The sequence below is a fragment of the Providencia sp. 2023EL-00965 genome (assembly GCF_033550225.1).
GTDB classification, from domain to species: Bacteria; Pseudomonadota; Gammaproteobacteria; order Enterobacterales; family Enterobacteriaceae; genus Providencia; species Providencia manganoxydans.
In genome coordinates, this window is sequence record NZ_JAWUEH010000013.1 from 57,672 (window position 1) to 115,342 (window position 57,671).

At 41.6% G+C, this 57,671-nt stretch carries 52 protein-coding genes and 1 other RNA gene (1 of these 53 only partly in view); 13 read left to right on the forward strand and 40 right to left on the reverse strand.

The window, feature by feature from the left end; translation table 11 throughout:
* From gcvT to SC428_RS16040, 5 genes are all read right to left on the reverse strand, one after another.
* Positions 1–905, reverse strand: partial view of a glycine cleavage system aminomethyltransferase GcvT gene (gcvT, locus tag SC428_RS16020; RefSeq protein ID WP_070925303.1) — the 5' portion only. The gene continues 190 nt to the left of window position 1, outside the view; only the first 905 of its 1,095 coding nucleotides appear in the window; it begins with the start codon at positions 903–905; its stop codon lies off the left edge, out of view.
* A 647-nt stretch (positions 906–1,552) separates the two neighbouring features.
* Positions 1,553–2,782, reverse strand: coding sequence for an FAD-dependent 2-octaprenylphenol hydroxylase (ubiI, locus tag SC428_RS16025; protein ID WP_140181840.1), 1,230 nt, complete (start codon positions 2,780–2,782; stop codon positions 1,553–1,555).
* A 23-nt stretch (positions 2,783–2,805) separates the two neighbouring features.
* Positions 2,806–3,984 (reverse strand): 2-octaprenyl-6-methoxyphenyl hydroxylase, encoded by a 1,179-nt coding sequence (gene ubiH / locus SC428_RS16030; protein WP_070925302.1) that lies wholly within the window; start codon positions 3,982–3,984, stop codon positions 2,806–2,808.
* Positions 3,985–4,018: 34 nt separating this feature from the next.
* Positions 4,019–5,329 carry a Xaa-Pro aminopeptidase gene (pepP, locus tag SC428_RS16035; RefSeq protein ID WP_140181836.1) on the reverse strand — a complete coding sequence of 437 codons (1,311 nt, stop codon included), beginning with the start codon at positions 5,327–5,329 and terminating at the stop codon, positions 4,019–4,021.
* A gap of 207 nt (positions 5,330–5,536) precedes the next feature.
* Positions 5,537–6,115 (reverse strand): YecA family protein, encoded by a 579-nt coding sequence (locus tag SC428_RS16040; protein WP_070925300.1) that lies wholly within the window; start codon positions 6,113–6,115, stop codon positions 5,537–5,539.
* A 358-nt stretch (positions 6,116–6,473) separates the two neighbouring features.
* On the opposite strand from SC428_RS16040, the gene zapA reads away from it, so the two are divergent.
* The 3 genes from zapA to SC428_RS16055 all read left to right on the forward strand — a co-directional run bounded on the left by zapA (position 6,474) and on the right by SC428_RS16055 (position 7,781).
* Positions 6,474–6,803 (forward strand): cell division protein ZapA, encoded by a 330-nt coding sequence (zapA, locus tag SC428_RS16045; RefSeq protein ID WP_070925299.1) that lies wholly within the window; start codon positions 6,474–6,476, stop codon positions 6,801–6,803.
* A 111-nt stretch (positions 6,804–6,914) separates the two neighbouring features.
* Positions 6,915–7,097, forward strand: a non-coding RNA gene (gene ssrS / locus SC428_RS16050) — 6S RNA.
* 93 nt (positions 7,098–7,190) lie between these two features.
* Positions 7,191–7,781 carry a 5-formyltetrahydrofolate cyclo-ligase gene (locus SC428_RS16055; RefSeq protein ID WP_318708801.1) on the forward strand — a complete coding sequence of 197 codons (591 nt, stop codon included), beginning with the start codon at positions 7,191–7,193 and terminating at the stop codon, positions 7,779–7,781.
* Positions 7,782–7,820: 39 nt separating this feature from the next.
* On the opposite strand, the gene serA is transcribed toward SC428_RS16055, so the two are convergent.
* Both serA and rpiA read right to left on the reverse strand, forming a co-directional pair.
* Entirely contained in the window at positions 7,821–9,071 is a 1,251-nt protein-coding gene (gene serA, locus SC428_RS16060; RefSeq protein WP_070925297.1) for a phosphoglycerate dehydrogenase, read from the reverse strand.
* Between the two features lie 354 nt (positions 9,072–9,425).
* Positions 9,426–10,082, reverse strand: a complete 657-nt coding sequence (gene rpiA, locus SC428_RS16065; RefSeq protein WP_070925296.1) for a ribose-5-phosphate isomerase RpiA — start codon at positions 10,080–10,082, stop codon at positions 9,426–9,428.
* A 184-nt stretch (positions 10,083–10,266) separates the two neighbouring features.
* Between rpiA and SC428_RS16070 the strand changes: the two genes are divergently transcribed.
* The gene (locus tag SC428_RS16070) at positions 10,267–11,166 is read left to right on the forward strand and encodes a LysR family transcriptional regulator ArgP (protein ID WP_140181832.1); all 900 of its coding nucleotides are present in this window, start codon (positions 10,267–10,269) and stop codon (positions 11,164–11,166) included.
* Here the strand turns inward: SC428_RS16070 and SC428_RS16075 are convergent.
* The 4 genes from SC428_RS16075 to SC428_RS16090 all read right to left on the reverse strand — a co-directional run bounded on the left by SC428_RS16075 (position 11,163) and on the right by SC428_RS16090 (position 14,233).
* Positions 11,163–11,897, reverse strand: a complete 735-nt coding sequence (locus SC428_RS16075; RefSeq protein WP_070925295.1) for an oxidative stress defense protein — start codon at positions 11,895–11,897, stop codon at positions 11,163–11,165. The two genes, SC428_RS16070 and SC428_RS16075, sit on opposite strands and share 4 nt — an antisense overlap.
* A 124-nt stretch (positions 11,898–12,021) precedes the next feature.
* Entirely contained in the window at positions 12,022–12,639 is a 618-nt protein-coding gene (gene argO / locus SC428_RS16080) for an arginine exporter ArgO (RefSeq protein ID WP_070925294.1), read from the reverse strand.
* A 197-nt stretch (positions 12,640–12,836) separates the two neighbouring features.
* The gene (mscS, locus tag SC428_RS16085; protein ID WP_070925293.1) at positions 12,837–13,712 is read right to left on the reverse strand and encodes a small-conductance mechanosensitive channel MscS; all 876 of its coding nucleotides are present in this window, start codon (positions 13,710–13,712) and stop codon (positions 12,837–12,839) included.
* 149 nt (positions 13,713–13,861) lie between these two features.
* On the reverse strand, positions 13,862–14,233 hold the full coding sequence (locus SC428_RS16090; protein ID WP_070925292.1) for a YacL family protein: 372 nt from the start codon (positions 14,231–14,233) through the stop codon (positions 13,862–13,864).
* Positions 14,234–14,445: 212 nt separating this feature from the next.
* Between SC428_RS16090 and SC428_RS16095 the strand changes: the two genes are divergently transcribed.
* On the forward strand, positions 14,446–14,823 hold the full coding sequence (locus SC428_RS16095; RefSeq protein WP_318708807.1) for a VOC family protein: 378 nt from the start codon (positions 14,446–14,448) through the stop codon (positions 14,821–14,823).
* Positions 14,824–14,928: 105 nt separating this feature from the next.
* Here the strand turns inward: SC428_RS16095 and acnB are convergent, their stop codons facing one another.
* From acnB to nadC, 10 genes are all read right to left on the reverse strand, one after another.
* Positions 14,929–17,526, reverse strand: coding sequence for a bifunctional aconitate hydratase 2/2-methylisocitrate dehydratase (acnB, locus tag SC428_RS16100; RefSeq protein ID WP_318708808.1), 2,598 nt, complete (start codon positions 17,524–17,526; stop codon positions 14,929–14,931).
* Positions 17,527–18,087: 561 nt separating this feature from the next.
* The gene (locus SC428_RS16105) at positions 18,088–18,441 is read right to left on the reverse strand and encodes a VOC family protein (protein WP_175442445.1); all 354 of its coding nucleotides are present in this window, start codon (positions 18,439–18,441) and stop codon (positions 18,088–18,090) included.
* Positions 18,442–18,579: 138 nt separating this feature from the next.
* Positions 18,580–18,864 (reverse strand): hypothetical protein, encoded by a 285-nt coding sequence (locus SC428_RS16110; protein ID WP_140186083.1) that lies wholly within the window; start codon positions 18,862–18,864, stop codon positions 18,580–18,582.
* Between the two features lie 148 nt (positions 18,865–19,012).
* The gene (locus tag SC428_RS16115) at positions 19,013–19,249 is read right to left on the reverse strand and encodes a hypothetical protein (RefSeq protein ID WP_070925288.1); all 237 of its coding nucleotides are present in this window, start codon (positions 19,247–19,249) and stop codon (positions 19,013–19,015) included.
* A 129-nt stretch (positions 19,250–19,378) separates the two neighbouring features.
* The gene (locus SC428_RS16120) at positions 19,379–19,615 is read right to left on the reverse strand and encodes a hypothetical protein (protein ID WP_070925287.1); all 237 of its coding nucleotides are present in this window, start codon (positions 19,613–19,615) and stop codon (positions 19,379–19,381) included.
* Positions 19,616–19,890: 275 nt separating this feature from the next.
* Positions 19,891–21,318, reverse strand: coding sequence for a dihydrolipoyl dehydrogenase (gene lpdA, locus SC428_RS16125; protein WP_070925286.1), 1,428 nt, complete (start codon positions 21,316–21,318; stop codon positions 19,891–19,893).
* Positions 21,319–21,522: 204 nt separating this feature from the next.
* Entirely contained in the window at positions 21,523–23,367 is a 1,845-nt protein-coding gene (gene aceF / locus SC428_RS16130) for a pyruvate dehydrogenase complex dihydrolipoyllysine-residue acetyltransferase (protein ID WP_318708815.1), read from the reverse strand.
* Positions 23,368–23,380: 13 nt separating this feature from the next.
* Entirely contained in the window at positions 23,381–26,047 is a 2,667-nt protein-coding gene (gene aceE, locus SC428_RS16135; protein ID WP_070925284.1) for a pyruvate dehydrogenase (acetyl-transferring), homodimeric type, read from the reverse strand.
* 305 nt (positions 26,048–26,352) lie between these two features.
* Positions 26,353–27,123, reverse strand: a complete 771-nt coding sequence (pdhR, locus tag SC428_RS16140) for a pyruvate dehydrogenase complex transcriptional repressor PdhR (protein ID WP_070925283.1) — start codon at positions 27,121–27,123, stop codon at positions 26,353–26,355.
* Between the two features lie 865 nt (positions 27,124–27,988).
* Positions 27,989–28,891, reverse strand: a complete 903-nt coding sequence (gene nadC, locus SC428_RS16145) for a carboxylating nicotinate-nucleotide diphosphorylase (protein WP_318708818.1) — start codon at positions 28,889–28,891, stop codon at positions 27,989–27,991.
* Positions 28,892–29,281: 390 nt separating this feature from the next.
* On the opposite strand from nadC, the gene ampD reads away from it, so the two are divergent.
* The 7 genes from ampD (at position 29,282) to yacG (ending at position 34,998) form a co-directional block, all read left to right on the forward strand.
* Positions 29,282–29,830 (forward strand): 1,6-anhydro-N-acetylmuramyl-L-alanine amidase AmpD, encoded by a 549-nt coding sequence (ampD, locus tag SC428_RS16150; RefSeq protein WP_139158609.1) that lies wholly within the window; start codon positions 29,282–29,284, stop codon positions 29,828–29,830.
* Positions 29,831–30,104: 274 nt separating this feature from the next.
* Positions 30,105–30,527: a prepilin peptidase-dependent pilin gene (gene ppdD, locus SC428_RS16155; protein ID WP_140181814.1), complete on the forward strand. Its 423-nt coding sequence runs from the start codon at positions 30,105–30,107 to the stop codon at positions 30,525–30,527.
* A gap of 14 nt (positions 30,528–30,541) precedes the next feature.
* Positions 30,542–31,942: an ATPase, T2SS/T4P/T4SS family gene (locus SC428_RS16160; RefSeq protein WP_283125658.1), complete on the forward strand. Its 1,401-nt coding sequence runs from the start codon at positions 30,542–30,544 to the stop codon at positions 31,940–31,942.
* Entirely contained in the window at positions 31,942–33,129 is a 1,188-nt protein-coding gene (locus tag SC428_RS16165; protein WP_318708823.1) for a type II secretion system F family protein, read from the forward strand. The genes SC428_RS16160 and SC428_RS16165 overlap by 1 nt, the downstream gene beginning before the upstream one ends.
* Positions 33,130–33,412: 283 nt before the next feature.
* Positions 33,413–34,030 carry a dephospho-CoA kinase gene (coaE, locus tag SC428_RS16170; protein WP_070925278.1) on the forward strand — a complete coding sequence of 206 codons (618 nt, stop codon included), beginning with the start codon at positions 33,413–33,415 and terminating at the stop codon, positions 34,028–34,030.
* The gene (zapD, locus tag SC428_RS16175) at positions 34,027–34,785 is read left to right on the forward strand and encodes a cell division protein ZapD (protein WP_140181808.1); all 759 of its coding nucleotides are present in this window, start codon (positions 34,027–34,029) and stop codon (positions 34,783–34,785) included. Before coaE ends, zapD begins: the two co-directional genes overlap by 4 nt.
* A 15-nt stretch (positions 34,786–34,800) precedes the next feature.
* Positions 34,801–34,998 carry a DNA gyrase inhibitor YacG gene (yacG, locus tag SC428_RS16180; RefSeq protein ID WP_070925277.1) on the forward strand — a complete coding sequence of 66 codons (198 nt, stop codon included), beginning with the start codon at positions 34,801–34,803 and terminating at the stop codon, positions 34,996–34,998.
* A gap of 203 nt (positions 34,999–35,201) precedes the next feature.
* Here the strand turns inward: yacG and mutT are convergent, their stop codons facing one another.
* The 3 genes from mutT to secM form a co-directional block, all read right to left on the reverse strand.
* Positions 35,202–35,591: an 8-oxo-dGTP diphosphatase MutT gene (gene mutT, locus SC428_RS16185; RefSeq protein WP_070925276.1), complete on the reverse strand. Its 390-nt coding sequence runs from the start codon at positions 35,589–35,591 to the stop codon at positions 35,202–35,204.
* A gap of 62 nt (positions 35,592–35,653) precedes the next feature.
* Entirely contained in the window at positions 35,654–38,365 is a 2,712-nt protein-coding gene (gene secA / locus SC428_RS16190) for a preprotein translocase subunit SecA (protein WP_070925275.1), read from the reverse strand.
* Positions 38,366–38,460: 95 nt separating this feature from the next.
* On the reverse strand, positions 38,461–38,988 hold the full coding sequence (gene secM, locus SC428_RS16195) for a secA translation cis-regulator SecM (RefSeq protein ID WP_070925274.1): 528 nt from the start codon (positions 38,986–38,988) through the stop codon (positions 38,461–38,463).
* Between the two features lie 234 nt (positions 38,989–39,222).
* Between secM and SC428_RS16200 the strand changes: the two genes are divergently transcribed.
* A complete protein-coding gene (locus SC428_RS16200) occupies positions 39,223–39,744 on the forward strand; it encodes a DUF721 domain-containing protein (RefSeq protein WP_070925273.1) in 522 nt (173 codons plus the stop codon).
* A gap of 76 nt (positions 39,745–39,820) precedes the next feature.
* Here the strand turns inward: SC428_RS16200 and lpxC are convergent, their stop codons facing one another.
* From lpxC to mraZ, 16 genes are all read right to left on the reverse strand, one after another.
* Positions 39,821–40,738, reverse strand: a complete 918-nt coding sequence (lpxC, locus tag SC428_RS16205) for a UDP-3-O-acyl-N-acetylglucosamine deacetylase (RefSeq protein WP_070925272.1) — start codon at positions 40,736–40,738, stop codon at positions 39,821–39,823.
* A gap of 99 nt (positions 40,739–40,837) precedes the next feature.
* Positions 40,838–42,016, reverse strand: a complete 1,179-nt coding sequence (gene ftsZ / locus SC428_RS16210; RefSeq protein WP_070925271.1) for a cell division protein FtsZ — start codon at positions 42,014–42,016, stop codon at positions 40,838–40,840.
* 56 nt (positions 42,017–42,072) lie between these two features.
* Positions 42,073–43,329 carry a cell division protein FtsA gene (ftsA, locus tag SC428_RS16215; protein WP_008910356.1) on the reverse strand — a complete coding sequence of 419 codons (1,257 nt, stop codon included), beginning with the start codon at positions 43,327–43,329 and terminating at the stop codon, positions 42,073–42,075.
* Between the two features lie 36 nt (positions 43,330–43,365).
* Complete coding sequence (ftsQ, locus tag SC428_RS16220; protein WP_070925270.1) at positions 43,366–44,178, reverse strand: cell division protein FtsQ; 813 nt, start codon at positions 44,176–44,178, stop codon at positions 43,366–43,368.
* 1 nt (position 44,179) lies between these two features.
* Complete coding sequence (locus SC428_RS16225; protein WP_318708838.1) at positions 44,180–45,100, reverse strand: D-alanine--D-alanine ligase; 921 nt, start codon at positions 45,098–45,100, stop codon at positions 44,180–44,182.
* Positions 45,101–45,103: 3 nt separating this feature from the next.
* Complete coding sequence (murC, locus tag SC428_RS16230; protein ID WP_306803362.1) at positions 45,104–46,522, reverse strand: UDP-N-acetylmuramate--L-alanine ligase; 1,419 nt, start codon at positions 46,520–46,522, stop codon at positions 45,104–45,106.
* A 94-nt stretch (positions 46,523–46,616) separates the two neighbouring features.
* Complete coding sequence (gene murG, locus SC428_RS16235; protein ID WP_070925267.1) at positions 46,617–47,708, reverse strand: undecaprenyldiphospho-muramoylpentapeptide beta-N-acetylglucosaminyltransferase; 1,092 nt, start codon at positions 47,706–47,708, stop codon at positions 46,617–46,619.
* The gene (gene ftsW / locus SC428_RS16240; protein WP_140181797.1) at positions 47,705–48,898 is read right to left on the reverse strand and encodes a cell division protein FtsW; all 1,194 of its coding nucleotides are present in this window, start codon (positions 48,896–48,898) and stop codon (positions 47,705–47,707) included. The genes murG and ftsW overlap by 4 nt, the downstream gene beginning before the upstream one ends.
* A complete protein-coding gene (murD, locus tag SC428_RS16245) occupies positions 48,898–50,223 on the reverse strand; it encodes a UDP-N-acetylmuramoyl-L-alanine--D-glutamate ligase (RefSeq protein ID WP_318708842.1) in 1,326 nt (441 codons plus the stop codon). The genes ftsW and murD overlap by 1 nt, the downstream gene beginning before the upstream one ends.
* Before the next feature lies 1 nt (position 50,224).
* A complete protein-coding gene (mraY, locus tag SC428_RS16250) occupies positions 50,225–51,307 on the reverse strand; it encodes a phospho-N-acetylmuramoyl-pentapeptide-transferase (protein ID WP_070925265.1) in 1,083 nt (360 codons plus the stop codon).
* Positions 51,301–52,674 (reverse strand): UDP-N-acetylmuramoyl-tripeptide--D-alanyl-D-alanine ligase, encoded by a 1,374-nt coding sequence (murF, locus tag SC428_RS16255; protein WP_283125651.1) that lies wholly within the window; start codon positions 52,672–52,674, stop codon positions 51,301–51,303. The genes mraY and murF overlap by 7 nt, the downstream gene beginning before the upstream one ends.
* Entirely contained in the window at positions 52,671–54,158 is a 1,488-nt protein-coding gene (gene murE, locus SC428_RS16260; RefSeq protein WP_070925263.1) for a UDP-N-acetylmuramoyl-L-alanyl-D-glutamate--2,6-diaminopimelate ligase, read from the reverse strand. The genes murF and murE overlap by 4 nt, the downstream gene beginning before the upstream one ends.
* The gene (gene ftsI / locus SC428_RS16265; RefSeq protein ID WP_070925262.1) at positions 54,145–55,911 is read right to left on the reverse strand and encodes a peptidoglycan glycosyltransferase FtsI; all 1,767 of its coding nucleotides are present in this window, start codon (positions 55,909–55,911) and stop codon (positions 54,145–54,147) included. Before ftsI ends, murE begins: the two co-directional genes overlap by 14 nt.
* Before the next feature lie 17 nt (positions 55,912–55,928).
* Positions 55,929–56,249 (reverse strand): cell division protein FtsL, encoded by a 321-nt coding sequence (ftsL, locus tag SC428_RS16270; protein ID WP_140181791.1) that lies wholly within the window; start codon positions 56,247–56,249, stop codon positions 55,929–55,931.
* On the reverse strand, positions 56,249–57,199 hold the full coding sequence (gene rsmH / locus SC428_RS16275; protein ID WP_070925260.1) for a 16S rRNA (cytosine(1402)-N(4))-methyltransferase RsmH: 951 nt from the start codon (positions 57,197–57,199) through the stop codon (positions 56,249–56,251). The genes ftsL and rsmH overlap by 1 nt, the downstream gene beginning before the upstream one ends.
* Positions 57,200–57,201: 2 nt before the next feature.
* On the reverse strand, positions 57,202–57,660 hold the full coding sequence (gene mraZ, locus SC428_RS16280; protein WP_070925259.1) for a division/cell wall cluster transcriptional repressor MraZ: 459 nt from the start codon (positions 57,658–57,660) through the stop codon (positions 57,202–57,204).
* Between the last annotated feature and the right edge of the window lie 11 nt (positions 57,661–57,671).

Here is a 57,671-nt window from a genome sequence, read left to right on the forward strand (position 1 = left end):
TCAGTAAAGCGCACTGTTTGCCCTGCACGTAAAATGCCTTTTTCATGCATAACGATACCGACCAATTTTTCAGTGCCTTGCTCTTTTAATTTTTCTAATGCTTCACGACCAATAAATTGGCGTTCTTCAGGCTTCCAAGCAATCGTCCATCCCATATTAGCGGCTAATGGAGAAATAGTTTCATCCATATCTTGTCCATAGAGATTCATACCAGCCTCAAGGCGTAGCGTATCTCTTGCACCTAAACCGGCTGGATGGACACCTGCTTTAATCAGTTGACGCCAAAAATCGACGACTTGCTGTTTAGGAAGCGCAATTTCATACCCTTTTTCACCGGTATAACCTGTTGTGGCTATGAATAAGTCGCCAGCTTGCACACCGTAAAAAGGTTTCATATCAGCAATCAGTGCACACTGAGACTCGGATAGTAAAGAATGGACTTTTTGTTGTGCAGTAGGGCCTTGAACGGCCAGTAGAGCGAGGTCATCACGCACTTCAATAGAAACGACGTAGGATTTTACGTGCTGTTCAATCCATGCGATATCTTTATCGCGCGTTGCGGAGTTCACCACTAGACGATAAAAATGGTCATCTAGGTAATAAACAATCAGATCATCAATCACGCCTCCAGAGGCGTTTAGCATCCCCGTATAAAGTGCTTTACCTTTCTCTGTCAACTTGGCGATGTCATTTGCTAACAAATAGCGAAGAAAGTCACGACAACCTTCGCCATGTAAATCGACTATGGTCATATGGGAAACATCAAACATCCCAGCATCGGTTCTGACGATATTATGTTCATTGATCTGTGAACCGTAATGCAGTGGCATCATCCAACCATGAAAGTCCACCATTTTTGCACCACAAGCTATATGCTCATCATATAACGGGGTTTGCTTTGCCATGAATACCCTCTTTACATTTTTGAATATGATAGGGTGAGCGCTACCATTCTGTGCAGTAAAGAGGATCATCACTACACAGCCAGTAACGCTACGCAAACGATAACATCTTATTAAAAACTACCACTGTTTTTAGCAAGAAACCATTAAAAAAAATAGGGCTACCAGCTCTCTGTATTACTGATTACAGAGAAGATAATCCAGCGAAATTTGTTAAAAAATTGAGAATGATCACTCAATAACACTATGTTTAATACAAAACAGTAGAGTAAATCATCATATCCACAGTGTTCTTAACTAAAAATCAATGTTAGCACTGAACCATAAAATTAGTAAAACTAATGCGAAAATCGATTGTGATTAGAATTTCTCAATCATTAATAACAAAAATAACAGTGATAGGTTGATCTTTCATGGCCCTCCATCGGTCATAAAATATGGTTATTCTTTAATGAATTCGAAATTCAGATAGGTAATAAGCAAAAGATAATCAGAAGGAATAGATAAACGATATGGCTCGACAAATGTAACGTGGTCAATGATATCTCAATGAAAAGCCCTACTGACGCGTATAGGCGGATAAGGCGAGGAAATATTGGCAGATCTACGTCGTTCAACGTTGATTTTCTGCCAATAATTAATCGGTAAGTTTAGTTAGAGAGATCAGGCTCAGCCTTTTTCAACCACTCAGGCATATCAAATAGACCCATTGCATGATTGAGCAATTGCGGTTTTACCCCCGGTAGAGTACCCGCTAAAATTAAGCCGACATCACGCAAGAGTTTCTTGGCTGGATTATTACCATCAAAGAGTTCACGGAAGCCTTGCATGCCAGCAAGCATCATTGCCGCACTGTGTTTACGGTGGCGCTCAAAACTGCGTAAATAGAGATATTGACCGAAATCTTTACCTTCACGATGAAGACGTTTGATTTCACCTAACAGCATTGCAACATCCATAAAGCCTAAATTCACGCCCTGCCCAGCCAGTGGATGAATGGTATGAGCAGCATCACCTAATAATGCCAAACGCTGCGCTGCAAACTGCCTTGCATAACGCCCCGTCAATGGGATCGTTAATCGTTCACTTTCTAGTTGGCACAAACCCAAACGAGTATCAAAAGTAACGGCTAATTCTTTTTCAAAATTAACTTTATCCATTTGTTGGCGTCTAGCGGCATCAATCGCTGGCTGAGACCATACTATTGAACACAAATGAGGATCACTCAATGGTAAAAAAGCTAATATGCCTTTTCCATCAAAGGATTGACGAGCAATTGAATCATGGGGCTTCTCGGTACGAATCGTTGCAACCAACGCTGTATGTTCATAATCCCAAAATGTGAGCGGGATATCCGCATGACCACGTAACCATGAATTTGCACCATCTGCACCGACAATAAGCCTAGCTGTAAGCATAGAGTCATCGGCCAATGTAATGAAGACATCGTTTTCCCCCCATACCACTTTTTGAATGGTTGCAGGTGCTAATAATGTGACATTACGCATAGCCGCTGCTTTTTGCCACAATGCATCACGGATCACGTTGTTTTCAACAATATGGCCTAAATGAGATAAATTTTGCTCTTGTGCGGAAAATTGGATACGACCAAAACTGTCCTTATCCCATACTTCCATTCCTTTATAGGCGGAAGCTCTCATCGATTTTATTGATGACCAAACGTCTAAGTAAGTTAGCAGTTTCTCACTTGCAGCATTAATTGCTGATACCCTCAGCGCATACGGGTCATTCTCTGAAAATGTATTTTTGGCGGGATGATTCTCAATGACCGCAACACGTAACCCTGTACCTTCTAGTCCACAAGCTAGCGCTAAGCCGACCATACCACCACCGGCTATAACCACATCAAATGATTGCATACTTTCTCCTATTAATTCTGTGGTTATTGTTCCGCTACCCAGCCAAGTGTTTGGCGAGCTAGTGCATCGCGTACTGATGGCAACATTTCCATTGCCATTAAACCTAAATTGCGTCCAACCACTAAAGGTAAACAACGGTTGGCAAAAACTCTCACTAATCCATCCGTCATGGTCACGGTTTTTTCTCTATCAATGCTTCTGGCTTGCTGATACGTATTCAACAGTGCATATGCGCCAATATCTTGATTTTTCTGATAGGCTTTAACCACTAACTCGGCCAATTGCATCACATCACGAATACCAAGGTTGAAACCTTGTCCTGCGATTGGGTGCAGTGTTTGTGCGGCATTACCGACCAAAACAGTACGATGACTAATTGGGTTTAAAGCCTTACGTAATGATAGCGGATAACAAAAACGTGTTCCCGCCTGAGTGATTTTGCCAAGACGCCAGCCAAACGCTTGCTGAAGCTTATTAATAAACGTTTTATCATCCCACATTTTGATGGTGTCAGCTTGTTCTTGTTGATGACACCAAACCAGTGAACTGCGCCCTTGAGACATCGGTAACAGCGCTAACGGACCAAACTCAGTAAAACGCTCAAAAGCTCTACCTTGAGGATCAATCGACGTTTTCACATTGGCAATAATCGCCACTTGACCATAATCAGTTTGCTGCCATTGCATATGACAAGCCTGCCCTACTGCCGAATGGCTACCATCGGCCGCTACCAGCAATGCGCCGGTGAGTATTTCGCCACTATCTAAAGTGACCTCAACATAATCGCTATGCCGCTGGATAGTTTCTACTTTTGCTGGGCAATATAATGTAACACCTGCCGCTTTACCTAATAACTCGAATAATCGAGTTCCTGCATCATGCAATTCAATGACATTACCTAATTCAGGAATATGGTAATCCTGTGCATTGATATTAACAAACCCTGCATGACCGCGATCGGAAACGTGAACATGGGTTATTGGTGTAACGCAATCAGCAAGCGCTTCCCAGATGTCAATTTTAGCTAACCGCTGACAGGTTCCATGGGCAAGTGCGATCGCTCGGGCATCAAACCCCGGATGCTCGCCTTCTGGCAAAGAAGCTTCAACCAGCGAAACTGATAACTTCCCTTGGCTTAACGCAGAAATGGCCAGTGCCAAGGTTGCACCCGCCATTCCACCACCCACAATAATCACATTCATGTTGTGTTAATTACCTTTTACTACTCTCTTAAGCTTAATGAGCGCTTGCCATCAATGCTTCTATTTCATCAGGATCTTTGACGACTAAATCAGTCAAGTTTTCATTGCCGTTTTCAGTGATCACAATGTCATCTTCAATACGGATACCAATGCCACGATACTCAGGAGGTACATCTGCATCTGGTGCGATATACAGCCCAGGCTCCACCGTCAATACCATACCCGGCTCTAAAATACGGTCACGGTCGGCGCCATAGAAACCAACATCATGCACATCTAATCCCAACCAGTGACTTAAACCATGCATAAAGAATGGAAATAGTGCTTTGTTCTCGATCAATTGATCTACGTCGCCATGTAAAATACCTAGCTCAACTAGCCCTTCAACTTTGATACGCACAATTTTTTGTGTGACTTCATGGATACTTGTACCAGGGCGATACAATTCTAAAGCGGTATTTAGTGCCTTGAGCACAATTTCATACAGCTCACGTTGCGGCTTGGTAAATTTACCGTTTACAGGGAATGTACGTGTGATATCGCCTGCATAGCCATCAAATTCAGCCCCTGCATCAATTAAGACCACTTCACCGTCTTTCATTTCGCATTCATTTTCTGTGTAATGCAAAATGCAGGCGTTTTCACCACTACCAACAATGGTGTTATAAGATGGGAAACGTGCACCATGGCGAGTAAATTCATATTCTACTTCACCGCATAACTGGTATTCAAACATGTTTGGCTTACAAGTTTTCATGGCACGAATGTGCGCCAATGCTGAAATTTCACCCGCTTTACGTAACGTGGCTATCTCTGCTTCAGATTTAAACAAACGCATTTCATGCACGAGTGGACGCCAATCAATCATCGTTGACGGTGCACGTAAATTACGACGGCTACCTTTACGTAAGGTCTCTAATGCATCAAACACTAATTTATCTGCATACTCGAATTCACCTTGAGCATGGTAAATAACATCAAGGCCATTCAATAATTGATATAACTGTTCTTCTATTTCGTCAAAAGGCAATGCTTTACTAATACCCAGTTTTTCTGGAGCAGCCTCTTGGCCTAAACGACGACCAAACCAAATTTCAGCAGTAAGGTCACGTATACGGTTAAAAAGTACGGTATGACTATGTTTTTCATCGCTTTTGATTAGTAACAATACGGCTTCTGGCTCACTAAACCCTGTCAAATACAGGAAATCACTGTGCTGACGATAGGGGTATTCACTATCCGCATTGCGTTGTGCGCTAGGTGCTGAGAAAATAATAGCGGCGCTTGCTGGCTCCATCTGAGCCAATAATGCGTTACGACGAGAAATAAATTCCTGCTTATTCATACCGTTTCTGCCTTATTATTTAGATTGTTGAATTAATAGTATGCCCTTGTAGCTAATGCTAAAGCATATAACGGCCGTCACTTAACCTGTATTAATTTTACTGAATAAACCGCTATTTAGCTCAAATAAGCAAATATACTCCCCATCAAACAAGATGTAGCATTATCGGCTACATCTTGAATACAATAGATCTTACGTTGATGGCGTTTAATGGAGCGTTGGTTTGTTGTTTTCAACATCCGTTGGTGCTTTTTTACCTTCAGTAAAAGTGATATAGCAAAGCTGTACTGCCACTCTGACATACTCAACCACTTCTTCTAGCGCCTGCTCAAGCTCTTCTTGATCTTCATCTTCATCGTAACCCAGCATGCCAATGTTACGTAAATCAGTAATCACCTCACTAACTTCTTTTTTCTCTGCAAGTTTAGGCTGAGCGACCCCAAGTCCTAATAGAAAATGATTCACCCATCCAGCTAAGGCATCAGCGTGATCAAACACTGATGCATTCTCATCAGGAAATAACATAGAAAAGGCAAAATCACTGTCATCTAATGCTTCATAGGTGGTGTCATAGAGATCACGTAATGGCTGAGCAATCACTTGAGAAAAAGCCAGTCCATCATTAGCCAGATCATGAACTAATGTCTGCCAACCTTGGTCACGGCTTCCACCACAAATAAGTCCAGTAATCAGTCCGTGAATTTCTGCGGCTGTAAGCGCAATGGAATTTTGTTGGAGAAGAGTGTCCAACGTTTCATAGTTTGGTAAAGATTTTTGTATAGACATCTGAATTCGTCATGTTAGCTAATCATTCATGATATGCTACCATCAAGGGTAGTCGCTATACCAGTAAGCTTTTGTGATCTGTATTATTAATCAAGCGCTTTATCTAGCGAAATTTCCAGACTCTGAATAATTTGAACGGTTGCTATCAGTACTGCAACTTGGGTTATAACGGGTGTATACTCGAAATAATTCGAATTGCAGGTAGGCAAGGAGCATAGATGAACACTATGACCCAACGAGTTAAGCGTACGTACTCACTATACCTTAACGCAAAGCCCCGCAACTCGAAGTATGACGAGTATATTTTTTTGACGCCGAACACAGATTTGTCGGCGAGTATTATTCGTATGGAGGGATCATGTCCGCACAGCCGGTTGACATTCAAATATTTGGGCGCTCAATGAGAGTCAACTGCCCTATTGAACAAAAAGAAGCATTAATTGCATCCGCTCAAGAGCTTGAACAGCGCTTACAAGATCTTAAAGATAGAAGCGGTGTAACAAATACAGAGCAGCTTATTTTTATTGTTGCATTGAACGTATGTCACGAATTAACACAAGAAAAGACAAAAACGCGTGATTATGCATATAATATGGAAGAGAAGATAAAAATGCTGCAACAGACGATCGAGCAAGCATTACACGATCAGGTAAAAATTACTGAGAGACAGGTTTTGCCTATTGGCTAAATTTGCTTAAAAATCATACATTAGTATAAAAAAATATATGAAAATGGGGTTGCATTTTCATCCCAATTTCATACAATGAAGTCCATAGAGTAGCAACAAGTACTCAACAGAATTTCTCTGAGATGCGCGTCAGTGGGTGAGTCCCCTGAGCCGATATTTCAAAAAAATAGAATGTGGTTATTGCGCTGGTGAGCACGCCTGATCCGCTCAGGAAGCCTAAAGGTTAGCTAAACTACGTTCACCTTGAACCAAGGGTTCAAGGGTTACAGCCTACAACGGCATCTTGGAGACCCCCCATTTTTCCCTTCGTGTTGTCTTTACCTTTGTTTCTATTATTACGTTATACTTGCGGTAATTTATTCGATTATTTCTGAGGTATATGAAACCATGGAAGATCAACTATCAGCTACCCGTCAACAAATTCGTCAGTCTACTCGAAAAAAACGCCAACAACTGAACGCTATTGAACAGCAAACTGCCGCACAAAAAATCATGCAACATGCTTTATTGCACTCGAAAGTCAGCCAAGCTAACAATATTGCATTATTTCTCGCCTTTGATGGGGAAATCGATACACAGCCGCTAATTAACGCATTATGGCAACAAAATAAAAACGTTTATCTCCCTGTTTTACACCCTTTCAATCGAAACAATCTATTATTTTTGCGTTATACCTCTGAAACCAACTTAGTTAAAAACCGTTTTAATATTGAAGAACCACCACTCGATGTCACTCAAGTGCTTCCACCAAACCAGCTCGATATTATGATGATCCCTCTGGTCGCTTTTGATGAACAAGGCCAACGCTTAGGTATGGGGGGAGGATTTTATGATAGAACATTGGCAAATTGGCAACACAAAGGTTTTTATCCTATAGGGTTAGCGCATGACTGCCAATATGTGAAGTCACTGCCTGCCGCACACTGGGATATTCCACTGCCAGAAATTATCACCCCTCAAAAAATATGGCACTGGTAACCAGTGCCATCAGATGACAAGCAGACAACAATTGATTAATTAGAACAATAAACGAGCGCGAATAGTGCCCGGTAGTTCTTTTAATTTCACCAAAATATCATCCGCTTGGTCAGGCTGCTGAGTAATGATATCGATCACTACATAGCCCACATTACCTGTAGTGCGCAAATACTGACCAACAACGTTAATGTTGTTCTCTGTGAATACTTGGTTAATGCTATTCATTATGCCTGGACGGTTTTCATGAATATGCAATAGACGGTTAGTATCTTCAGTATGTACCGGTAGAGAAACCTCTGGGAAGTTGACCGCAGATAATGTAGAACCATTATCAGAGTATTTGGCTAATTTGCTCGCAACTTCTAACCCGATATTTTCTTGAGCTTCTTCCGTCGAACCACCGATATGTGGAGTCAATATCACATTATCGAATTTAATTAATTCACTGACGAATGGGTCATTCGGATCATTGTTACCGGCAGGCTCTGTTGGGAACACATCTACCGCAGCACCTGATAAATGCTTGCTTTCTAATGCATCCGCTAAAGCAGGAATATCTACCACTGTTCCGCGTGAAGCATTGATAAAAATGGCCCCTGGCTTCATCAATTCAAATTGCGGTTTAGCAAACATGTTTTTAGTACTTGGTGTTTCAGGTACATGTAAGCTCACCACATCGCTCATATTTAATAGCTCAGCCATTGAACGAACTTGTGTTGCATTCCCCAAAGGTAATTTGTTTTCGATATCATAGAAGTAAACATCCATACCAATACCTTCAGCTAAGATCCCCAGCTGAGTACCGATATGACCATAGCCTACAATACCTAAACGTTTACCACGTGCTTCAAAACAACCTTTTGCTTGTTTTTCCCAAATACCGCGGTGGGCTTTCATGTTTGCTTCAGGGATACGACGCAGTAATAATAGTAATTGGCCAAGTACCATCTCTGCAACGGAACGAGTATTCGAGAAAGGCGCATTAAATACAGGGATCCCACGTTTAGCCGCAGCATCTAAATCGACTTGGTTAGTCCCAATACAGAAACAACCTACCGCGACCAGTTTTTCAGCCGCAGCAAAAACTTCTTCGGTCAAATGAGTACGGGAGCGAATACCGACAAAACGTGCATCTTTAATGGCTTCTTTTAATTCTTCATCCGACAGTGCACTTTTGTGATATTCAATATTGGTATAACCTGCTGCTTTTAGGTTATCCACCGCGCTGTGATGAACACCTTCCAATAATAAAAACTTAATTTTGTCTTTTTCCAAAGATACCTTGACCATTTACCCTACCCTATCATGCTTAAAATTCGTAACAGATGAATCTCCGGCTACCAACATAGCAAAAAATGGCACAGTATCAATACAATCGTTTGCCTAGCCCTAACTATCTAGCGCGAAGAAAAAGAAGTTATACGGAAGAAAATCAGGGGCGGTAACACAAAATAAGGATTTTGCCTATGTTATAAGCATTAGTGTGAGATATATCACCAAAATAGTGATAAATAAAAAATTGTGAATTTTTTTACTAATAGTTAATACCAGAAAAATCAATATTAAAAATATCCATCTACTCATAAAAAAAATAAACCAGTGAAATAATCACTGGTTTATGTCCATCTGAGGTACATTTAAACGCTATTTAATGGTTTTAACCCCTTCAGAGGTACCCATCAATACAACATCTGCCCCGCGATTCGCAAACAGGCCAACAGTGACCACACCTGCAATACCATTAATTTTATTTTCAAGGGCAACAGGATCAACAATGCTTAAATTATGAACATCTAAAATCACATTACCATTATCGGTAACGACATTTTGGCGATATTCAGGTGTTCCACCCAATTTTACTAACTCACGCGCCACGTAGCTGCGAGCCATTGGGATCACTTCAACAGGAAGTGGGAATTTACCCAATACATCAACTTGCTTTGATTGATCGACAATACAAACAAATGTTTTAGAAATGGCAGCAACAATTTTTTCACGAGTTAGCGCAGCGCCACCGCCTTTGATCATATTCATGTGATGATCAATTTCATCGGCACCATCGACATAAACATCTAATGAATCAACATCATTACAATCTAAAACAGGAATGCCTAACGCCTTAAGTTTTGCAGTAGACGCTTCTGAACTCGAAACTGCACCTTCTATCTGACCTTTCATTGTGGCAAGTGCATCAATAAAATGAGAAGCGGTAGAACCCGTTCCCACGCCAACAATCGTGCCAGGTTTTACGTAATCTAATGCTGCCCAACCTACTGCTTTTTTTAATTCGTCCTGAGTCATGCCCATGCCTTTTGCTATTTAAAATATCAATGAAGTTAGTGTTAGTAGTATATACTGGACACCCAACAAGTTCAGCTTTGTTCGCTATATTCTGTGATTTATACAATGTCATTAATATTTCAAGTGTTCTGCAATAAATTATGGCATATTAACCCATAGAATAACGACAAGGAGAATATCCCCAATGAAGCGCCCTGATTACCGCGCGTTGCAAGCACTGGATGCTGTCATTCGTGAAAGAGGATTTGAGCGCGCAGCTCAAAAACTGTGTATTACGCAGTCAGCTGTTTCACAACGGATCAAGCAATTAGAAAACCTATTTGGCCAGCCGCTACTTGTCCGGACAGTGCCACCGCATCCCACTGAGCAAGGGCAAAAGTTACTAGCATTGTTGCATCAAGTAGAATTATTGGAAGAACAATGGCTTGGTGATGAAAATGGTGGTTCAACGCCACTACTGCTTTCGCTTGCGGTCAACGCTGATAGCTTAGCAACATGGCTGTTACCGGCCCTCAACCCTGTGTTACGTAATAGCCCAATACGCTTAAATATCCAAGTGGAAGATGAAACGCGTACCCAAGAGCGTTTAAGACGCGGTGAAGTCGTTGGTGCGATCAGTATTCAACCACAAGCCCTACCGGGGTGCCTTGTCGACAAACTAGGGGCTTTGGATTACCTTTTTGTTGCGTCACCAGACTTTGCCGCAACTTATTTCCCTGATGGCGTCACGCGCTCATCGCTGCTTAAAGCGCCGGCTGTCGCATTCGACCATCTTGATGATATGCATCAAGCTTTTGTTCAGCAAAACTTCGGTTTATCGCCGGGGAGTGTTCCTTGCCATATCGTGAATTCATCAGAAGCATTTGTACAATTAGCCAAACAAGGGTCAACCTGTTGTATGATCCCACATTTGCAGATAGCGAATGAATTAAAAAATGGTGAGTTAGTAGATTTAACACCGGGGCTATATCAACGTCGTATGCTTTACTGGCATCGTTTTGCACCAGAAAGCCGCACGATGAAGAAAGTGACAGACGCCCTACTCAAAACAGGGCGCCTAATGTTGAAACAAGAAGAGATTTAACGTTTTAACTCAAAAACCACATCAACTTGGTCATTAAAATCAATACTCTGCTGCTCATAAGTTTCATTAACATCACGTTCAGGAGCAGCAGCAAGTACAGCTTTAGCACGATAGTTCATCACTGGCGCTGGGTATGGAACCGCATCAGGAGCACGATAATTGATACTGTATACCGGCCCTAACTGAACACTAAAACCTTTGGCCAATGCGTTAGCTTGCTCAATCGCATTTTTAATTGCTTTTTCACGTGCTTCATCACGATACTGTTGTGGATTATTCACACCAAACTGAACAGAATTAATTTCATTTAGTCCTGCTTTCAAAGCCCCATCCAGCAGTGTATTAAGCTGATCTAATTTAGTGACTTTAACTTCAACAGAGCGAACCGCCGTATAACCCACAATTGATGATTTTTGTGATTCTTTGTCATACTCATATTTAGGCTGAGTACGCACATTAGCAGCATTGATATCTTTCTTTTCAATGCCGTTTTGTTTTAAAAACTCAAAATACTCAGCAACACGTTTATCAACACCTGTTTTAGCGGCTGCTGCATCTTTCTCAGTAACTTCAACATTAATATTTAATGTTGCCATATCGGGTGATGCCTTAATAACTGCATTACCTGATGTCGTAATATGTGGGCCTTCAGGAAGTGGATTGGCTTGTGCAATAGCTGGAACCGCAATACCCGCCATCATGGCGGCAAGAACTAAAGACTTTAACTTCACAGGACCTCCTAAGAAATAATAACAAGAAAGTTGCCGTGATATTATCACTCACTAGCAACCTACATAAACCTTAGCACATACAATGTAAAGTTCGTTTCAGATTAATAAGAAATTACAATTATCCTTAATACCCTAATCCTTGTTTTGCTAATTGAATAGCAATAAACCACATTACTGTGCCAACAAATACATTAATAATACGTTGCGATAACGGTTTATTTAACACAGGTGAAAACCATGCCGCTAACATCGCTAATGCAAAAAACCAAACAAATGAAGCCGTCAACGCTCCCGCTGTAAACCAAGGGCGTAGTTGGCTTTCTAATTGACCGCCGACACTCCCCAACACCACGAAAGTATCTAAGTAAACATGTGGATTAAGCCATGTCACGGCAAACAACGTTATGATTACTCGCCAACGACTAGCGATTTGATGCTCTGCGCTTAACACCATATCATCGCGACTAAATGCGCTACGAAAAGCACCATACCCATACCATGTTAAAAATCCAACACCAGCCCATGTAATCAGCTGCATCAATATTTCAGATTGGCTAAGTAAAGCGCTACCACCAAATACCCCTGCAACGATTAATAACGTATCACTTAAAGAGCATAAAAATGCACTCATAATATGATATTGCTTTCGACTGCCCTGCTGTAATACGAAGGCATTTTGTGGTCCTAATGGAAGGATCATCGCTGCCCCAAGTAAAGCGCCCTGTAGATAAATAGTAAACATGCACTCATTCCAAATAATTATTCACTGTTTATGCGACAATTCTATCGATAAAAAATTATTAGTGAAAATTATTAATTCTTATAGAACATTAGCAAAACTACTTTCGTGATGAGGTATAAAAATGATAAGAAAGAAAGAAATGAAAACAGGGTAACGTATTCAACATACGCTACCCTGTTATGACACTCAGTCCACGATTATTCAGCAGATTGATTTTTGACGACAGTTTGTGATTGTTGGTGCAAATAGACATCCATTTGCGGGAAAGGAATACCAATTTTGTGCTCATCAAGAGCGCGTTTAAAGTTTTCCATCAGATCCCAATAAACAGGCCATGCATCACCATTCGTAGTCCAAAAACGAACCAAGTAATTCAATGATGATGGTGCCATTTCATTCAAACGAATGGTCACACCTTTATCATGTTGGATACGGCTATCAGCCGCAACAATATCACCCAACACTTTTTTCACTACATCGATGTCTGAATCATAAGCAACGCCAACTGTAATATCAGTACGACGATTTGGCTCACGTGAGACGTTAATAATACTATCTGCAATAATTTTACCGTTAGGGATGACAATAATACGGTCATCCGCGGTTCTCAGTGTCGTAGAGAAGATTTGTACATTTTGTACTGTACCTTCAACTGCACCAATCTTCACATATTCACCCGCACGTAATGGTCTAAATACCACCAATAAAACGCCCGCAGCAAAGTTACCCAATGAATTTTGTAACGCTAAACCAACTGCTAAACCTGCGGCACCCATTACGGCTATCACCGATGCCGTTTGAACACCAATTTTGCCAAGTACGGCAATAAATGTGAAGGCAATAATAGTATAACGCGCAATGGCAGATAAGAAATCACTCACTGTCGCATCAATGCCGCGAAGAGTCATGATACGGTGTAAACCACGACCTGCCCATTTCGCAACCATCATACCGACAATTAAGATGATAATGGCAGAAACAATATTCACCACATACTGAACTAACAGATCCTGATTTGCCGCAAACCAACTGGTTGCGTTATTCAACGCTCCTGTAACATCATCAGTATTCATAAAGCCCTCGAGTTTTTAAATTGAACAATATTGTGAATAAAATAACCACACTCTCCCAAAACTTAACCTTCTGACAGGCTAATCATGTGGTATCACTGTCGAATAATAACTGTAATTGCTAAAATCTGACAACATATCAAAACAAAAGTTTATTGCCTTTTATTTTCTAAGACAAATCGTCTATATTCATTAAGCATACTAAGAAAGTCATCAATGCCACAAAATGCGATGCTTTCATTATCATAATAACTCATTCCTTCTTCCAATCCATCCGTTTCGAAAGCGAGCTGATTCGCTTTGATCATCACCTCTTCTTCATCCAAAAACAGTGTATATTCGTGACCAATCAACTCCCACTGTTTTTCGCTACCTTTAACTGACTCGTAACTTTGTTCAATATCTTCGAGTAAGTTTAAGTCGCCTTTTACCTCTTCATTAAGCCAATAACCAATCGCCTCATGATCCATCGAAAATTTTGCTGATATCTCGCCTGTAATATCTTGAAAAAATTGGTAATCCATAACTCACCTCTACCAGACGTTATTACGCTTAATTATACCCTTAGTTACGTATTATTGTTGGTATAAAAATAATATTGTTATGCCATAAAGCGCACAGAAATCGCCAACACATCTAAGTATTAAACTAAAATGAATGAGGTAAGAAATGGGAGTAATTGCAAAGTAATTAAGCTAAGTAAATTATAAAGAATATTTGGAGGGATGACTGGCTTATGATTAACCATATCGACCATTTAGTGTTAACGACCACGAATCAAAATTTATGTATTGATTTCTACACCCGTGTTTTGAAAATGAATTTAGTCACATTTGGTGAACAGCGCTATGCAATACAATTTGGTCAACAAAAAATAAACATTCACCAGTACGGTCAAGAATTTGAGCCTAAAGCTCACTTGCCTGTCCCTGGCTCACTTGATTTATGCTTTATCAGTGACATACCGCTAGAACAGGTTATTGAACATATTCAAAATCAAAAAATGACTATTATTGATGGCCCCATCAAACGCACAGGCGCAATGGGGGATATTTTATCCATTTATATTCGAGATCCCGATTTGAACCTAATTGAAATATCAAACTATTGTTGATTGCTCATTTTGATAATTAATTACTCAATCATAACCCACACTATTACAATAGTAATAAAAAAGGCTCTGAACATTTCAGAGCCTTTAAATAATATAACTTAATGGTTAAACGGCAGTTTGGAAAATAACGCCATCTGCTTTTTCAGTGTATTGTTCTAACTGATCAAAGTTTAGATAACGATAGGTATCTGCTGCGGTTTCATCAACCTTATCCATAAACTGTAAGTATTCCGCAGGTGTCGGTAGACGACCTAACAAAGAAGAAACAGCAGCAAGTTCAGCTGATGCTAGGAATACATTTGCCCCAGTACCTAAGCGGTTAGGGAAGTTACGTGTAGAAGTTGAAACAACCGTTGCACCATCAGCAACACGAGCTTGGTTACCCATACATAATGAACAACCTGGGACTTCAATACGTGCCCCACTCTTACCAAATACGCTGTAATAACCTTCTTCGGTTAATTGCGCTGCATCCATCTTAGTTGGTGGAGCAACCCATAAACGCGTTGGTAGTTGACCTTTGTGCTGATCAAGCAGTTTACCTGCCGCACGGAAGTGACCAATATTTGTCATACAAGAACCGATAAAGACTTCATCGATTTTCTCGTTCTGTACTGCTGATAATAAACGAGCATCATCAGGGTCATTAGGTGCACACAGAATGGGTTCTTTGATTTCATTCAAATCAATTTCAATCACTGCGGTATATTCCGCATCGGCATCACCTTCAAGCAGTTGCGGATCGGCTAACCAGCTTTCCATCCCTTTGATACGACGCTCAATCGTACGACGATCACCATACCCTTCGGCAATCATCCACTTCAAGAGGGTAATGTTAGACTGTAAATATTCAATAATTGGCGCTTTATCTAATTTAATCGTACAACCCGCCGCAGAACGCTCGGCTGAAGCATCAGCAAGTTCAAATGCTTGCTCAACTTTCAGCTCAGGTAAGCCTTCAATTTCCAAAATACGGCCAGAGAAAATGTTTTTCTTACCTTTCTTCTCAACAGTCAGTAAACCCTCTTTAATCGCATATAATGGGATTGCATGTACCAGATCACGTAATGTGATACCCGGTTGCATTTCACCTTTAAAGCGAACCAGCACAGACTCAGGCATATCAAGAGGCATAACCCCTGTTGCTGCTGCAAATGCAACCAGACCTGAACCCGCAGGGAAAGAGATACCAATAGGGAAACGAGTATGTGAGTCACCACCTGTACCGACAGTATCAGGCAGTAGCATACGGTTTAACCATGAGTGGATAATACCGTCACCCGGACGTAAAGAAACCCCACCGCGGTTCATAATAAAATCAGGCAGTGTATGGTGAGTCGTCACGTCAACAGGTTTTGGGTAAGCCGCAGTATGACAGAATGACTGCATCACGAGATCTGCGGAGAAACCTAAGCACGCTAAATCTTTCAATTCGTCACGTGTCATTGGCCCTGTCGTATCTTGAGAGCCTACAGAGGTCATTTTAGGTTCACAATATTCACCGGGGCGAATACCTGGGCGACCACATGCACGGCCTACCATTTTTTGTGCTAAAGAAAAACCACGGTTACTTTGTGCAACAGATTTGGCATGACGGAAAACGTTAGTTGGCTCTAAACCTAATGATTCACGCGCTTTTGAAGTTAAGCCGCGACCGATGATCAGAGGAATACGACCACCCGCACGTACTTCATCAATCAATACATCTGTTTTGAGTTCAAATGTTTCTAGCAGCTCGCCCGTTTCGTGGTTACGAACTTCACCTTTATATGGATAAATATCAATGACATCGCCCATATTCAGTTTAGAAACATCCACCTCAATAGGTAGTGCTCCCGCATCTTCCATGGTGTTAAAGAAGATTGGGGCAATTTTGCCACCAAGCACAACACCACCGCCGCGTTTGTTAGGGACAAATGGAATATCATCACCCATAAACCACAGTACTGAGTTAGTTGCTGATTTACGAGAAGACCCCGTACCGACAACATCACCCACATAAGCTAATGGGAAACCTTTCTTATTTAATTCATCAATTTGCTTGATTGGTCCTACGTTACCTGCATCATCAGGTACGATACCGTCGCGGGCATTTTTCAGCATCGCGAGTGCGTGTAACGGAATATCAGGACGTGACCATGCATCTGGCGCTGGTGATAGATCATCAGTGTTAGTTTCACCAGTGACTTTGAATACTGTTACTGTCAGTTTTTCAGCCAGTTCTGGGCGCTCTAAGAACCATTTGGCATCAGCCCATGACTCGATAACTTGCTTAGCATACTCATTACCTGCTTTCGCTTTTTCTTCCACATCATAGAAGTTATCGAACATTAATAAGGTATGTGAAAGTGCTTTAGCCGCAATAGGTGCAAGTTTTGCATCGTCTAAAGCTTCGATAAGCGCATGGATATTGTATCCACCCTGCATAGTGCCGAGTAGTTCGACTGCTTTTTCAGGGGAGATAAGAGGAGAGGCGGTTTCACCTTTCGCGATAGCGGCTAAAAAGCCAGCTTTGACATAGGCTGCTTCATCAACACCAGGGGGTACACGGTTGGTCAGCAGGTCTAACAGGAAATCTTCTTCACCTTTAGGTGGATTTTTCAGTAGTTCTACCAGTGCAGCTACTTGTGCAGCATCTAACGGCTTAGGGACGATCCCTTGAGCGGCACGCTCGGCCACGTGCTTACGGTAATCTTCTAGCACGACGTTCTCCTCGCTTCATTGTAATTTATATACCCGGCTGTCTGCACCATCCTGACAAAAATTATCATCCGGTGCCAGGTCAGAGGAATTTGCTCGCATAATCTCAATGGCGGTAAAATTATGCCCAGCTTCGGGCGTTCAGCATAGCAGAGTTTAAATAGAATGTTAATTCATTCACAAGAAAGCAACATTCTTCTACTTACTTTAGGCCCTAATCATCAATTACAGGTTGTTTTTAGTTTAAGATCCTATAATCAGTCACAAAAAGCAGATATAAACTCTAGATAATTCAAGATGTAGCTAAGTGATAAGTGAATCAACCACTAACAGCATAAAGCACGGTAACGCATGTGATACCTTAATAAAAAGCGTTACAGCTTGAAATAAGAGTGTATAGCCTTACTTTTTATAATACATTTATACCGTTAACGCACCCTATTTTGCGTCCTTTTTCATCAGCTATCACAAATTATCTTTTTTATCGTGATTTTATTTATACATCTAATTGATAAGGAAAATCATTGCGATTGGTTTTAACTTTTTTAACGGTTTTAATTGATTTTATTGCCCTTTTAATCCGATCAAATTACCAAATGGATCTTCGAACTGACACATTCGCTTGTTACTATCGATTAACATTGGCCCACGATACAATTTCGCGCCTAAAGTTATCAGATGCTTCATTGCCGCATCTAAAGATTCAGTTTGCCAGTAAAGTACCGTTCCTCGTTTACCTTCTCTGACTTTTTCATCTGCTTGGACAATTTCAATGGTGAAATCTCCTACATGTAATAGCGTGAAATCAAACTCGGGGAGGTATTCAGCAATTGCTTGTGGAAAGGCCCGTTGATACCAAGCCAAACCTACGGGAACATCAGGTACATGAATTAAAATTGCAGTAGGTATCAGCTTCATGAGATTTGCTTATTGATATAAGATATAGGAGTTAATTTATACTGATAATACGTTAGGTTAGCTATAAATTGAAGAGCCGCCAATAAGTGTGTAAGCAATGTTCAAGCAACCACTACTTACACACTTGCTATTATCAAATTATATTGAATGCTTTTCTGCTAAATAGCGTAAAATGGCAGCGATATTCTTTAAGTTATGCCTTACTAAAAGCGCTTTTTCTGTAGCCTCATATAAAATGGCATAGTCATCCTCTAACTGCCCGATATCTAATTGAGTCGGTTCATTATAAACATCATAAATAGATTCAGAAGGCACATTCCAATAAAAGTCTGAATCTAGGTCAATATTATCTATCCCCTGTTCTTTCATTTCATTGAAAATTGTTATCACAGCCTCTTCCAATAAATTAAGCTTTATTTTCATACTTTACTCTTTACCATTTATAATTGCATTTACTCAGTGAAATTACTAATAGTGAGTAAGGTTATTCAATAAATGATCTAGTATTTATACAATAAAGCCTCAATAATTTATCATTTAATTATTAAGGCTTTAGTAATTCAAGATTTCATTAATTGAGCAATTCTAATTTTGTTTCATTTAAAATAGAGATGAATACATCTAAAGGAAATTTCATTTCTACCTCTTCAGCCAATAGCCGACTATCATTGAAAAATTCAATTTCAACTTCATTTGGCCCTTTATCTTTATTAATTTGACAAAGTATCTGCCCTTTATAAGATATCTCGGCAGTTAATTTTTCATATCGAGAATCACTAAAAAAATCCACACTAAAATCATTTTTCATACATGCTACCTTTTTGGGTCTAATAAGCCCGAGAATGAGCAATCTAAATTAGAATGAATGCCTTTCCATTGAAATCATTAATAAAGCATCTAGAAGCCCTTTGACATTATTGCTTATTTAGTTAAATACTCACTGTTTTTTCAATGTATCTCTGGCTTCAATTAATATTGAAATTAGATCATCTAAAGGCATTTTAGCCGTAAAACCACGAGAAACATCAGAGCCAAACAGTTCAACTTCTAAATTATCTATGCCTTGTTCTTGATTGATTTCTACAATTCGCTCCCAATTTAATTGAACTTCCAATGTTAAATTTTCATACTCCATTGGACTTGAAAAAAATAATTCTAATTTATTATCTTTCACTTTATAGCCCTCTTTGGATCTATACTCTAAATAATTCGAGGTGCAGGTAGGCGACAAGTGAATGAGTCGCTAGAAGCATAGAAAACTATGTGACTGGCGCGAGTGAGCGATGTCAACACCCCTGCAACTTGAAGTATGACGAGTATAAATAAACCTACCACCAAATATAACTCTCTATAAAAGCAAAAAAGCCAATGTGCTTCCACATTGGCTTTTATATACTTTCCTAATAAACAACCAATTTAACAGGCTATTTATCAAGGCGACCTAAGAAATTATTTTTTCTTTTTCGCTTTAGCATTTGGCAAGTCAGTAATACTACCTTCGTAGATTTCTGCCGCCATACCGATTGATTCGTACAGTGTTGGGTGAGCATGAATAGTTAATGCGATATCTTCTGCATCACAACCCATTTCGATTGCTAAGCCGATTTCACCTAGCAGCTCGCCACCATTAACACCAACAACCGCACCACCGATAACACGGTTAGATTGCTTGTCGAAAATCAGCTTAGTCATACCTTCAGAGCAATCAGATGCGATCGCACGGCCAGAAGCAGCCCATGGGAAAGTTGCCACTTCATAGCTGATGTTTTTCTCTTTCGCTTCTTTCTCAGTCAAACCAACCCAAGCAACTTCTGGTTCAGTATAAGCGATTGAAGGAATAACTTTAGGATCGAAGTAATGTTTCAGACCAGAGATAACTTCCGCTGCAACATGGCCTTCGTGAACACCTTTGTGTGCCAACATTGGTTGACCCACGATATCACCGATAGCAAAGATGTGAGGTACGTTAGTACGCATTTGCTTATCAACATGGATGAAGCCACGATCGTCAACTTCAACACCTGCTTTGCCAGCATCTAGGTTTTTGCCATTTGGTACGCGACCAATCGCAACCAGAACTGCATCATAACGTTGAGGTTCAGCAGACGCTTTTTTACCTTCCATAGAAACATAAATACCGTCTTCTTTCGCTTCAACAGCAGTGACTTTTGTTTCTAATAGTAGGTTGAATTTTTTGCTGATTTGTTTGGTGAATACTTTAACCACATCTTTATCCGCAGCAGGGATAACTTGGTCAAACATTTCAACCACATCAATCTGTGAACCCAGAGCATGATAAACAGTACCCATTTCCAGACCGATAATACCACCACCCATAACTAGCAGACGCTCAGGAACTTCTTTCAGCTCAAGCGCATCTGTAGAATCCCAAATACGAGGATCTTCATGAGGAATGAATGGCAATTGAATAGGACGTGAGCCCGCAGCAATGATTGCATTATCAAAGTTGATAGTGGTGCTGCCGTTTTCGCCTTCAACAACCAGTGTGTTAGCACCAGTAAATTTGCCTAGACCGTTAACTACGTTAACTTTACGGCCTTTCGCCATACCAGCCAGACCACCAGTCAGCTGATTGATGACTTTTTCTTTCCACAGGCGCACTTTAGAGATGTCTGTTTTTGGCTCACCAAAAACAATACCGTGTTCAGCCAGTGCTTTTGCTTCTTCAATCACTTTTGCAACATGCAACAGTGCTTTAGAAGGGATACAACCAACATTCAAACAAACGCCACCCAGAGTTGAGTAACGTTCTACTAATACAGTTTCTAAACCTAAGTCAGCGCAACGGAAAGCCGCAGAATACCCTGCAGGGCCTGCACCAAGTACCACTACTTGGGCTTTAATTTCAGTACTCATCATGACCTCTTTTTGTTTTGTCCTGCGGGGGCAGCCAAAAACGAATGATCCCACAGGAAAATACACACCGCGAGCAGTTTACAGAATTGTTAACATCCTGAAAAGGCTGAATGCGTGATGCAACTCCCAACCTTTCGCTGCAACAGCGAAAAACTCTGCCCCAGCCTAAATAAAACAGACCGGTCAATTGACCGGCCTAATTTATTACATAACCAGACGGCGAATATCGCTCATCAATTGTCCAACTAGCGTGATGAAACGCGCACCATCAGCGCCATCAATCACACGGTGGTCAAATGACAGAGACATTGGCAACATTAGGCGAGGAACAAACTCACTACCATTCCAAACTGGTTTGATAGCAGAGCGCGACAGACCCATAATTGCCACTTCTGGCGCATTCACGATAGGTGCAAAACCGGTAGTACCGATACCACCTAGGCTAGAAATCGTGAAGCAACCGCCTTGCATGTCAGCTGCGGTCAGTTTACCTGCACGCGCTTTCTTAGAAACTTCACCCAGCTCGCGAGACAGTTCCATAATGCCTTTTTTGTTCACATCTTTGAAAACAGGAACAACTAAGCCATTAGGTGTATCAACTGCGATACCGATGTTGATGTATTTTTTCAGGAACAGACGCTGTGCATCTTCTGAAATAGAGCTGTTGAAACGTGGCATTTCTTCCAGAGCACGTGCAACTGCTTTCATCACAAAGACCAGTGGCGTGATTTTCACACCCAGCTGTTTCTTCTCAGCTTCTTTGTTTTGTTGCTTACGGAACTCTTCAACTTCAGTGGTATCAACCTCTTCCATCAGCGTTACGTGAGGGATCATCACCCAGTTACGGCTCAGGTTAGCACCAGAGATTTTTTGGATGCGGCCAAGTTCAACTTCTTCAACTTCACCAAACTTGCTGTAATCCACTTTCGGCCACGGCAACATACCTGGTAAGCCGCCCCCCGCTGCTGCTGGCGATTCTGCACGCTTAACCGCATCTTTAACGTAAGCTTGAACGTCTTCACGCAGAATACGACCTTTACGACCTGTACCCTTCACTTTCGCTAAGTTAACACCAAATTCACGCGCTAAACGACGAATAACAGGTGTTGCATGGATATAAGCATCATTCTCAACAAATTCATTTTTGTTGTCAGCCGCTTTTGCTGGTGCTGCCGCAGGAGCTGGAGCAGATGCCGCTGGAGCAGGGGCTGATGCTGCTGGTGCTGCGCCTGCCACTTCAAAGGTCATGATCAGCGAGCCAGTTTTCACTTTATCGCCAGTCGCAATCTTAATTTCTTTTACCGTACCTGCGAATGGTGCTGGCACTTCCATTGAAGCCTTATCACCTTCAACAGTAATGATTGATTGCTCAGCTGAAACGCTATCACCGACTTTGACCATCACTTCAGTGACTTCAACTTCATCACCACCGATGTCTGGTACATTAACATCTTTGATTGCCGCAGCTGCTGGTGCCACCGGAGCTGCTGCTGGAGCAGAAGCCGCTACCGGTGCTGCGCCCGCCACTTCAAAGACCATGATCAGTGAACCCGTTTTCACTTTGTCGCCAGCGGCAATTTTGATCTCTTTAACTGTACCCGCAAATGGTGCAGGCACTTCCATTGAAGCTTTATCGCCTTCAACGGTGATCAAAGATTGTTCTTCGGTAACGCTATCACCAACTTTGACCATAATTTCAGTGACTTCAACTTCATCGCCACCGATATCTGGTACTGCTACTTCTTTCAAAGCCGCTGCTGCTGGTGCTGCTGCCGGAGCTGCTGGAGCTTCAGCTGGCGCAGCTGCTGCTGCACCTTCTGCTGATTCAAACACCATAATTAATTTGCCAGTGGTCACTTTATCGCCAACAGCAATTTTAATTTCTTTTACCACACCTGCTTGAGGAGAGGGTACTTCCATAGAAGCTTTGTCACCTTCAACCGTGATCAAAGATTGTTCTGCTTCTACTTTATCACCAACTTTAACCATCACTTCGGTGACTTCAACTTCATCAGCACCGATATCAGGCACTTGGATTTCAATAGACATTGATTATTACCTCTTATGCCAGACGTGGATTAACTTTTTCTGGGTTGATGTTGTATTTTTTAATCGCTTCTTCAACGACTTTAACATCAATCTCACCACGTTTAGCCAACTCACCTAACGCCGCAACAATCACATATGAAGTATCAACTTCGAAGTGGTGACGTAGGTTTTCACGGCTGTCAGAACGACCGAAACCATCAGTACCCAATACGCGATAGTCGCTTGCTGGTACATAAGTACGGATTTGTTCTGCAAACAGTTTCATGTAGTCAGTAGATGCAACTGCTGGCGCATCATTCATCACTTGAGCAACATATGGCACACGTGGTTCTTGAGATGGGTGCAGCATGTTCCAACGTTCACAATCTTGGCCATCACGCGCCAATTCAGTGAATGAAGTTACGCTGTAGACATCAGAGCCAATACCGTATTCAGTAGACAGTACATTCGCAGCTTCACGGACATGGCGCATCATTGAACCAGAACCTAACAGCTGAACTTTACCTTTACTACCTTCAATTGAAGCCAGTTTGTAGATACCTTTGCGGATACCTTCTTCTGCGCCTTCTGGCATTGCTGGCATATGATAGTTTTCATTCAGAGTCGTGATGTAGTAGTACACGTTCTCTTGTTTTTCACCATACATACGCTCCAAACCATCTTGCATGATCACAGCCACTTCATAAGCAAATGCTGGGTCATAAGAGATACAGTTAGGAATCGTCAGTGACTGAATATGGCTATGACCATCTTCGTGTTGTAAGCCTTCACCATTTAAGGTTGTACGGCCTGAAGTACCACCAATTAAGAAGCCACGAGCCTGCTGGTCACCTGCTGCCCACATCAGGTCACCAATACGTTGGAAACCGAACATTGAGTAGTAGATATAGAATGGGATCATTGGCAGGTTGTTGGTGCTGTATGAGGTTGCAGCCGCTAACCATGATGAGCCTGCGCCCAATTCGTTGATACCTTCTTGCAGAATTTGACCTTTAGAATCTTCTTTATAGTAAGCAACTTGCTCACGATCCTGTGGTGTATACTGCTGGCCTTTAGGGCTGTAGATACCGATTTGACGGAACAGACCTTCCATACCAAAGGTACGCGCTTCATCAGCGATGATTGGCACTAAACGTTCTTTAATAGAATTGTTTTTCAACATCACGTTTAACGCACGAACAAATGCGATAGTGGTTGAAATTTCTTTTGATTGCTCTTCAAGTAATTGATTGAAATCTGACAGTGCAGGAATTTCTAATTTTTCATCGAAGTGAGTACGACGAGCTGGCAAGTAACCGCCAAGGGCTTGACGACGCTCATGCAGATATTTGTACTCTTCTGAATCTTTTTCAAAAGTGATATATGGCAGGTTTTCAATTTGATCATCTGCAACAGGCACATTGAACTGATCACGGAAGTGGCGAACACCATCCATGTTCATTTTTTTCACTTGGTGAGCAATGTTTTTACCTTCTGCTGTTTCACCCATACCATAACCTTTGATGGTTTGAGCTAAAATAACAGTTGGTTTGCCTTTAGTTTCTTTCGCTTTTTGGAATGCTGCATACACTTTCTTCGGATCGTGACCACCACGGTTCAGCGCCCAAATTTCATCATCAGTCATATCTTTAACTAATGCAGCAGTCTCTGGGTAACGATTGAAGAAATGCTCACGCACGTACGCACCGTCACGTGATTTAAATGTTTGGTAATCGCCATCAAGGGTTTCGTTCATTAATTGAACAAGTTTACCGCTGGTGTCTTTACGCAGCAGTTCATCCCAACGATCGCCCCACATAACTTTGATAACTTGCCAGCCAGCACCACTGAAGATGCCTTCAAGTTCATTAACGATTTTACCGTTACCTGTTACTGGACCATCTAAACGCTGTAAGTTACAGTTGATAACAAATACAAGGTTATCTAACTTGTCACGCGTTGCGATAGTAATCGCACCTTTCGATTCTGGCTCATCCATCTCACCATCACCTAAGAATGCGTAAACACGTTGTGCTGAAGTATCTTTCAGACCACGATTCTCTAAATATTTCAGGAATTTAGCTTGATAGATCGCATTGATTGGACCTAGACCCATTGATACTGTTGGGAATTGCCAGAAATCAGGCATCAATTTAGGGTGTGGATAAGAAGATAGACCTTTACCACCAATTTCTTGACGGAAGTTATTCATCTGCTCTTCAGTCAAACGACCTTCTAAGAATGCGCGAGCGTAGATCCCTGGAGATATATGCCCTTGGAAGAAGACCAGATCGCCACCGTCATTGTTGTTATGAGCGCGGAAGAAATGGTTGAAACATACTTCATATAAAGTCGCAGAAGACTGGAATGATGCCATATGACCACCCAGTTCCAAATCTTTCTTAGAAGCACGCAAAACAGTCATTACTGCGTTCCAACGAATCGCGGAGCGAATACGGCGCTCCAAATCCATGTTACCAGGGTATGCAGGCTCGTCTTCAACAGCGATAGTGTTGATATAATCAGAATGACTAGATGCACCAGCAGCAATATTTACGCCGCCTTTACGTGCTTCACTCAATACCTGTTCGATAATGAACTGAGCACGATCAACACCTTCTTCACGGATGACCGATTCAATCGCCTGTAGCCAGTCGCGAGTTTCAATCGGATCCACGTCATTTTTCAACATATCTGACATGGTGTATTCCTTATCTGTTATCTATTTTTTAATGTTTTTACTCGTCATACTTCAAGTTGTAGTGCTTTCCGTTAAGGGATAGTGACTTCATTCACTCGCTGCTCATCACATACTTATGTACGCTCCTAGAAACTCATGGACTTGTCACCTAACTGCAACTCAAATTATTTAGAGAATAAATGGAGCCTATCTTCCTGCTACTTTTCCACAAAATAGCGGAAAGATAGGCCCTGCTGTTGTTGCCGCTGAACTCCCAAAGAGAGTAGTTACAGTAATACAGACGCAGCAGTCAGTAATCTATATTACTAATTTAATTCAGGATGTTGCTGTAACCTGCGTAAAGAACGTTCACGTCGCGTTTGTTCACGGCTGATATCCAAAAGTAACTCTTCAATAAAGGCTAAGTGACGATGGGAAGCCTCTCGTGCTTTTTCAGGTTCTCTTGCCATTATAGCGGAGAATATTTGAGCACGATGTTCACTAACTGCTTTGTACATTTCTTTACGGGTATACAAAAATTCAAAATTTTGACGGATATTTTGTTCAAGCATTGGCACCATACAACGCAATAAATGCAGTATTACAACATTATGTGCGGCTTCAGTGACAATCAGTTGATATTGCAAAACAGCGTCAGACTCAGCATCAATATCACCGCTTTGCTGAGCCTTAATAATCAATTCATAACTTTGACGAATGCGTTCCAAATCCTCATCAGTACCGCGTAACGCCGCATAATAGGCAGCAATACCCTCAAGGGCATGACGAGTTTCAAGAAGATCAAATTGAGATTCAGGGTTACCAGTGAGTAGCTCGGTTAAGGGATCGCTAAAACTTTGCCACATTTGCTTTTGAACATATGTTCCCCCACCTTGGCGGCGAGATAGTAGCCCTTTAGCTTCGAGAGTTTGGATTGCTTCACGCACTGATGGCCTAGAAACGTCGAACTGTTTGGCCAGTTCACGCTCAGGAGGTAGCTTTTCGCCGGGGCGCAATGTCCCTTCGAAAATAAGATGCTCGAGACGTTGCTCAATGACATCGGATAATTTTGGTTGGCGAATTTTACCGTAAGCCATAACCTGCCATGATCATAGTGAGTAATTAATGATTAGCTATCGCACAGTGTTAATTGGTATTACCAATTTCTGTTTGGATTAATAAAGTAACAAAGTATTCACTAACTGTCCATAAAGACCTTGCGCTAAATCATAAAATCCTGCAAATTTTAACAGATTTTTTTAAATTATAGCATATTTTGATAACTAATCCGTCCGAAGTTAGCACCTATTCTTAACAATCAGAACGAATCAATATGTAAAAATCACTTAAACTGAAACGATATAGCAGAAAACAAACAGAATAATTATTCAATTTTAACCGTTAAAAAAACAAAGCAGCTTAGCAAAAATGAAAATGATTAAAATTATGAGAAGTGAATATTAACAATATAGTTAAATATTCATCTCATTTGTTATTTTACTCAAACCAAGCGTCCAACACATCTACTGAATAGAAGAGATTCCTCAGCTAAAAAAACTAACATTCGCTATTTTGATTTCATGATAGAACTATTACTGTGTATACCCTAAATAATTCGAAATACAGATAGGCGACGAACGAAGAGAGACAAGGGTATAGATAACTATGTAACTCGGTGAGCACCGCATAGTCCCCCTACCTTGAAGTATGACGACTATATCTTTATTTATATGTGGATCCTCATCCATATAAAAAGGTAAAAGAACTAGAGATATCCAATCATCTCTCTGGATATTGACGAAACAGAGTAAAGCGTACGCCTTCCGTTCTGCGTTATCCTGCCGAAAATCGATAAATTGATTTTCCTCGTTTATTTCAGAACCCCTAACGACTGCCGCTAAACATGATATGTTTGTCAACAGTCTGAGATATGGCTAAGCCATATCTCATTTTATCGATCTCCTACGATGATTTCTCAATAAAACGCATAGAAAGATCCATAGCCTTAATATGTTTTGTCAAAGCGCCAACAGAAACGAAATCAACCCCTGTCTCGGCAAATTCTTTGATTGTTTCTAAAGTCACATCCCCTGAAACTTCAAGTGCAGCTTTACCAGCAGTAAGTACAACCGCTTCTTTCATCATAGTCACAGTAAAATTATCAAGCATAATAATATCCGCATCAGCTTTAATCGCCTGTAGCAATTCATCCAAGCTTTCTACCTCTACTTCAATAGGAACTGTAGGATGAGCTTCGCGGGCTAGTTTTACAGCTTGCGTGACAGATCCTGCCGAAATGATATGATTTTCCTTGATAAGATAAGCATCCGACAATCCAAGACGATGGTTGAAACCGCCCCCCATTAAGACTGCATATTTCAATGCGCTTCGTAAACCTGGGATTGTTTTACGTGTATCTAAAAGCTTAGTGCGAGTCCCTTCAAGCTCAGCAACATACTTTGCGGTGACGGTAGATACTGAAGACAATGTTTGAATAAAGTTTAACGCTGTTCTTTCCCCTGTAAGTAACACCTGAGATGGCCCTGACATTTCACACAGTAATTGGTTCGCTGTCACTTTATCGCCATCGTTAACATGCCACGTCACACTTACTTGTCCACCCAATTGCTTAAAAACTTCGTCTAACCATTGCTGCCCACAAAATATGCCATCTTCTCTGGTAATAATCCGTGCATCGGCTTGTGAGTTTGGAGATAAAAGCTGCCCTGTAATATCTTGTTTATAATCGACTACCTGACCAAGATCTTCTTTTAATGCATTGCTTACCGTAAACGGGATATCTGTATGTAACCTTTCAAGCAATACTTCACGTCGTTGGTTTTCGTCATAACGCCTTGTAGCCATTAATCAACTCCAATAAAATGATTATAAACCCACCATAAGCTCTTTGAGCACAGTTCACTTGTTTGTATGGGGACTTTACTGTTTGACCGATTTGTTATTCATCATACTCCAAGTTAAAACATGAATTAAGGGATGCCAACGATACAATCCGCAACAAAAATCCCACATCACAGAAAAAGTGACAGCTTCGTTATTCACACTACACCTACTTACAAGCCACTATTCAATTGAATTTAATAAAATTTCTAGTACATTTTTAATCAATTAAGCTAATAAATACCTCTTCATTAAATACGCAGAGAGTTCAATTATTTTGCGTATATGTTAATCTCTCGAGTAAAAGTTTTTGAATACGAACAACACTACAAAGAGAACACAATGGCACTGAATATGGAAATACATAATGGTTGGTTAAAAAATGTAACGCATATTCCATCTCCACATCATGATGAACGCCCAACTAACACCCCGCCTTCCCTATTAGTGATCCATAATATCAGTTTACCTCCAGGGCAATTTGGTGGCCCTTATATCAACCAACTATTTACTGGAACACTAAATCCAGAAGAACACCCATTTTTTGATGAGATCAAACACCTCCGTGTTTCTGCACACTGCCTCATTCGCCGTGATGGTACTGTTATTCAATATGTCCCTTTCAACCTCCGCGCATGGCATGCAGGACAATCTATCTACCAAGGAAAAGAAAAATGTAACGATTTTTCAATTGGCATTGAGCTAGAGGGGACAGACTTTGAACCTTTTACTACTGAGCAATACGATTCATTGACTTCTCTTACAAAAGCACTGATAAGCCAATATCCAGATATAAAAGACAACATTACAGGTCACAGCGATATCGCTCCAGAGCGTAAAACTGATCCCGGCCCCTACTTCGATTGGCTAAAATTTAAAAACCAACTCAGCGCTAAAAAATAACAGCAGTACTGTTACTCGGCTTTCGGTACAAACTACGTCACAGTTTGTACCAATCTCTTTTCTTCAATTTCTAATCTCTATTTATCACATGCCGCGCATTAATTTGAGTCGCTATTTTACAGTTAAATAAACTCTGCGAACCTGCTCCCAAGAAAATGTAACAGTTCACATTTCTATAATTTAATTTTCGATAACACTCGAAAACGGTTTTTTATTAAATTAATTATTAATCTTTTTTCATTAAGATAAAAACTCACTTAAATCGGAGGTTTTTATGAATCAAAAAGGATTTTCTTTAATTGAAATAATGGTTGTAATTGCAATAATATCTATATTAAGTGCTATCGCGATACCGGGCTATCAAGGTTATATGCAAAAAGCAGCCATAACCGATGTATTACAAACTCTTCTTCCATATAAAAATAATATTGAGATCTGTGCTTTTAATAAAGGCGCCTTAACGAGTTGTCATTCGGGAAATGAAAATATCCCTAATGATATAAAAGGAAAGTATCTAAAAACCATTGAAGCTAAGTCAGGTATCATTACCTTTGCAGCTGATAAGAATCTCTCTGGCTTGTCCGCAACACTAACACCTACCGTATCAACAGATGGTTCACCATTTAAGTGGCAAGTTGTCTGTGAAAGTGATGACGATAGATTAAAAACACTATGTGAAAACACATTTATTTTTTAATAATAGGATAATTTATGACATCGACCAGGGAAAGAGATTTCATATTTAAAGAATTAAAGTTCTTCTGCGATAAACATTATATAATTATTATTGATTATACAAATAAACGATTATCTATTGCTACAGCTAATAAACCTGAGGACAATGTACTAGCGACGCTTAGATTTATATCGAGTGTACCTGTTTGTTATGATATTTGGCCTAAAGAAAAAATCGATCATTATTTCAATAAAAAATATTCAGAGATACAAGAGCCAGAACCTGAGTATCAACCTAATGAAAATGAACAATTAAATACGACATCTCCTGCCGTTGAATTCGTTGAAGATATGTTAAAAACGGCAATCAGAAAAAGAGCCTCTGATATTCATCTTGAGCCCACGAAACAAGGCTTAAAAATACGTTTACGCGTTGATGGTAAATTGTATTTTATAGCATCCCCACCACTTGAAATTAATAATGAAATCATTGCACGTATTAAAATCCTAGCTAAGCTGAATATTGCTGAAAAACGCTTACCGCAAGATGGACAGATGAATTGGTATCTTGATGGGCACAATTACAGTGTTAGATTATCAACAATGCCTACACTGTATGGTGAGAAACTTGTTCTCAGGGTACTTAATACTCAATTGAGATATTCCATCGATCAAATAGGTTTACATTCAAGTTTGCTAACAAAATTGAAGAAAACACTTTTTCAACCACAAGGTTTGATATTAGTCACTGGCCCTACCGGAAGTGGTAAAACCGTCACTTTATACAGTATGCTTGAATATCTAAATCAATCATCACGTAATATTTCAACCATAGAAGATCCTATTGAAATTCCTCTTTCAGGGATCAATCAAGTACAGGTTAATGACAAATATGGATTAACTTTTGCTTATGTCTTGAGAGCATTACTACGGCAAGATCCAGATATTATTATGATTGGCGAAATTAGGGATGAAGAAACCGCACAAATCGCGACAAGAGCGGCTCAAACAGGGCATTTAGTCTTATCGACCTTACATACTAACTGTACCTTTAGTGCCATTGAGCGTATGGAACAGCTCGGTATTGATAGAACCCAATTAAACTCTTGCTTAAAAATGGTGGTTGCACAAAGACTAGTACGTAAACTTTGTACCAATTGTAAGACTAAAAGCGCCAAAAGCGTTCAAATCAATGACAATCGCTCAGTTCAAGAGTGGTCTGCAAGTGGCTGCGACCTTTGCTTTGCAGGTTTTATCGGCAGAACAGCTATTTATGAATATTTAGAGCAAGATTCACTTATCGAGTTTTTTCTGCATGGAAAAGCCAATTTATCCAATTTTGAAAGCCTTTTTGAAAATGGGTTACGGCTAGTTGGATCCAGTGAAACCACACTCCAAGAGCTGTATTCTGTTGTTGGCAATATAGAGGCTAATTAATGTTTATTTATTCATATATCGCATTATCTAAAAATAATACTATAATTAAAGACGTTATTATATCTAAAAGTAAAAGTTGTGCTTTCATCGAGTTATTAAACTTAGAACAAACGCCAATAAAAATAACATTTAAATCTGTATTTTTTCTCGACAGGAAAAACATTGATTATAGGATACATTTTTTTCATCAACTGAGTGCATTATCATCATCAGGTATTAATATACTCCAAAGTTTATATATTCTTCAGAATAATAATCATCCTCCATTCTGGAAAATGATTATCAAATTAGCCATTGATGACCTAAAAAAAGGTGGCTCGCTAGCCAATAATTTTAAAAGAACACCAACTATTTTTACGCCTACAATAGTGAGTTTGGTCGAGGTAGCAGAAAAAATAGGGCAATATGAAAAGAATTTTAAAATTATCGCTGAGATGCTAAAACACCATCAACAAACCAAGAAAAAAATCCTACAGTCATTGAGATATCCTATTGTCCTAATCTTACTGTCGGCAGTACTTATATTGCTCATGTTAATTTATGTGCTGCCTCAATTTGAAACCATATATCAAAGCTTTGGTCATGACTTACCCTTTATGACCAGCTTACTTATCTATGTTTCAAAATGGTTATCCGAATATGTAATATACCCACTATTAGCAATATCTCTGCTATCCTTTTCTCTTTTTAGGTACAAACAAAAATTTATTATTTGTACTATAAAATTTTTAAATTATATCCCTGCATTTAGAAATCTTACTCGGGAATACAACCTCACACTGTACTTTTCAATGTTATCTTCTACATTGCAAGCTGGTTTACCATTAACAGAATGTCTAAAGTGCGCAGCTAATACTATTGTTCATCCATTTTACAAACAAGCCTGTTTAGTTATACAACACTCTGTTGTGAAAGGAGATTCCTTTTCTACTGCAATGAACGAGCAATCTTTCTTTCCTAATATGGCATGCCAACTTATCGCTGTCGCAGAGGAATCAGGGCAATTAATTCATTTCGTACAATATTTATTTGCACATTTTTCAGAGGATTTTATCTTTCGCACTGAGACGTTACTCAAAAGAATAGAACCTATATTGCTTATTTCAATGGCATTTCTTGTAGGTGGAATTATGGTGGCTATGTATTTACCGATATTCAATTTAGGAAACGTTATAACAGGAATTTGATAGCTTAATTATAGGATAGCCTTTTATCTATTTATGATATAAAAGATTGTACAGGTAGCATAATTAAATGATGAGTAGCTAGGTAACAACCGAATGAATCGCTAAGGGTGTAAAATTTATGTAATGGGCAGCAAGTGAACGTTGGCATCAGACCTTATTGCGAAAGTTCAGTAACTTGAATTATGACGAGTAAATAAGTCTAAATTGCGTATTATCTCATCCGTGAAGACAAACAGATAAAATCCGTGTAACCTAATATTTTTCAATATATATGAACATGATTATGACTTATATTGTCGCACTTACAGGTGGTATCGGCAGCGGTAAAACAACAGTTGCGAATGAATTTGCCAAACTAGGCGTACCGCTTGTTGATGCTGATATCATAGCAAGAACAGTGGTTGAACCTAATACGCCTGCACTTACGGCGATAAAAGCACGCTATGGCGCAGATATAATTAAATCAGATGGCTCTCTTAATCGTCAGCACCTACGGGAGATTATCTTTTCAGATACAGCAGAAAAACAGTGGCTAAATAGCTTACTTCATCCGCTGATCCATCAAGAGACTCAAAAGCAACTACAGCAAATCAATTCATCTTATGCATTGTGGGTCGTTCCTTTATTGATTGAAAATAAGCTCTCGCATTTAGCAGATCGCACGCTGGTCATTGATGTGACACCTGAAGAACAAATTTTACGCACAATACAAAGAGATAATGTTAGCGAAGAACATGTAGCGAATATCCTAAAATCACAGGTCAGTAGAGAAAACCGCTTACTACATGCTGATGATGTCATTACCAATCACAATGGTGAATCCAACCTAGCAGATAAAGTGGCGGTACTACATCAACAGTATATGACGCTAGCGCAACAGAAAAATAGGAAATCTATATGAGTGAGCTCAACACAGCCAATTTCGTCACTTATGAGTATCCATTAAATGAAAAAATTCGCTCATGGCTTCGCCTTGAGACTTTGTTACAACAAGTTTATGAACTTAGCCATATAACATCCTATACATCTGGCGTTGCATTTTTCCGTTCCGTTTCAGAGTTGATTGAGATCCTTGATAGAGGAGAAGTTCGTACCGATCTGATTAAAGAATTGGAAAAACATCGCAAACGCTTAGCCACATGGGCAGATGCACCTAATGCAGATAATCAATTAATTTCATCACTACTTAATGACCTCTCAATTAAAACAGCGAATATCACCTCAGCACCAAGATTTGGGCAACAATTAAGAAATGACAAAATCATCAGCATGGTTCGCCAACGCCTAAGTATTCCAGGCGGATGCTGTAGTTTTGACTTGCCAACATTACAGCTTTGGCTAAATATGCCTCAAGAGCAAAGAGATCGTGCAATAAATGAGTGGCTTAAAAGCCTAGCGCCGCTAAAAGATACTTTAGACACTATCTTACATTTACTTCGCCAAGCGGGTTCTTTTGAAGCCAAAGAATGTCATAACGGTTTTTATCAAGATAGCGTTGAAGATAAAGAGTTATTAAGAGTACGATTATCCACCGATAAACCCATTTTTCCGCAGATCTCAGGTCATAAAACACGATTTGCCATTCGTTTTCTTCACATCGACAGCGAAAATGGTATTGTACCCGCAATGATGAATTTTGAATTGTCATGCTGTTGATAAAGGGAGTGATATATGAGCGAAAAAATTGAAGTTAATTGCCCTACATGCCAAAAAGTTGTGGTTTGGGGAGAAGAGAGCCCATTTAGGCCATTTTGCAGTAAACGTTGTCAGCTCATAGACCTAGGTGAATGGGCATCTGAAGAGAAGAAGATCACGAGTCAAGGTGATATTTCAGATAGCGATAATTGGAGCGAACAGCCAGATAACTAGCAATCTATTCACTTTATTCAAGGATCGTTAAACTTTGCAGAGTATATGTAGGCAGATAATGCCTTGAAACAAACACCGTATATTCTGGATAGCTTTAAAGCTGTGACCTATCTTCTTTAATCGGCTTTTACCCATTTGAAAATAGGTCACAGGTTTATCATAAGATAGTTGGATCTACACAAGCTAATTGAAAGCTAGTGAGATTACTTCAGCATTTCGACAATCACTCGATTAGCTGGAGGGAATTCATCAGCAACTAAATCTTTTTGATCAACCCAACGTCCCTTCTGTCCTTCTTTTCCATACGGCTCATTTTTCCAACATGAGACCATATAAAAATAGAGTGTCACACAGCGCTCATCAAATTCATGTTCCACACAATGAAATAACTCACATTCAGTGACAATAATACCCACTTCTTCTTCCAATTCACGGATCAACGCGTCTTCAGGTTGTTCGCCTTTTTCGAGCTTTCCACCGGGAAATTCCCAATAGCCAGCCATATGCGTACCACTTGGGCGCTCAGTAATAAATATCTGTTGGTCATTATTACGAATGATCCCAGCAGCGATATATAAGTGTTTTTTTTCCATAATTTTTTCGTTAAAAAGGCGGGTTACCCCGCCTTGGATTTATCTATTAGTCATTTAATAAATTAATTTAAGCGACCGTGGCATTGCTTGTATTTTTTTCCTGAACCACAAGGGCATGGGTCGTTACGCCCAATCTTATGGCCTTGTGTGGCAATTTGCGCTTCAGCTTCAGACATCAGTGATTCAGCACTTGCTTCATGGCTAAGATGCTGTTTTTTCGCTAAACGTTCTGCTTCTTCTTTACGTTGTTGCTCTAATGCTTCAACTTCTTCAGGTAAACGAACTTGAACTTTAGATAACGTGCTAATCACTTCATATTTCAGTGATTCCAGCATATTTGCAAACATATTGAACGATTCGCGCTTATACTCTTGTTTTGGATCTTTTTGCGCGTAACCACGTAAGTGGATACCTTGGCGTAAATAGTCCATAGAGGCCAAATGTTCTTTCCACAGGGTATCTAACGTTTGTAGCATGACACCTTTTTCAAAATTACGCATCATTTCAACGCCAACAATTTCCTCTTTGCGTTGATACACTTCAACCGCTTTTTCCATAATACGTTCACGTAACGTTTCTTCGTGCAATTCAGGCTCTTTATCTAACCATTCTTTAATTGGTAAATCTAAATCAAAGTCGTTAATTAGACGTTTTTGCAAACCTTCAATATCCCACATTTCTTCTAAAGATTGTGGCGGAATGTATGCATCAATTGTTGTTGTGAATACATCTTCACGAATACTCTCGACAGTTTCTTGAATATCACCACCATCAAGTAGCTCATTACGCTGCGTGTAAATTGCGCGACGTTGGTCACTCGCAACATCATCGTATTCAAGTAATTGTTTACGAATATCAAAGTTACGGTTTTCAACTTTACGTTGTGCGTTTGCAATCGCCTTAGTTACCCATGGGTGCTCAATAGCCTCGCCTGGTTTCATTCCCAATTTACGCATCATACCGGTTACACGATCTGATGCAAAAATACGCATTAGCGCATCTTCCATTGATAGGTAGAAACGGGAAGAACCAGCATCCCCTTGACGCCCCGCACGACCGCGTAACTGGTTATCAATACGACGTGATTCATGACGCTCTGTACCAATGATATGCAAACCACCCGCTGCCAGAACGGCATCATGGCGAATTTTCCATTGAGCTTTGATTTCATCAATTTGTTCTTGGGTTGGCTCTTCTAAAGCAGCAACTTCAGTTTGCCAGCTTCCCCCTAACATGATATCGGTACCACGACCCGCCATGTTAGTTGCAATGGTAACGGCACTTGCTTGACCTGCGTTTGCGATAATATCTGCTTCCATAGCATGGAATTTTGCGTTCAAGACATTATGGGCAATCTTGGCTTTTTTCAGCGCATTAGAAATTAATTCAGATTTTTCGATTGAAATTGTACCGACCAAAACAGGCTGGCCATTCGCCGTTCTTTCACGAATATCTTCAATAATTGCATCAAATTTATCTGCTTCAGTCATATAAACTAAATCAGGTAAATCTTTACGCACCATTGGACGGTTGGTTGGGATAACAATGGTATCCAGTTTATAGATAGAACTAAACTCAAATGCCTCGGTATCAGCCGTCCCGGTCATACCCGCTAGTTTTTCATATAAGCGGAAATAGTTTTGGAAGGTGATTGAAGCCAATGTTTGGTTTTCATTTTGGATTTCAACGCCTTCTTTCGCTTCAACTGCCTGATGCAGACCATCAGACCAGCGGCGACCTTCCATTGTACGACCAGTATGTTCATCGACAATGATAACTTGACCATCTTTAACGATATAGTCAACATCCAAGGTAAATAGTGCATGGGCACGAAGACCCGCCATTACATGGTGCATCAACATGATATTAGAAGGTGAATACAGTGACTCGCCCTCTTCCATTAAGCCTTCATCAGATAGCAGTTTTTCAATCAATACCAGCCCACGTTCAGTCAGTGTGACTTGACGTGATTTTTCATCAACAGAGAAGTGACCTTCGCCTTGGAAAGTATCTGAATCTTCTTTCTCTTGACGCTCTAATTTAGGAATGATTTTATCAACTTTCTTATACAGCTCAGAGCTGTCTTCAGCTGGACCTGAAATGATCAGAGGAGTACGTGCTTCATCGATAAGAATTGAGTCGACCTCATCCACCAATGCATAGTGAAGTTTACGTTGAACACGCTCTTCAGGACTAAATGCCATGTTGTCACGTAAATAGTCAAAACCAAATTCGTTGTTTGTACCATAAGTGATATCAGCAGCGTAAGCTTCACGTTTCAGACCAGCAGGCATACCCGGTAGGTTAATACCGACTGTCAGCCCTAAGAATTCGAACAATGGACGGTTGTTTTCTGCGTCACGTTTCGCCAAGTAGTCGTTGACGGTGACAACGTGAACCCCTTTACCTGTTAAGCCGTTTAGGTATGCAGGCAGTGTTGCCGTTAATGTTTTACCTTCACCAGTACGCATTTCAGCGATACAACGTTCGTTCAGTACCATACCACCGATTAGCTGAACGTCGAAATGGCGCATACCGAAAACACGTTTACTTGCTTCACGTACTGTCGCAAATGCCTCAGGTATGATGCTTTCAAGACTTTCATTTTTGCTTAAACGCTCGCGAAACTCTTGCGTTTTGGCTTTCAGTTCATCGTCCGTCAGTTTTTCAAACTCAGGCTCAAGACGGTTGATATTTTCAACCTCTTTGCGTAAACGGCGCAAAGTACGATCGTTGCGGCTACCAAAAACTTTGGTTAATAGTTTTGTTAACATAATTCTTTATTCTCAGTTAGTTATTAAATGATCACATCATTTATTTTGAACGAAAAACAGTTCACCTAATAAAGGCGTAGTAATAACAATAATAATTAACTGAAAATGGGTCCGGCACGGATCCCGTGAACTTGCGCAACCCACATCGCAGGTTGAAATGAAATAAATAGAGGGTAGATATAATAATTTGATTGAGAGGCGATTTCGCCCCATTGCAATGATCGTTGTGCCAACATAGCATACAACGTATCAAGCATAATTTGTGGTGCTAGCTGTAAGCCTTTTTGTTCGTCTTGCTGGCTCGCATCATCATCTTCAGTGGCTGAAAATGCAAAGGTCAATTGCCTGATCACATTTCTAACGGCGTGTTGCTGCCAATAATTCACCGAATAAGAAGAGGATGATGAGGAGCGCTGAGGGTTTTGCTGAGCAAATAAGTTATCAAATGCATTAACCGCTTGATTTTGGCGATTAACAGAAGATGAATTGAATTGTGTTTGTTGCCCATCAGATAAGGCATTCAAAATCGCAGGCATGCCAATACCTGTAGCCACAACCCCTAATAAGAGGTGAGACCAAAAGTATCGTCTACCAAATTGTCGCCAAAGATTTAGAATACCCATCAAAGTCTTAAATTATTTTCTGTTATACTCATCATGCTACAAACTGCTAAGATTTGCGCTAAGGTAGTTAACTACCTTCATTGGTACTAGTCGCAGTGTTTTCTATGGACGCTTAGCCGTAACTTGGATCATTTAGAGTATACACTGTATTTATATATTATCGTTTTATAGTACACATATCATATCGCACTTGTCGTACTAGAGCACTGAACTACCCATTAGCTGGAGCTGGAAATGAGAGATAGTCACCCACAAGAGCTATTTGATGCACTTGAAGAGTCGCTCGCTAAAACGAGCAGCCCTTTAAAAACTATTCAACGTACTGCACAAGCTATCAATAAGCTAAATCAAGCTGTAAAAGGCTTATTACCCAGCGAACTAAAGCCTATGTGCCGCGTTGCAAATTATCGTAATTGCATATTGGTTATCGAAGTTGCTAACGCAAGTTGGATGACCCGTTTGAATTATGAAAAACTTCATCTGATTTCTGCATTACGAAACTCTATTCTACCATCTTTATCTTCCATAGACATCAGGATCAACCCAGTTCTAATGCGAAAAAAGGTTGAAAATAGCTCACTGAATAATCAAACAGTTAAAACTCATCAAGTTCCGAACAATCGAAAGATAAGTACAGAGACGGCTAAACATCTATTACGCTTGGCTGAGAATAGTTCGAAGGGGTTAAAAGAGAGATTAGAGCGGCTGGCTGCACTGGCCGGAGAGAGTACCAGTACAACCAACAGAAAAGGCTAACACCAATCTAGTGGTAGCTGCACAACTATTATTTACAAACCTAATTAATACGCTATTTAGTTAAGCGTAAACAGTATTAAGCGTAAACAGTTGAAGGTGCTTTGAATGCCACTGGCAATTCAGCTTCATCTTCAAATGTGACCAGATCCCAAGCTGACTCTTTTGCAAGTACCGCTTGTAGAAGTTTATTGTTCAATGCATGGCCAGATTTGTACGCGGTAAACGCACCAATAATATTGTGCCCACACATGAACAGGTCACCGATAGCATCGAGTGTCTTGTGACGAACGAATTCATCTTCAAAACGTAAACCATCTTCGTTGAGAACACGATAGTCATCAACTACGATAGCACAATCGAAACTACCGCCTAAGCATAAGCCTTTGGATTGCAGATATTCGATATCACGCATAAAGCCAAATGTACGAGCACGGCTAATTTGACTAACAAACGCTTCAGCAGAAAAATCAATTTTATAACGCTGAGTGCTGCTATCAATAGCTGGGTGATTAAAATCGATAGTAAAATCAAGGCTAAAACCATTATATGGCGTGAATTCAGCCCACTTATCACCATCTTCTACACGCACTTTTTCTTTAATACGTAAGAATTTCTTCGCACAATTGATTTCTTCAATACCGGCATCCAGTAATAAGAAAACAAACGGTGCTGCACTGCCATCCATAATCGGGATTTCAGGCGCATTGACTTCAATAACAATGTTATCGATACCTAATCCTGCCAAAGCAGCATTCAGATGCTCGACGGTCGAAATACGCACGTTATCTTCATTGACTAAACAAGTACATAACATGGTATCGCGGACAGACTTAGCATCAGCCGGAAAATCAACCGGAGGATTTAGGTCAGTACGACGGTAGATGACCCCGGTGTTGGCCGCCGCTGGACGCAGAGTAAGCGTGACTTTTTTGCCGGTATGTAAACCAACACCAGTCGCTTCAACTATACGTTTAAGTGTCCTTTGTTTGATCATCGTTTTTTTCTCGCAATGTTATCCGTCCTGCTGATCATCATACTTGATAATCAGCAGGAAAGTTTAGCACAAAAAGCGGAGAAACCAATATAATTAAAATTAATCGGCCTGTTTACGCAAAAACGCAGGAATATCCAAATAATCGGGTTCCTTATTAGTTTGCGTATTTTGGTCATTCACCGCTTTTGCAGCAGCAGGCTTCTCTTCAGTCAATGAAGACATTGACGGCATAGAAGACATGCTATTTTGCATTTGCTGGTAGCGCTGTTCCATTGATGCTTGCTGAGACATCTTGTTGTTAACAAGGGTAATTTCAGGACGTTTATCCATACCAATACCCGTTGCAACGACAGTCACTCGCAGCTCTTCATTCATTTCTGGGTCAAGTGATGTACCAATCACGACTGTCGCATTATCAGAAGCGAATGCACGGATAGTGTTACCTACCGTTTCAAACTCATCCAAACGCAGGTCGAAACCAGCTGTAATGTTGACCAGAACGCCACGAGCGCCAGACAGATCGATATCTTCTAGAAGTGGACTTGAAATAGCCATTTCAGCCGCTTCTTCGGCACGATCTTCACCGCGTGCAACGCCTGAGCCCATCATGGCGTAGCCCATTTCTGACATTACAGTACGTACGTCAGCAAAGTCGACGTTCATCAGACCAGGGCGTGTGATCAGCTCTGCAATACCTTGAACAGCACCTTTTAGTACATCGTTTGCTGCACCAAAAGCATCCAGTAATGAGATACCGCGACCCAATACTTTTAGTAGTTTGTCATTTGGAATAGTAATTAATGAGTCAACATGTTTTGATAACTCAGTAATGCCTGATTCCGCGAATGCCATACGTTTTTTGCCTTCAAAATTGAAAGGCTTAGTCACGACAGCAACAGTTAGGATACCCAGTTCTTTAGCAACTTCAGCAACCACTGGAGCCGCACCTGTACCCGTACCACCGCCCATACCCGCTGCGATAAAGACCATGTCTGCACCATCAAGTGCATTACGTAACGCTTCACGATCTTCTTCAGCGGCATTGCGGCCAACTTCAGGGTTGGCACCTGCGCCAAGACCTTTAGTGATACCAGTACCAATCTGGATGGTTTGTCCGACTGCGGTTTTACGCAGTGCTTGTGCATCCGTGTTGACGGCGAAGAACTCAACGCCTTCAATACGCTCACGCACCATGTGTTCAACGGCATTTCCGCCGCCGCCACCAACGCCGATGACTTTAATCACCGCATCGTTGGTTAGCTCCATTGGTTCAAACATAATGTCTCTCCGTTTTGTGCTTACTTCGAAGCTAATAATATGCTTCTGAATAAAAATTAAAATTCTTTTCTCAGCCAACCGGTAATTTTACTAAACCACCCTTTAACTGAAGCACGTTTTTCCGTTTCGGTATCATCGCCAAGATGGCTTTCTTTACCGTAATGCAGAAGCCCAACCGCAGTTGAATAGTATGGCTCCTGAGCATAATCCGTTAAGCCTGTAATATTGAGTGGAGTCCCGATCCTAACTTGTGTATGGAACACTTTTTGAGCACATTCAACGAGCCCGTCGATTTGTGCAGCGCCCCCAGTAAGAACGATCCCCGCGGCTAAATGGTGTTTGACACCTTGTTGCCTTAACTGTTCCTGTAAATTTAAAATTTCTTCATTTACTAGGTTTAACAGCTCTGTATAACGCGGCTCGATAACCTCTGCTAAAGTTTGACGTTGCAAACTTCTCGGTGGTCGTCCACCCACGCTAGGTACTTCAACTGTTTCATCTTTACTCACTATCGAGCCGACAGCACAGCCATGACGAACTTTGATTGCTTCGGCATCACTTGGTGGTGTACCGAAAGCGTAGGCAATATCGCTTGTTACAACATTACCTGCATAAGGGATCACTTTGGTATGACGTAATGCACCACCTGTGTATACTGCCATATCCATGGTCCCACCACCGATATCAACCACACAAACGCCAAGCTCGCGTTCATCTTCGGTCAGTACAGAATAACTTGCAGCAAGACCGGCAAAAATCAGTTGGTCGACTTTCAACCCACAACGTTCTACCGCTTTCACAATATTTTTCGCCATATCGTTATGGCAAGTAATCAAGTGAACTTTCGCTTGCATACGCACACCTGAAAGACCAACAGGGTTCTTAATACCTTCTTGGTAATCAATCGCGAACTCTTGTGGGATCACATGAAGAATTCGATGTTCGTCACGAACCCTGACTGATTTAGCGGTATGAACAACACTGTCTACGTCTTCTTGTGTCACTTCTTCTTCTGAAACTGGTACCATACCAATTTCGTTTTGGCAGCTAACATGCTTACCTGACAAGGCAAGATACACTGAAGAAATTTGGCAATCTGCCATCAACTCAGCCTGATCAATCGCCCTTTGCACGCATTTAACCACTGACTCTAAGTCGTTAACGCCACCTTTGTCCATGCCACGAGATGGACAGCTTCCCACCCCGATAATATTCACCATACCATCGGGCAGAATTTCGCCTACAAGGGCCGACACCTTGGAAGTCCCAATTTCAAGGCCTACAACTAATTTTCTGTCCGTCGTTTTGATCATTTGCTTCTGCCTAGTCTGAGTTATTAGCAATATTAATTATTGTAACTCCAGTGGTGCATCCACTAGCAGTGGTGCCCACCCCACCGCAGCGCCACTGGTATAACGTAAATCAACATAGTCGACACGTTTATCTGTGGTTTGCTGCAACAGCGGATAAAGTTCAAGAAAACGATTTAACCGCCCAATTACATCTTTTTTACCGAGTTCAATACGAACATCGTTATCTAAAATAAGCTGCCAAGCATGCCGTGCTGTCATCGAGACTGATTTTAATTTTAAATTTTGCTCTGCAAGTATTCTTTTAAATTCAAGGTACTCTTTTAGCACTTCTTTTTGGCTACCTTGCGGGCCATATAGCAAGGCATAATCACCTTTATTACTTTCACTGGCAGGAAGACTAAATACTCGCCCTTCCTTGTCAACCATTGTTTGGTCATTCCAACGTGCATAAGGCACATATTCGACTAAATGGATCTTTAATTCGTCAGGCCACTGCTTACGTACTGTAACTTGGCGTATCCATGGCATCGCACTAATCTGATTTTGAATCGCATTCACATCAACCGTCATAAATGTTCCCGGTTGCCCCAATGATAATATTGCCTTCCTAACATCATCATTGGTTGTATAGTGGCGCTCCCCCGTTAATACCAGTTTCGACATCGGCAGTCTGTCAGCATCTTTCATCCAGTTCATGACGGTCCAGCCACTCCAAATGATTGTGCCAACAACCATTAAGAAGAAAATCAACCCACCAAGAAACGCACCATTACTTGGTCCTGAATTTGGGTCATTACTGTCATCATTATGCTGTTTATGATGCCTAACATTTAACGCTGCCTGTGACATATCAGTTAGCCAATTCCAAAATACGTACTACCAACTGCGAAAAATCGATCCCTGCTTGACGCGCGGCCATCGGTACTAAGCTATGGCTGGTCATGCCTGGAGAGGTATTCACCTCCAATAAATAAAACTGACCATCGCTATCTTGCATCACGTCTACTCGCCCCCAGCCCTCGCAACCAACCGCTTGATAAGCGCGCATCGCTAACTGTGACAAATCTGCTTCTAACTCATCGTTCAAGCCACTCGGACAAAAGTATTGTGTTTCGTCAGATAGATATTTAGCTTCGTAATCGTAAAAGATCCCCGGCGGTTGAATACGAATTGATGGTAGAGCCTGCTCGCCCAATATTGCGACGGTATATTCAGGACCACTTAACCATTTTTCTATCAACACCGTTTCATCGAAACGAAATGCCAATTCCAAAGCTGCTGATAAATCATCCAAACTGTCCACTTTGCTCATACCTACACTTGACCCTTCCAAGCTCGGTTTGACAATAAGTGGTAGTCCGAGATGTCCCACAAATTCTTCAATTTGTAACTTTGTTAGTGAATTAAATTCAGTTTTGTTTAAAGAAACGTAAGGTGATACCGATAAACCTGCGCCTTCCCATAATTGCTTGGTTCTTAATTTATCCATACTCAAGGCGGAAGCCATCACACCGCTCCCCGTATAAGGAAGTTCTAAAAACTCAAGTAACCCTTGGATAGTACCGTCTTCGCCACCACGTCCATGCAATGCAATAAAGATTTTATCAAACCCTGCTTCTTTTAACGTTACAGCAGGGAACTCTTTAGTATCAATCGCATGTGCATCAATACCTGCTTCACGCAGCCCTTTAACGACCGCAGTTCCTGATTGCAGAGAAACTTCACGTTCAGCAGAGGTGCCGCCAAATAAAACTGCAATTTTCTCGGCCATAAATTACTCCTCTACCATTGGTGGCTGTAATTTAGTTTCTGCAAGATTGCGCGCTATTTTACCTATATTCCCAGCACCTTGGACTAGAATTAAATCATTTGGTTCAAGTACTTGAGATAAAATTTGTGCAACTTGCTCAGGCTCTGCCACATAAATTGGATCAATTTGGCCACGACCACGGATAGTACGACATAATGAACGGCTATCTGCACCCGGCACAGGTTTTTCCCCTGCTGGATAAACTTCTAACATCAGTAATACATCAACCTGATTAAGTACATGAGCAAAATCATCATACAGATCACGGGTACGTGAGTAGCGATGTGGTTGAAATACCATGACGATACGCTTGTCTGGCCACCCAGCTCTTGCTGCTTTGATTGTGGCATCAACTTCTGTTGGGTGGTGACCATAATCATCCACCAACATCACTTCACCCTCTTTACTGTTTACATGGCGAAGTGAATAGTTACCAAGAAAATCAAAACGGCGCCCAGTACCTTGGAACTCAACTAGTGCAGATAGTATATGCTGATCATCGATACCTTCTTCCGTTGCAACGGCAACCGCAGCCGTTGCATTTAATGCATTATGACGCCCTGGTGCATTCAGCACCACCGTCAGCTCAGGCATGTTCTCACGCGCAATAGTAAAGAAACCTTGATTACCTTTTTGTTCATATTTAACGATGCGCACATCTGCATCTTCACTAAAACCATACGTTGTCACATAGCGACTAACGCGTGGTAATAATGAACGGATCACCGGATCATCAATACACATCACTGCACGGCCATAAAATGGCAAGTTATGCAGAAAGTTAATGAAGGTATCTTTCAAAGTCTCGAAGTTACCTTGATAAGTGTCCATGTGATCCGCTTCAATATTCGTCACCACCGCAACCAGTGGCTGCAAATGTAAAAATGAAGCATCACTTTCATCAGCCTCAGCGATTAAATAGCGGCTGCTACCTAAACGTGCGTGAGTACCCGCTGATTTTACTAAACCACCATTAACAAATGTAGGATCTAAGCCTGCTTGTGCATAAATCCCTGAAATCATAGCAGTAGTAGTGGTTTTGCCATGAGTGCCTGCGACAGCAATTCCATGACGGTAACGCATCAGTTCAGCCAACATTTCAGCACGGCGAATAACAGGAATACGCAGTTCATGAGCGGCTTGAATTTCAGGGTTTTCCGCTGAAATTGCTGTTGAAACCACAACCACACTGGCGTTTTCAACATTCTCAGGGCGATGATTAAAATAGATTGTTGCCCCTAAAGAAGTCAGCTGCTGTGTGACCGCGTTTGGCGCTAAATCAGAACCGCTAATTTGATAACCTTCATTTGCCAACACTTCGGCGATACCACCCATGCCAGCACCACCGATACCGACAAAATGGATGTGCCTGACTCTTCTCATTTCCGGCACTGATGTTCTTAATTTCGCCAACTGTTGTGTATTCACTATATGTCTTCGCTTCTATTAATTCTGTACCAATACCACTTACCGATGATTACTTCGCCACTTCACAGATCACGGCAGCTACGCGCTCAGTTGCATCTGTGATTGCACACTCTCGGGCTTTTTTGGCCATCGACAACAATTCTTTTCTATCCCATTGGTCTAACAGAGTAGCCACGCTATCTGCTGTAAACTCGGGCTGTTCAAGTATTTTGGCCGCACCCGCTTTTTCGAGTGGTAGTGCGTTCCAATACTGCTGACGGTCTTTGTGCTGAAAAGGAACAAAAATTGCGGGTAAACCCGCCGCTGCAATTTCACTGACCGTCAATGCGCCTGAACGACATATAACGATGTCTGCCCATGCGTAAGCTTGAGCCATATCATCGATAAACTCAGTCACTTTATATTCGGAATTAACTGAATACTCGGAATTAACTGGATTTTTTAGGCTTTCATTATACAACGCTTCTGTAGATTCCTTACTTCCTTTTCCTGCTTGATGCCATATATTTAACTGTTTGCTTACTTTTTCAGCAACTTTAGGCATCACTTGATTCAAAATACGAGCACCTTGGCTTCCTCCTACTACAAGCACGCGTATTTGGTCGTCGCGATCTGATAATCGAGCTTCTGGTAGAGGAAGTGCTAGCACATCTTTTCGAACCGGGTTTCCAACAACAGGCGCGTTAGGAAATGCACCAGGAAATGCTTGCAATACACGTTTCGCTATCTTGGATAACCATTTATTGGTTAACCCTGCGATACCATTTTGTTCATGCAGAACAACTGGAACACCGGATAACCATGCGGCAATACCGCCCGGCCCAGAAACATATCCCCCCATACCTAATACAGCATCGGGTTGATATTGCTTAATAATTGCTTTGGCTTGGCATACAGCTTTACAGATCCGCCAAGGTGCCGCAGCCAATGCCATAACACCTTTACCTCTCAGCCCTGAAATACGGATAAACTCTATCTCAATGCCATGTTGTGGCACTAATGTAGCTTCCATACGATCGGCAGTGCCTAACCAGCGAATTTCCCAGCCTTGAGTCTGCAAATAATGCGCCACAGCTAATCCGGGAAACACATGTCCCCCAGTGCCACCAGCCATGACTAATAATCTTTTTGCTCGACTCATTTAACACTCCTTACAAACGCCTGTGCTTTTTCCAGACGTGTTTCAAAATCCACACGCAATAAAACAGCGATAGCGGCAGACATGACTAATAAACTGGAACCACCATAACTGATCAATGGCAATGTTAGCCCTTTCGTTGGCAACATACCGGCCGCTGCTCCCACATTCACCAGCGCCTGAAAGGTAAACCAAATCCCTATAGAGCAAGCTAAATAGCCAGCAAAGAACTGTTTTGCTAACAAAGCACGGCGGCCTATCATCATCGCTCTAAATGCCAACATAAACACCATAAGCAGAACCAGTACTACACCGACGTAGCCTAACTCTTCCGCGAGTACGGAGAAAATAAAGTCAGTATGTGCTTCAGGTAAATATTCCAATTTTTGGACTGAGTTACCTAAACCTTGGCCTAATACTTCACCGCGACCAAACGCCATCAAAGACTGTGTTAACTGATAACCACTACCAAACGGATCTTCCCATGGGTTCAAAAATGAAGTCACTCGACGTAAGCGATATGGCTCAAACCAAATCAACGCCAAAACCCCCACTACGCAAGCCGCAATACCAATAATAAATGGTGCTAATCTTGCTCCCGCTAGGAATAACAAACCCAGTGTGGTAACCACCAGCACGATAACGGTCCCTAAATCGGGCTGTAGTAATAATAATGAAGCCATAATGATCAGAATACACATGGGTTTGACAAAACCAAGGAAGCGCGTCCTGACTTCTTCTGACTTTCTCACTAAGTAACTAGATACATAACAAAACAGCGCAAACTTAGAGATCTCTGCTGGCTGAATTTTAACAATTCCAATGTCAATCCACCGTGAGGCACCATTCACTGAGCTACCTGCAACCAGCACAACGGCTAACATCGCTAAAGCAAACATCAATAACGCAAAGCTGTATTTTTCCCATGTCGCCATCGACACTTTCATCACGCCTAGCGCTAAAATGAAAGCAACCACTAAATAAATAACATCACGCTTTGCAAAATAAAACGGATCTTCAGTGAGCCGCTGACCAACTGGCATTGAAGCGGATGTCACCATCACAAAACCAATCGCAGCAAGACCGAATGCTAGCCATACTAGAGTACGATCATACAGTGTAGAGCCTGCAATAACGCCGCTCTTCTCACCGATAACCCAATTTTTTAAGCGCATCGCACCCGGTATAGTCATCAGCCTAGCTCCTTCGCCAACTGAGCAAAAATAGCACCACGTTGCTCAAAGTTTTTAAACTGATCGATACTGGCACAAGCAGGCGAAAGTAAGACCATATCGCCAGCTTTGAGCTGCGGAGCCAAGTAACGCATACTTTGTTCCATGGTCTCAGTAAGTACTGACTTATTCGGCTCTAATTCAGCCAACTGTTTACCATCACGGCCAAAGCAATACAAACGCACGTTGTCTTGCGCTAAATAAGGCTTTAATGGGGAGAAATCAGCTGATTTCCCATCACCGCCCAGTAACAAATGCAGTGTGCCATCAACTTTTAAACCATTAAGAGCAGCTTCAGTACTACCTACATTGGTTGCCTTCGAATCATTTATCCAGCGGACACCATTATTCAGTAATACCAGTTGAAAACGATGAACTAGACCCGCATAGTTTTTCAATACTCGCAAGCTAGCATCACGATCAACGCCTGCGATATCCGCTAATGCAAGAGCTGCCAACGCATTGGTATAATTGTGCTGCCCTGTTAAATGCATTTCATCAACATTGAGCAGTGTTTGACCTTTGGCAACTAATGTACGACGCAGTGAATCAAAGTAATAATCGCCATTATCAACACCGAAGCTAGTCCAAGTGTTGCTGTTACCCTCAGTAGGTAAAGTTAATGGATCTTGTGCATTCACTACACAATGTTGTGCATTATGATAAATACGCAATTTAGCTTCACGATATTGCGCCAGCCCCAAAGGATAACGATCCATATGGTCTTCAGTGACATTCAATACTGTTGCAGCCAGCGCTTGCAGACTGGATGTCGTTTCCAATTGGAAGCTAGACAGTTCTAATACATACAGTTGATGACCCTGATTAAGCAATGACAACGCAGGGATACCAATATTACCGCCAACGCCAACAGAGATAGCCGCAGCCGTCGCCATTTCACCCACTAAAGAGGTCACCGTACTTTTGCCATTAGAACCCGTAATCGCAATAATGGGGGCATCCGCTTCACGGCAGAACAGCTCTATATCACCAACAATTTCGATTCCATTATTGGCCGCTTGTTGCAATTCAGGGGTTGCTAATGCGATACCAGGGCTGGCAACAATTAAATCAGATTCTTGTAACCACTGATTATTTAAACCACCACGATGACACTCAACATTTTCAGGTAATTGTTCAACACCTGGAGGGACAGCACGGGTATCCATCACACGCGGGGTAACGCCTTGTGATAGGAAAAAGTGCACACAGGATAGGCCCGTAAGGCCTAATCCGATAATGGTCACTTTTTTACCCTGATACTGTTTGCCCTGCGAATGACCCATTTTAACGTACCTTTAATGTTGCTAGACCAATAAGTACTAGCATCAAAGAAATAATCCAGAAACGCACAATAACACGTGGTTCAGGCCAACCTTTCAACTCATAATGATGGTGAATTGGTGCCATACGAAATATACGTTGGCCACGCAATTTAAAAGAGCCTACTTGTAGAATGACCGATAAGGTTTCAACGACAAATACCCCACCCATGATCACTAATAAGAACTCTTGGCGCAGTAAAACGGCTATCGTACCTAAAGCACCACCCAATGCCAGTGAACCAACATCGCCCATAAACACTTGTGCAGGATAGGTATTAAACCAAAGGAAACCGAGCCCAGCCCCAACAATCGCGGTACACACAATCACGAGCTCACCCGCATGAGGTAAAAATGGTATATGTAAGTAACTCGCAAAATTGACGTTACCGGTTGCCCATGCCACTAGCGCAAAACCAGCAGCAACAAATACCGTTGGCATAATCGCTAAACCGTCGAGACCATCGGTTAGGTTCACGGCATTACTGGTTCCAACAATAACGAAGTAAGCCAGTAGGATATAAAGTACGCCTAGCTGTGGCATGACATCTTTAAAGAATGGCACAACTAGCTGTGTTGCCGGCGTATCATTACCAACCGCATACATTGAAAATGCGACGACTAAGGCGATGACGGATTGCCAAAAGTATTTCCATCGAGCAATCAAACCACGGCTATTTTTACGTACTACTTTTAAATAGTCGTCAGCAAAGCCCACTAAACCGTAGCCAACAAGTACCAACAGTACACACCAAACATAAGGGTTATCTAAACGTGCCCACAGTAATACTGAAATACTGATTGAAAACAGGATCAGGATCCCCCCCATAGTTGGGGTACCACGCTTGCTGAAGTGAGACTCAGGCCCCACATCACGTACAACCTGTCCAATCTGCATTTTTTGTAAATAGGCAATTAAACGAGGTCCCATCCACAACGCAATAGCAAGTGCTGTCAGCAAACCGACAATGGCTCTAAACGTCAAATAAGAGAAGACGTTAAAGACAGAAAAATGATGCACCAATATTTCGGCAAGCCAAACTAACATGCAAAGCACTCCTTCAATGCATTCACAACATCTTCCATGGCGGAGCTGCGTGAACCTTTAACTAAAATAGAAACAACCTCATTCTGCTGAACTAGCGGAATTAGTCGGGTTAATAAATCTTTTTTGAATGCAAAGTGCTCACCACATTCACTGGACTGACTGATCAACTCACTCAACGTACCAACGGTCAGTACTTTATCCAGACCTGCATTTTTTGCTGCTATGCCTACACGTTGATGGCAATCTTGTGCATAATCACCGAGTTCGCCCATATCCCCTGCCACCAAGACGCGATAGCCGGGCATTTTAGCCAAAACATTAATTGCTGCAATCATTGAGCCATCATTTGCGTTATATGTGTCATCTAAAACAACTTTCATATCGCTCAGCTGTACCGGATATAAACGGCCCGGCACGGCTTTTGTCGTTGCTAAGCCACGACGAATATCCTCTAATGTTGCGCCTACTGAAATTGCCAAAGCACTCGCAGCCAAAACGTTAGCAATATTATGCATCCCCGGTAAAGGCAAGCTGATTGGAACCTGCCCAACGGGTGTATGTAACATGAAATTCGTAGTTAACTGCTTTATCTCAATATCCGATGGATAAAAATCAGCTTTATCCTGTGCAGTTAATGAGTAATACCAAACGGTTTGGCGCGGCTGAAACTGCCATTTATCAGAACAGCTATCAAGGTTAACAATCGCTGTACCTTCTTCAGGAATACCTTGATAAATTTCACCTTTTGCACGAGCAACGCCTTCTGGCGAACCAAACCCAGCTAAATGTGCAGCAAATAAGTTATTAACCAAAGCGGTCTGTGGCTTGACAATATTCGTGGTATACGCGATTTCGTTTGGATGATTAGCGCCCATTTCAATCACAGCGTAATCATATTCATTGGTGAGTCTAAATAATGTTAGAGGAACACCGATATCATTGTTCAAATTCCCCGCGGTATACAGTGTGTTACCGCGAGTAGAAAGAATCGATGCGGTCATTTCTTTCACTGAAGTTTTACCAGAAGAACCGGTTAGACCAACGATTTTCGCTCGGCTTTGTTGACGAACCCAAGCGGCAAGCTGCCCCATCGCAAGACGGGTGTCATCTACAACCACTTGTGGACAGTCAACATCCAATTCACGGTCAACTAATAATGCAACTGCACCGCCTTCAACCACTGATTCGACAAAATCATGCGCATCGAAACGCTCGCCTTTTAATGCAATAAATAGGCAACCTGAGTCTATTTTACGGCTGTCGGTACTGACTGCATTTAAGGCTAATGTTGATGCATCAAGCCCTTCAATGCGACATAAATGCCCAGAAGTCACATCTGCAAGTTGAGTTAGCGTTAAAGGGATCATGCTAGCACCCCCAATAATCGAGCGACAGTAAGGCGATCTGAATAATCTAAACGGCGATGACCAATGATTTGGTAATCTTCATGCCCTTTACCCGCAATCACAATGACGTCGTCAACATTCGCTTGCATGATACTGCTAGTGACTGCTTCGGCACGGCCAGGGATCGCCAATACACGGCTAGAGTCTAGAATACCCGCCATGATATCGTTAATAATATCCATCGGTTCTTCACTGCGAGGGTTGTCATCAGTGATCACCACTTTGTCAGCCCACTCTTCTGCCGCTGCCCCCATTAACGGGCGCTTGCCTTTATCACGATCACCACCACAACCAAACACGCACCATAGTTGCCCTTTACAATGTAAACGCGCTGCGGCTAACGCTTTTTCTAAAGCATCTGGCGTGTGGGCATAGTCAACAACCACTGTAGGCTTGTTCGGTGCACTGAACACCTCCATTCTCCCACAAACAGGCGATAATGAAGTGGCGGCATTTAATAGTTGGTCTAATGGGTAATCCATCATTAGCAATGTCGCCATGGCTAAAAGCAAGTTACTAACATTAAATGCCCCCATTAGTGGGCTTTCTAGTACTCCATCACCCCATGATGATGTGAAGTTGATCGTTGCACCACTATCATGATATTCAACGGCGGTTGTTTGTAGCCAAGGGCCTTGCCACTGTGATGGAATACGTTGTTCCATTGATACGGCGCAAGCTTGTGGTAAACGTTGTAGCCATTTCAGGCCAACTTCATCATCTGCATTAATAATTTGTGCTTTGGTTTGATGAGTGGAAAACAATAACCATTTAGCTGCTTCATAGTTTTCCATATCACCATGATAATCTAAGTGATCACGGCTTAAGTTAGTGAAGACCGCCGCATCGAAAGGCAATGCGGCGACTCTGCCTTGGATCAAACCATGTGAAGAGACTTCCATCGCGGTCAAAGTTGCCTGATGTTTTAACAGCTGTGTCAATTCAACTTGAATATCTACTGCTGAGCCAGTGGTATTTTCACTTGGAGCAACCTGCCCTAACAAGCCATTACCTACCGTCCCCATGACCGCGCTAGTTTCACCTAACCCTTGTGCCCATTGGGCAATTAATTGCGTCGTCGTGGTTTTACCATTTGTTCCTGTCACGCCCACGAGCTTCATCCTAGCTGCTGGGTGCTGGTAAAATTCACCGGCTAATGCAGAAAGTCGGTTATTTAAGTCATTGAGGTAAACAACCGGAACGCCATGTACATAACGTATTTCGCCTTCAGCGGCTTCTCCCGCAGCTTCAGCAATCACCGCAGCAACACCTTGTGCGATGGCTTGGGAAATATAATGTCGACCATCTGATTGATGGCCTTTAATAGCAATAAACAGATCTCCAGCCGCTGCTTTACGGCTGTCTAACGTCATCTCACGTAATGAGATGTTTGCTGTGCTTACGCCAAATGGCGAAAGAAGATCACAAAGATTACGATCTGCCACTTTTAACCTCTTTTTTATTAATGACTATGTCGTTTTTCTCATCCGGCTGTAATGCGTCGGGCTCTATGTTCATCATGCGTAATACGCCTCCCATGATTGAACCAAATACTGGTGCAGATACTGCACCACCGTAATATTTACCCGCGTTAGGCTCATTGATAAGAACGACAAGGGCATAGCGAGGATTACTCGCAGGGGCGACACCAGCGGTATAAGCAATATATTTCTCTACGTAACGCCCCTCAGGACCCACTTTTTTCGCTGTTCCTGTTTTAATCGCAATACGATAGCCTTTGATTGCCGCTCGTGTTCCACCACCACCAGGCAAAGCAACACTTTCCATCATGTGTACTACGGTACGCATCGTTTGCTCTGGGAACACGCGTGTTCCCGGCACTGGAGGGTCAACTTTAGTGATAGATAATGGACGGTAAATTCCAAAACTACCGATTGTTGCATAGGCACGGACTAATTGTAGTGGTGTGACCATTTGTCCATACCCAAAAGAAAAGGTGGCCCTATCTAAATCAGACCACCGTGTTTTTTTACTTGGAAAGATGCCACTACTTTCCCCGACTAACCCCAGATTAGTCGGCTTGCCAAACCCAAAGCGGCTATACACATCCACCAGCTCTGTAGCAGGCATCGCTAACGCCAGTTTTGAAACACCAACGTTACTCGACTTCTGTAAAATACCGGTAATAGATAACTCTGCATAACGAGCAACGTCCTTGATTTCATGGCCGCTGATCCGATATGGATAAGTATTCAATACCGTATTTTCTTTGATAATACGATTATTCAGTGCACTCATTACGACTAACGGTTTTACCGTTGAGCCTGGTTCGAAAATGTCGGTGATCGCCCGATTACGCATTGCATCCATCGGCGTGCCCGCTAAGTTATTCGGGTTATAGGATGGACTATTTGCCATCGCTAAAATTTCACCGGTGTGCACATCCACTAAAATCGCTACACCAGACTCTGCTTTGTTTTCTTGAACACCTTTAGTCAACTCACGATAAACGATAGATTGGATCCGTTCATCGATACTCAATACTAGGTTGTGTGCCGCTTGGCTATCTACTGATGAAACGGTTTCGATCACGCGACCATTACGATCTTTACGAACAGTTCGCTCACCGGGAGAGCCTTTTAACCAGCGTTCAAAACTTTTTTCAACGCCCTCAATGCCTTCGCCATCAATATTTGTTACGCCAATTAAATGCGCAGTCACGGGCCCTGAAGGGTAATAACGGCGTGACTCTTTGCGTAAGTAAATACCGGGCACTTTCAATTTAGAAATATATTCACCAATTGATGGGTTCACTTGGCGAGCAAGATACACAAAACGACCTTTTGGATTAGCCGATATTTTTGCCGTAATTTGTTCTAGAGGGATTTCCAGCGCATCAGCCAGTGCTTTCCAGTGCTCATTATTGCTAACGCCCCCTTTCTCAAACACCACTTTCGGATCTGCCCAGATAGCGTTTACAGGAACACTAACGGCTAATTGTCTCCCTTCTCTATCACTGATCATACCGCGAGCTGTCGATACTTCCTGAACCCGCAGTGAGCGCATATCGCCCTCTTTTACTAATTTTTCTGGCGCGATAATTTGTAAATAGGCAACACGCACCAGTAGCCCAGCTAAAGCTAATAAAATGCAGCCACACAGCAAAGCAAAACGCCAGCTAACAAAGCTGGTATTTTCTTCCTGTTTCTTATTTTTAGCTGACTTCGGTGCTTTCATTAGTCACGTAACCTTATCTACTGCTTAGAAACAATGATATTTTCTTGAGAAGGCTCAACATGAACCATCTGTAATTTATCCACAGATAAGCGTTCAACTCGGCTGTGGCTAGCTAATGCGTTTTCTTCTAGGATCAGATTGCGCCATTCAATATCTAGCGCATCTTTTTCTTCGTATAGTCTATCTTTTTCTGCTGTCAGTAAGCGCGTTTCATGGGCGGTGGTAACCACAAATACAGCGCTGATAATAATCGCAGCGAGTAAAATTAAAGGAATAATTCCATAACGGAAAAGATCGCGCCCGATAACTTTTCCTAGGCTATGCCTTTCTGGAACCATTACGCCATCCTCTGTGCGAAGCGCAATACCGAACTGCGCGCTCTTGGATTTTCATCTACCTCAGCGCCAGAAGGTTTCATTTTCCCCACTTCACGTAACTTGGCAGCACCTAACTCTTTAATTTGAGTTTCAGTCAGTGGGATCCCTGCTGGCACACTCGGACCTTTACTATTTTGGCGGATAAAACGTTTCACTAATCTATCTTCTAGCGAATGGAAACTGATTACCGATAAACGCCCTTCTGGTGCGAGAACAGCCACTGCGCCTTCAAGTGCCTGTTCTATTTCTTCTAATTCACTGTTGATATAGATACGTATTGCTTGAAAGCTTCGGGTTGCTGGGTGCTTATGACGATCTTTTATCGGGCTCACTTTCGCAATTAATTCAGCTAGCTGACGAGTACGCGTTAATGGCTCTTCTTCAGGATTATGATTACGCTCAACAATGGCTCTCGCTATACGTTTTGCAAAACGCTCCTCACCAAAGGTTTTCAGTACCCATGCAATGTCATCCGCTTCTGCATTCATGAGCCATTGCTGTGCTGATTGACCTCTCGTGGGATCCATACGCATATCTAGGGGTCCATCTCGCATAAACGAAAAACCGCGTTCTGGATCATCTAATTGTGGTGATGACACGCCAAGATCTAATAAAACACCATCAATTTTGCCAACCAATCCTTCTTCTGCGACATAATCCGCAATCGCAGAAAATGGCCCATGTTTAATCATAAAACGTGGATCATTAATTAATTGAGCCGCTTTAATTGCTTCAGGATCACGGTCAATCGCAATCAGGCGCCCTTGTTCATTTAACTGACTTAATATCAATCTTGAGTGGCCACCACGGCCAAAGGTGCCATCGATATAGATACCGTTTGGCTTAATATTGAGTCCGTTGACTGCTTCATCAAGCAATACTGTTACATGTTTAAATTGCTGCTGTGTCATGTTTATAGTGACAAATCCTGTAAGCGGGCTGACAGCGGTTCTTGGGTTTGTCTTTCAGCAGTTATATCTTCTTCAACTTGCTGATACCAAGTCTGTTCATCCCAAAGTTCAAATTTATTTATTTGGCCGACTAACATGACCTCTTTTGTTAGCCCTGCGTGTTGGCGCAGCGTACTAGCTAACAAAAGACGCCCTGCATTATCCATTTGGCATTCGCTGGCATGCCCTAATAACAGACGCTGTACACGCCGTTCCGCAGGGTTCATGGTTGATAAGCGAGACAGTTTTTCTTCAATAATTTCCCATTCAGGTAACGTGTAAAGTAATAGGCATGGCTGGTGGAGGTCGATGGTACATACCATCTGCCCCTTAGATTCCTCGCTCAGCATTCCCCGATATCGGGTAGGCACGGTAAGACGCCCTTTGCTGTCGAGATTTACCAGTGTTGCCCCACGAAACATACCCAGTAAAA

Bases quoted from the DNA above. Each gene is read 5' to 3' on its own strand.
- ubiI (WP_140181840.1), bottom strand. From the start codon at position 2,782: ATGCAATCATTTGATGTGGTTATAGCCGGTGGTGGTATGGTCGGCTTA.
- ubiH (WP_070925302.1), bottom strand. From the start codon at position 3,984: ATGAATGTGATTATTGTGGGTGGTGGAATGGCGGGTGCAACCTTGGCA.
- pepP (WP_140181836.1), bottom strand. From the start codon at position 5,329: ATGAATAAGCAGGAATTTATTTCTCGTCGTAACGCATTATTGGCTCAG.
- SC428_RS16040 (WP_070925300.1), bottom strand. From the start codon at position 6,115: ATGTCTATACAAAAATCTTTACCAAACTATGAAACGTTGGACACTCTT.
- zapA (WP_070925299.1), top strand. From the start codon at position 6,474: ATGTCCGCACAGCCGGTTGACATTCAAATATTTGGGCGCTCAATGAGA.
- SC428_RS16055 (WP_318708801.1), top strand. From the start codon at position 7,191: ATGGAAGATCAACTATCAGCTACCCGTCAACAAATTCGTCAGTCTACT.
- serA (WP_070925297.1), bottom strand. From the start codon at position 9,071: ATGGTCAAGGTATCTTTGGAAAAAGACAAAATTAAGTTTTTATTATTG.
- rpiA (WP_070925296.1), bottom strand. From the start codon at position 10,082: ATGACTCAGGACGAATTAAAAAAAGCAGTAGGTTGGGCAGCATTAGAT.
- SC428_RS16070 (WP_140181832.1), top strand. From the start codon at position 10,267: ATGAAGCGCCCTGATTACCGCGCGTTGCAAGCACTGGATGCTGTCATT.
- argO (WP_070925294.1), bottom strand. From the start codon at position 12,639: ATGTTTACTATTTATCTACAGGGCGCTTTACTTGGGGCAGCGATGATC.
- mscS (WP_070925293.1), bottom strand. From the start codon at position 13,712: ATGAATACTGATGATGTTACAGGAGCGTTGAATAACGCAACCAGTTGG.
- SC428_RS16090 (WP_070925292.1), bottom strand. From the start codon at position 14,233: ATGGATTACCAATTTTTTCAAGATATTACAGGCGAGATATCAGCAAAA.
- SC428_RS16095 (WP_318708807.1), top strand. From the start codon at position 14,446: ATGATTAACCATATCGACCATTTAGTGTTAACGACCACGAATCAAAAT.
- SC428_RS16105 (WP_175442445.1), bottom strand. From the start codon at position 18,441: ATGAAGCTGATACCTACTGCAATTTTAATTCATGTACCTGATGTTCCC.
- SC428_RS16110 (WP_140186083.1), bottom strand. From the start codon at position 18,864: ATGAAAATAAAGCTTAATTTATTGGAAGAGGCTGTGATAACAATTTTC.
- SC428_RS16115 (WP_070925288.1), bottom strand. From the start codon at position 19,249: ATGAAAAATGATTTTAGTGTGGATTTTTTTAGTGATTCTCGATATGAA.
- lpdA (WP_070925286.1), bottom strand. From the start codon at position 21,318: ATGAGTACTGAAATTAAAGCCCAAGTAGTGGTACTTGGTGCAGGCCCT.
- aceF (WP_318708815.1), bottom strand. From the start codon at position 23,367: ATGTCTATTGAAATCCAAGTGCCTGATATCGGTGCTGATGAAGTTGAA.
- aceE (WP_070925284.1), bottom strand. From the start codon at position 26,047: ATGTCAGATATGTTGAAAAATGACGTGGATCCGATTGAAACTCGCGAC.
- pdhR (WP_070925283.1), bottom strand. From the start codon at position 27,123: ATGGCTTACGGTAAAATTCGCCAACCAAAATTATCCGATGTCATTGAG.
- nadC (WP_318708818.1), bottom strand. From the start codon at position 28,891: ATGGCTACAAGGCGTTATGACGAAAACCAACGACGTGAAGTATTGCTT.
- ampD (WP_139158609.1), top strand. From the start codon at position 29,282: ATGGAAATACATAATGGTTGGTTAAAAAATGTAACGCATATTCCATCT.
- ppdD (WP_140181814.1), top strand. From the start codon at position 30,105: ATGAATCAAAAAGGATTTTCTTTAATTGAAATAATGGTTGTAATTGCA.
- SC428_RS16160 (WP_283125658.1), top strand. From the start codon at position 30,542: ATGACATCGACCAGGGAAAGAGATTTCATATTTAAAGAATTAAAGTTC.
- SC428_RS16165 (WP_318708823.1), top strand. From the start codon at position 31,942: ATGTTTATTTATTCATATATCGCATTATCTAAAAATAATACTATAATT.
- coaE (WP_070925278.1), top strand. From the start codon at position 33,413: ATGACTTATATTGTCGCACTTACAGGTGGTATCGGCAGCGGTAAAACA.
- zapD (WP_140181808.1), top strand. From the start codon at position 34,027: ATGAGTGAGCTCAACACAGCCAATTTCGTCACTTATGAGTATCCATTA.
- yacG (WP_070925277.1), top strand. From the start codon at position 34,801: ATGAGCGAAAAAATTGAAGTTAATTGCCCTACATGCCAAAAAGTTGTG.
- mutT (WP_070925276.1), bottom strand. From the start codon at position 35,591: ATGGAAAAAAAACACTTATATATCGCTGCTGGGATCATTCGTAATAAT.
- secA (WP_070925275.1), bottom strand. From the start codon at position 38,365: ATGTTAACAAAACTATTAACCAAAGTTTTTGGTAGCCGCAACGATCGT.
- secM (WP_070925274.1), bottom strand. From the start codon at position 38,988: ATGGGTATTCTAAATCTTTGGCGACAATTTGGTAGACGATACTTTTGG.
- SC428_RS16200 (WP_070925273.1), top strand. From the start codon at position 39,223: ATGAGAGATAGTCACCCACAAGAGCTATTTGATGCACTTGAAGAGTCG.
- lpxC (WP_070925272.1), bottom strand. From the start codon at position 40,738: ATGATCAAACAAAGGACACTTAAACGTATAGTTGAAGCGACTGGTGTT.
- ftsZ (WP_070925271.1), bottom strand. From the start codon at position 42,016: ATGTTTGAACCAATGGAGCTAACCAACGATGCGGTGATTAAAGTCATC.
- ftsA (WP_008910356.1), bottom strand. From the start codon at position 43,329: ATGATCAAAACGACGGACAGAAAATTAGTTGTAGGCCTTGAAATTGGG.
- ftsQ (WP_070925270.1), bottom strand. From the start codon at position 44,178: ATGTCACAGGCAGCGTTAAATGTTAGGCATCATAAACAGCATAATGAT.
- SC428_RS16225 (WP_318708838.1), bottom strand. From the start codon at position 45,100: ATGGCCGAGAAAATTGCAGTTTTATTTGGCGGCACCTCTGCTGAACGT.
- murC (WP_306803362.1), bottom strand. From the start codon at position 46,522: ATGAGAAGAGTCAGGCACATCCATTTTGTCGGTATCGGTGGTGCTGGC.
- murG (WP_070925267.1), bottom strand. From the start codon at position 47,708: ATGAGTCGAGCAAAAAGATTATTAGTCATGGCTGGTGGCACTGGGGGA.
- ftsW (WP_140181797.1), bottom strand. From the start codon at position 48,898: ATGACTATACCGGGTGCGATGCGCTTAAAAAATTGGGTTATCGGTGAG.
- murD (WP_318708842.1), bottom strand. From the start codon at position 50,223: ATGGGTCATTCGCAGGGCAAACAGTATCAGGGTAAAAAAGTGACCATT.
- mraY (WP_070925265.1), bottom strand. From the start codon at position 51,307: ATGTTAGTTTGGCTTGCCGAAATATTGGTGCATCATTTTTCTGTCTTT.
- murF (WP_283125651.1), bottom strand. From the start codon at position 52,674: ATGATCCCTTTAACGCTAACTCAACTTGCAGATGTGACTTCTGGGCAT.
- ftsI (WP_070925262.1), bottom strand. From the start codon at position 55,911: ATGAAAGCACCGAAGTCAGCTAAAAATAAGAAACAGGAAGAAAATACC.
- ftsL (WP_140181791.1), bottom strand. From the start codon at position 56,249: ATGGTTCCAGAAAGGCATAGCCTAGGAAAAGTTATCGGGCGCGATCTT.
- rsmH (WP_070925260.1), bottom strand. From the start codon at position 57,199: ATGACACAGCAGCAATTTAAACATGTAACAGTATTGCTTGATGAAGCA.
- mraZ (WP_070925259.1), bottom strand. From the start codon at position 57,660: ATGTTTCGTGGGGCAACACTGGTAAATCTCGACAGCAAAGGGCGTCTT.